Annotated in this window: 41 protein-coding genes and 2 pseudogenes (1 of these 43 running past the window's edge); 17 read left to right on the top strand and 26 right to left on the bottom strand. The window is 47.6% G+C overall.

Annotated elements, in window-relative coordinates:
* The 6 genes from E5358_RS07800 to mutA all read right to left on the bottom strand — a co-directional run.
* On the bottom strand, nucleotides 1-31 hold the 5' end (the start) of the coding sequence (locus E5358_RS07800) for an AAA family ATPase (protein WP_135939669.1). 1,337 nt of this gene lie to the left of the window's left edge; only the first 31 of its 1,368 coding nucleotides appear in the window; the start codon lies at nucleotides 29-31; its stop codon lies beyond the left edge, outside the window.
* A 112-nt stretch (nucleotides 32-143) separates the two neighbouring features.
* Nucleotides 144-1,223 carry a thiamine-phosphate kinase gene (thiL, locus tag E5358_RS07795; RefSeq protein ID WP_135939668.1) on the bottom strand — a complete coding sequence of 360 codons (1,080 nt, stop codon included), beginning with the start codon at nucleotides 1,221-1,223 and terminating at the stop codon, nucleotides 144-146.
* Nucleotides 1,224-1,225: 2 nt separating this feature from the next.
* Nucleotides 1,226-2,392, bottom strand: coding sequence for a tetraacyldisaccharide 4'-kinase (gene lpxK, locus E5358_RS07790; RefSeq protein WP_135939667.1), 1,167 nt, complete (start codon nucleotides 2,390-2,392; stop codon nucleotides 1,226-1,228).
* 121 nt (nucleotides 2,393-2,513) lie between these two features.
* Nucleotides 2,514-4,298 (bottom strand): signal peptide peptidase SppA, encoded by a 1,785-nt coding sequence (gene sppA, locus E5358_RS07785; protein WP_135939666.1) that lies wholly within the window; start codon nucleotides 4,296-4,298, stop codon nucleotides 2,514-2,516.
* 83 nt (nucleotides 4,299-4,381) lie between these two features.
* Complete coding sequence (scpA, locus tag E5358_RS07780) at nucleotides 4,382-6,532, bottom strand: methylmalonyl-CoA mutase (RefSeq protein ID WP_135939665.1); 2,151 nt, start codon at nucleotides 6,530-6,532, stop codon at nucleotides 4,382-4,384.
* Between the two features lie 6 nt (nucleotides 6,533-6,538).
* The gene (mutA, locus tag E5358_RS07775; protein WP_135939664.1) at nucleotides 6,539-8,389 is read right to left on the bottom strand and encodes a methylmalonyl-CoA mutase small subunit; all 1,851 of its coding nucleotides are present in this window, start codon (nucleotides 8,387-8,389) and stop codon (nucleotides 6,539-6,541) included.
* 900 nt (nucleotides 8,390-9,289) lie between these two features.
* Between mutA and rhuM the strand changes: the two are divergent.
* The 7 genes and pseudogenes from rhuM (at nucleotide 9,290) to E5358_RS07740 (ending at nucleotide 18,811) form a co-directional block, all read left to right on the top strand.
* A pseudogene (gene rhuM, locus E5358_RS07770) lies at nucleotides 9,290-10,005 on the top strand (RhuM family protein).
* Between the two features lie 179 nt (nucleotides 10,006-10,184).
* Nucleotides 10,185-12,890 (top strand): valine--tRNA ligase, encoded by a 2,706-nt coding sequence (locus E5358_RS07765; protein WP_135939663.1) that lies wholly within the window; start codon nucleotides 10,185-10,187, stop codon nucleotides 12,888-12,890.
* Between the two features lie 236 nt (nucleotides 12,891-13,126).
* On the top strand, nucleotides 13,127-14,617 hold the full coding sequence (locus E5358_RS07760) for a Sau3AI family type II restriction endonuclease (RefSeq protein WP_135939662.1): 1,491 nt from the start codon (nucleotides 13,127-13,129) through the stop codon (nucleotides 14,615-14,617).
* Nucleotides 14,610-15,968, top strand: a complete 1,359-nt coding sequence (gene dcm, locus E5358_RS07755) for a DNA (cytosine-5-)-methyltransferase (protein WP_277821216.1) — start codon at nucleotides 14,610-14,612, stop codon at nucleotides 15,966-15,968. Before E5358_RS07760 ends, dcm begins: the two co-directional genes overlap by 8 nt.
* A 120-nt stretch (nucleotides 15,969-16,088) precedes the next feature.
* Entirely contained in the window at nucleotides 16,089-16,460 is a 372-nt protein-coding gene (locus E5358_RS07750) for a thioesterase family protein (RefSeq protein WP_168354614.1), read from the top strand.
* A gap of 60 nt (nucleotides 16,461-16,520) precedes the next feature.
* A complete protein-coding gene (locus tag E5358_RS07745; protein WP_135939661.1) occupies nucleotides 16,521-17,126 on the top strand; it encodes a nitroreductase family protein in 606 nt (201 codons plus the stop codon).
* 50 nt (nucleotides 17,127-17,176) lie between these two features.
* The gene (locus E5358_RS07740; protein WP_135939660.1) at nucleotides 17,177-18,811 is read left to right on the top strand and encodes an ATP-binding protein; all 1,635 of its coding nucleotides are present in this window, start codon (nucleotides 17,177-17,179) and stop codon (nucleotides 18,809-18,811) included.
* A 289-nt stretch (nucleotides 18,812-19,100) separates the two neighbouring features.
* Here E5358_RS07740 and E5358_RS07735 read toward each other — a convergent pair whose 3' ends face one another.
* Nucleotides 19,101-21,128 (bottom strand): alpha-amylase family glycosyl hydrolase, encoded by a 2,028-nt coding sequence (locus E5358_RS07735; RefSeq protein ID WP_135939659.1) that lies wholly within the window; start codon nucleotides 21,126-21,128, stop codon nucleotides 19,101-19,103.
* 96 nt (nucleotides 21,129-21,224) lie between these two features.
* Between E5358_RS07735 and E5358_RS07730 the strand changes: the two genes are divergently transcribed.
* Genes E5358_RS07730 through E5358_RS07720 form a run of 3 tightly spaced genes read left to right on the top strand, consistent with a single transcriptional unit; the run spans nucleotide 21,225 to nucleotide 22,135 of the window.
* On the top strand, nucleotides 21,225-21,464 hold the full coding sequence (locus E5358_RS07730; RefSeq protein ID WP_135939658.1) for a hypothetical protein: 240 nt from the start codon (nucleotides 21,225-21,227) through the stop codon (nucleotides 21,462-21,464).
* A 10-nt stretch (nucleotides 21,465-21,474) separates the two neighbouring features.
* Complete coding sequence (locus E5358_RS07725; protein WP_135939657.1) at nucleotides 21,475-21,780, top strand: type II toxin-antitoxin system RelE/ParE family toxin; 306 nt, start codon at nucleotides 21,475-21,477, stop codon at nucleotides 21,778-21,780.
* 40 nt (nucleotides 21,781-21,820) lie between these two features.
* Nucleotides 21,821-22,135 carry a helix-turn-helix domain-containing protein gene (locus tag E5358_RS07720; protein WP_135939729.1) on the top strand — a complete coding sequence of 105 codons (315 nt, stop codon included), beginning with the start codon at nucleotides 21,821-21,823 and terminating at the stop codon, nucleotides 22,133-22,135.
* A gap of 132 nt (nucleotides 22,136-22,267) precedes the next feature.
* On the opposite strand, the gene E5358_RS07715 is transcribed toward E5358_RS07720, so the two are convergent.
* From E5358_RS07715 to E5358_RS07690, 6 genes are all read right to left on the bottom strand, one after another.
* Nucleotides 22,268-22,474, bottom strand: a complete 207-nt coding sequence (locus tag E5358_RS07715; RefSeq protein WP_135939656.1) for a hypothetical protein — start codon at nucleotides 22,472-22,474, stop codon at nucleotides 22,268-22,270.
* A 549-nt stretch (nucleotides 22,475-23,023) separates the two neighbouring features.
* Nucleotides 23,024-24,157: an OmpA family protein gene (locus E5358_RS07710; protein ID WP_135939655.1), complete on the bottom strand. Its 1,134-nt coding sequence runs from the start codon at nucleotides 24,155-24,157 to the stop codon at nucleotides 23,024-23,026.
* Nucleotides 24,158-24,174: 17 nt separating this feature from the next.
* Nucleotides 24,175-25,296: an Outer membrane protein SusF domain-containing protein gene (locus E5358_RS07705; RefSeq protein WP_135939654.1), complete on the bottom strand. Its 1,122-nt coding sequence runs from the start codon at nucleotides 25,294-25,296 to the stop codon at nucleotides 24,175-24,177.
* Between the two features lie 24 nt (nucleotides 25,297-25,320).
* Nucleotides 25,321-26,481: a SusF/SusE family carbohydrate-binding protein gene (locus E5358_RS07700; protein ID WP_135939653.1), complete on the bottom strand. Its 1,161-nt coding sequence runs from the start codon at nucleotides 26,479-26,481 to the stop codon at nucleotides 25,321-25,323.
* 20 nt (nucleotides 26,482-26,501) lie between these two features.
* Nucleotides 26,502-28,094, bottom strand: coding sequence for a RagB/SusD family nutrient uptake outer membrane protein (locus E5358_RS07695; RefSeq protein ID WP_135939652.1), 1,593 nt, complete (start codon nucleotides 28,092-28,094; stop codon nucleotides 26,502-26,504).
* 21 nt (nucleotides 28,095-28,115) lie between these two features.
* Nucleotides 28,116-31,124, bottom strand: coding sequence for a SusC/RagA family TonB-linked outer membrane protein (locus E5358_RS07690; protein WP_135939728.1), 3,009 nt, complete (start codon nucleotides 31,122-31,124; stop codon nucleotides 28,116-28,118).
* Nucleotides 31,125-31,712: 588 nt separating this feature from the next.
* Between E5358_RS07690 and E5358_RS07685 the strand changes: the two are divergent.
* From E5358_RS07685 to E5358_RS07660, 6 genes and pseudogenes are all read left to right on the top strand, one after another.
* A pseudogene (locus E5358_RS07685) lies at nucleotides 31,713-32,754 on the top strand (LacI family DNA-binding transcriptional regulator).
* Nucleotides 32,755-32,833: 79 nt separating this feature from the next.
* Entirely contained in the window at nucleotides 32,834-34,141 is a 1,308-nt protein-coding gene (locus tag E5358_RS07680; protein WP_135939651.1) for an SLC45 family MFS transporter, read from the top strand.
* Nucleotides 34,142-34,445: 304 nt separating this feature from the next.
* Nucleotides 34,446-37,130 carry a 4-alpha-glucanotransferase gene (locus E5358_RS07675; RefSeq protein WP_135939650.1) on the top strand — a complete coding sequence of 895 codons (2,685 nt, stop codon included), beginning with the start codon at nucleotides 34,446-34,448 and terminating at the stop codon, nucleotides 37,128-37,130.
* A 411-nt stretch (nucleotides 37,131-37,541) separates the two neighbouring features.
* Complete coding sequence (locus E5358_RS07670) at nucleotides 37,542-39,680, top strand: glycoside hydrolase family 97 protein (protein WP_135939649.1); 2,139 nt, start codon at nucleotides 37,542-37,544, stop codon at nucleotides 39,678-39,680.
* A gap of 24 nt (nucleotides 39,681-39,704) precedes the next feature.
* Nucleotides 39,705-41,663: a type I pullulanase gene (gene pulA / locus E5358_RS07665; protein WP_135939648.1), complete on the top strand. Its 1,959-nt coding sequence runs from the start codon at nucleotides 39,705-39,707 to the stop codon at nucleotides 41,661-41,663.
* A 107-nt stretch (nucleotides 41,664-41,770) separates the two neighbouring features.
* Nucleotides 41,771-43,678, top strand: a complete 1,908-nt coding sequence (locus tag E5358_RS07660; protein WP_135939647.1) for an alpha-amylase family glycosyl hydrolase — start codon at nucleotides 41,771-41,773, stop codon at nucleotides 43,676-43,678.
* 185 nt (nucleotides 43,679-43,863) lie between these two features.
* On the opposite strand, the gene E5358_RS07655 is transcribed toward E5358_RS07660, so the two are convergent.
* From E5358_RS07655 to E5358_RS07595, 13 genes are all read right to left on the bottom strand, one after another.
* Entirely contained in the window at nucleotides 43,864-44,070 is a 207-nt protein-coding gene (locus E5358_RS07655) for a DUF3791 domain-containing protein (protein WP_277821215.1), read from the bottom strand.
* Nucleotides 44,071-44,073: 3 nt separating this feature from the next.
* A complete protein-coding gene (locus E5358_RS15575; protein ID WP_135939646.1) occupies nucleotides 44,074-44,550 on the bottom strand; it encodes a DUF3990 domain-containing protein in 477 nt (158 codons plus the stop codon).
* Entirely contained in the window at nucleotides 44,544-44,762 is a 219-nt protein-coding gene (locus tag E5358_RS15570; RefSeq protein ID WP_135939645.1) for a DUF3791 domain-containing protein, read from the bottom strand. Before E5358_RS15570 ends, E5358_RS15575 begins: the two co-directional genes overlap by 7 nt.
* 212 nt (nucleotides 44,763-44,974) lie before the next feature.
* Nucleotides 44,975-46,564, bottom strand: a complete 1,590-nt coding sequence (locus tag E5358_RS07640; protein ID WP_135939644.1) for an alpha-N-arabinofuranosidase — start codon at nucleotides 46,562-46,564, stop codon at nucleotides 44,975-44,977.
* A 922-nt stretch (nucleotides 46,565-47,486) separates the two neighbouring features.
* A complete protein-coding gene (locus tag E5358_RS07635) occupies nucleotides 47,487-47,939 on the bottom strand; it encodes an FMN-binding protein (RefSeq protein ID WP_277821214.1) in 453 nt (150 codons plus the stop codon).
* 28 nt (nucleotides 47,940-47,967) lie between these two features.
* The gene (locus tag E5358_RS07630) at nucleotides 47,968-49,035 is read right to left on the bottom strand and encodes an asparaginase (RefSeq protein ID WP_277821213.1); all 1,068 of its coding nucleotides are present in this window, start codon (nucleotides 49,033-49,035) and stop codon (nucleotides 47,968-47,970) included.
* Nucleotides 49,036-49,475: 440 nt separating this feature from the next.
* The gene (locus tag E5358_RS07625; RefSeq protein ID WP_135939643.1) at nucleotides 49,476-50,105 is read right to left on the bottom strand and encodes a hypothetical protein; all 630 of its coding nucleotides are present in this window, start codon (nucleotides 50,103-50,105) and stop codon (nucleotides 49,476-49,478) included.
* Entirely contained in the window at nucleotides 50,098-50,580 is a 483-nt protein-coding gene (locus E5358_RS07620) for an RNA polymerase sigma factor (protein WP_135939642.1), read from the bottom strand. Before E5358_RS07620 ends, E5358_RS07625 begins: the two co-directional genes overlap by 8 nt.
* 167 nt (nucleotides 50,581-50,747) lie before the next feature.
* Nucleotides 50,748-51,419 (bottom strand): vitamin B12 dependent-methionine synthase activation domain-containing protein, encoded by a 672-nt coding sequence (locus E5358_RS07615; protein WP_135939641.1) that lies wholly within the window; start codon nucleotides 51,417-51,419, stop codon nucleotides 50,748-50,750.
* 53 nt (nucleotides 51,420-51,472) lie between these two features.
* Nucleotides 51,473-52,657: a radical SAM family heme chaperone HemW gene (gene hemW, locus E5358_RS07610; RefSeq protein WP_135939640.1), complete on the bottom strand. Its 1,185-nt coding sequence runs from the start codon at nucleotides 52,655-52,657 to the stop codon at nucleotides 51,473-51,475.
* Nucleotides 52,658-52,679: 22 nt separating this feature from the next.
* On the bottom strand, nucleotides 52,680-53,417 hold the full coding sequence (locus E5358_RS07605; protein WP_135939639.1) for a peptidylprolyl isomerase: 738 nt from the start codon (nucleotides 53,415-53,417) through the stop codon (nucleotides 52,680-52,682).
* Nucleotides 53,418-53,486: 69 nt separating this feature from the next.
* Nucleotides 53,487-54,734 carry an ATP-binding protein gene (locus E5358_RS07600; protein WP_277821221.1) on the bottom strand — a complete coding sequence of 416 codons (1,248 nt, stop codon included), beginning with the start codon at nucleotides 54,732-54,734 and terminating at the stop codon, nucleotides 53,487-53,489.
* Nucleotides 54,735-54,911: 177 nt separating this feature from the next.
* A complete protein-coding gene (locus E5358_RS07595; RefSeq protein WP_135939637.1) occupies nucleotides 54,912-56,354 on the bottom strand; it encodes an alanine/glycine:cation symporter family protein in 1,443 nt (480 codons plus the stop codon).
* A gap of 361 nt (nucleotides 56,355-56,715) precedes the next feature.
* Here E5358_RS07595 and E5358_RS07590 point away from each other — a divergent pair, with 361 nt between their 5' ends.
* A complete protein-coding gene (locus tag E5358_RS07590; RefSeq protein WP_135939636.1) occupies nucleotides 56,716-57,504 on the top strand; it encodes an aspartate dehydrogenase domain-containing protein in 789 nt (262 codons plus the stop codon).
* The last annotated feature ends 167 nt before the right edge of the window (nucleotides 57,505-57,671 follow it).

Raw genomic sequence — 57,671 nt, 5'->3', positions numbered from 1 at the left:
ATCGGAAATTTTGTATCTTAATATCTTTCATTTTATGTGATGATTTCAGTTTCGGTTATTTACTACTTATTGGAATTAGCCCAAAAAGATAGAAAGTTATTCATATATTATTCAGCATAAGTCACTTATTGCATGTTTATAACTTATGCCATGTGATTCCAGCCCTGCGCTTTCAGTGGGAACTCATTGTTGTCACGTGTGACGAGGAGTTGTCCGAGCTCCGGCTTTGTGATGTGGCCAATCATCTTAACGCCTTCCAATGATTCTATCTTTGAGAGGTCACCGATAGGTACGGTGAAGAGCAATTCGTAGTCCTCGCCGCCGTTAAGGGCGCAGGTTGTGAGGTTCATGTTGAACTCTTCGGCTGTCACAGCCACCTGATAATCAATAGGGATGTTCTTCTCGTAGACACGGCAACCGCAGCCAGACTGTCGGCATATGTGCATCAATTCGGAAGAAAGTCCGTCGGAAATGTCCATCATCGCTGTCAGTCGGATGCCTGCTTTGCGCAAAGTCTCGATGACATCGCCACGTGCTTCCGGCTTCAATTGGCGCTCAAGGAGATACTCTTTGCCTGCAAAATCAGGTGAGAAGGCAAGCATCTCGATTTGCTTGCGCTGCTCCGCCTTGTCAGTGTACTTAGCCTGTATCTCGCGAATCTGCTGGTAATAGACAGACTTCTCACGCTCAAGAATCTGCAGTCCCATATATGCCGCACCGAGGTCGCCGGTCACACAGATGAGGTCTGTATCCTTTGCACCGGAACGATAGACAATGTCCTCCTTACGTGCAGTGCCAATGCAGGTAATGCTTATTGCAAGACCTGTGAGCGACGAAGTAGTATCGCCGCCGACAATGTCGATGTTCCATTTGTCACAGGCAAGACGCAGACCGCTGTAAAAATCCTCAATGTCCTCAACAGTAAAGCGTTTTGAGAGAGCTATGGAGACAGTCATCTGGCGTGGTGTGCCGTTCATGGCAAAGATGTCGGAGATGTTCACCATCGCACTCTTGTAGCCCAGCTGCTGCATACTTATATATGTAAGGTCGAAATGCACACCCTCCATAAGCATATCCGTCGTGACAAGAGTCTGTTCGTCGCTGTTTCCGGCTATAACTGCACAGTCGTCACCGGCACTTTTCAAGGTGGAAGGGTTCTTTATCTCAATGTCTTTCGTAAGGCGTTCGATAAGTCCGAATTCGCCAAGTTCCTTTATTTCCATTACTATCTGAAGTTTATTTTGTTCTTTTCTGATGTATTCTCCGAATCCTTCAATCGGGCAAGGATAGAGTTTTTTGAGTTTTTCTGAAGATAGGACAAGATGAATTCGTCAAACTCTTCGGCACCGTCCAGCATGAATCCTATCTCTATCGGCAATGCAAGGATGCTCCTGCGTACCGCATCCGACAGTCCGTCGATGTCTTTCAGGCGTGCCGCATCTTTCTCGGTGGTGACGATTGTCCGAGGTTCAGGTATGGTGTCAAAGAGATTGTTTATCTTATCGATGTCCTTGTCAGTGAACCTGTGATGGTCACTGAATGTCATCGGGGTGATGTTCTTTGTATATTTTCCGAGGTCAAGCAAGAGTTGCTGCGGTGAGGCAATGCCTGTCAGTGCAACGACATTATACTTCTCCGATATATCTTCAAGCCGCATGGCATTTCCTTCCGGGAACACCGGATAGAGTGCGCCGTAGTTCAGGGTCGTAAAGAACAGTTTTTGGTAAGGTCGGAGGTCCATCGCTTTCTTTATGACACGGAACTCCATCGGGCGCAAATCCTTAGGGCATTTTGTTACAATGACAATGTCCGCGCGCTCCTTGCCGCTCTTCGGCTCACGCAAGCGTCCTGCCGGAAGCAGCTTGTCATAGACTATCAGACGGTGATAATCCACAAGGAGGATATTAACTCCCGGCTTCACATAGCGATGCTGATAAGCGTCGTCAAGGATTATGACATCCGTGTCTTCGGTCGCTTTGTCATGCCGCAGTCGTTCTATGCCCTCGCATCGGTTGGCATCCACGGCTATGTAAACACGGTTCTTATCCGTATCGGCACCGTATTTCATATACATCTGACATGGTTCGTCGCCAATGTCAGCGGATGTCATGTTGCCTTCCGCAAGGACATACCCTCGTGTCTTCCGTTTGTAGCCACGCGAAAGGACAGCCACCCTCACACGCTTCCGCAGCAGGCGCACAAGATACTCCACATGCGGAGTCTTTCCCGCCCCTCCGACGGTGATGTTTCCGACGGAGATTATCGGGATTGTGAAACTACGGCTGCGTAGTATTCCCATCTCGAAAAGCATATTACGGAATCCGACACCCATGCCGTAGAGCCAGCTCAACGGTGTCAATGCCTTGTAAATCTTTATGAAATCACCTTCCATATTTATATGATAAACCGGCGGGCAGTGTCTTTGTATGGGCACTTGCCCGCCGGGCTTTTATTGTGGCTGCCGTCTGTTGGGACAGCCAAAGGAGTGTGGTTATTATATTAACAAGTGAGGATTACTTCATCTCAAGGAAGTATGGCATACGTGCCTGAACAGTAGACTGCTCATTGACAGTGCGCATCAGCATGAACGGTTCATAGTATGAGCCGAGAGCGAGACGCAACTGTTCGTCAAGAGCACTGCCTGTTCCGCCACTGATTTTGTTAAAGAGCTGAGACATTACGTCTGGCATGGCAGGATAATCAGCAGTACGATAGTCCTTGACTTTAGCCAGTTGAGCAGCTTTCTTCACTGCATCATCAAGTCCGCCAAGCTGGTCGACAAGCCCGTTCTTCAGACCGTCAGTGGCAAGCCATACCCTACCCTGTGCAAGTTCTTCCACTTTCTCTACCTTCATCCTGCGTCCGTCAGCCACACGTTTGCGGAAAAGGGCGTATCCCTCATTTATCCATGTCTGCATGGCAGCTATCTCGTCAGCAGTGAGAGGGCGTGACATAGCCACAGGAGAGAATGTGGAATTAGCATTTGTCTTAACCTCGTCATAGTGGAACTTCAACTTCTGGGTCATCAAGTCTGTCAAGTCAGGGAATGCTCCAAAGATTCCGATAGAACCCGTAATAGTGTTTGGCTGGGCAACAATCCATGAAGCGTTACATGACATGTAGTAACCACCGGAAGCAGCACATCCGCCCATGGAGACAACAACCGGTTTTACTTTCTTCAGTTCTGAGATGTAGTGCCACATCTGCTCGGAAGCGTAAGCGTCACCACCAGGAGAGTTAATGCGGAGAACTACGGCTTTGATGTCATCGTCGTTGGCAAGTTTTTCAAGGTCTTTGCACACGTCCTTGCCTACAATCTGTGTTGTGCCGCCCATAGCGAAACCTTGGATAGGATGCTGAACTATAGCTCCTTCACAGTAATATACAGCAATCTCGTTATCAGACTTGTTCTTGACTGTGACATTCTTCATTGCAGCGACACTGAGCTGGTTTATCTCTTTGTCTGCGTCTAAGCCAAGAAGTTTCTTCACTTCCGCTTTCACCTGGTCGGCATACAGCATACCGTCAACAAGTTTCTGGGCTTTCAGAGTCTTTGTATTGCTCATAAACGTGAAGCCATCAGCAATCTTGTTCAGTTCTGCGACACTGATTTTACGTGAAGCAGAGATGTCTTTCAGGATATTCTGCCACATGCCGTTGATGTATGCAGAAACCTGCTCACGGTTTGCGTCAGACATTTTCTCCTCGGTGTACATCTCTGTGGCACTCTTGTAAGTGCCCACCTTTATTATATTATATTTCACACCGAACATCGCCATAAAATCCTTGATATACCTTGGCTGTGCTCCGATACCATGGAAATCAAGATGTCCATAAGGGTTGATATAGACCTTGTCGGCTACCGACGCAAGATAGTATGCGCCCTGAGTGAAGTTCTCGCCATAAGCGACAATCCATTTCTTCTTGGATTTGAATTCCTTCAGTTTATTGCGTATTTCCTGAATGGTAGCATTGTCAGTGGCAAGTGTACCGGTTTCGATGTAGATTCCTTTAATGGCATCATTATCCTTTGCCTTGTCAATAGCAGAGAGGATGTCATTCAGCCCTGTTGACAGTCCTTCGTCTCCCAACAATCCTGCGAACGGGTCATCAGCACCCTGTTCATTTATCTGTCCCCGTAGATTGAGGACAAGCACCGAATTGTCCTTAACCTCAGTCTCCGTTGATGAGGATGCCACCATACCGATTAGGCTGATGATAGAGAATGCTATGAAAATACCTATACAAAGGAATATGCCGAATACTGTGGCAAGAATGTTCTTAAAAAAATCTTTCATCGTTTTTGCTTTTTATAAAACCTGTAACAGATTACGCTGAGGTCTTCGGCTTTCCCGAAGGCCTCAGCGTTTTTGCGTTTATGTTAGTCCTTGTCCATAAGGAGTTCCATCATTGTCTTTGCTGAGTAAGCCACAGAGGTACCTGGACCGAAGATTGCAGCAACACCTGCCTTATAGAGGAAGTCATAATCCTGTGCAGGGATGACACCACCGGCAATGACCATGATGTCCTCACGTCCGAGCTTCTTCAGTTCCTCAAAGAGCTGAGGGATAAGGGTCTTGTGACCGGCAGCAAGAGAAGACACACCGACAATGTGCACATCGTTCTCGACAGCCTCACGGGCAGCCTCGGCAGGAGTCTGGAACAAAGGTCCCATATCCACGTCGAAACCACAGTCTGCATAACCTGTGGCAACAACCTTTGCACCACGGTCATGACCGTCCTGTCCCATCTTTGCCACGAAGATACGAGGACGGCGTCCTTCCTTCTCGGCAAACTCGTTCGTCAAGCGAACAGCCTCTTCAAACTCTGCGTCCTTCTTGTACTCTGAAGAATAAACGCCTGAAATTGTTCTTACCACAGCCTTATAACGTCCTACTATTTTTTCACAAGCATCACTGATTTCACCAAGTGTACAACGGAGCTTAGCACACTCGACAGCAGCCTCAAGCAAGTTGCCCTCGCCTGTGCGTACCACCTCTGTCAGAGCGTCAAGTGCCTTTTGGCCAGCCTCATTGTCGCGGTTAGCCTTAAGCTCCTTGAGCGCAGCCTCCTGCTGGAGACGAACGGCAGTGTTGTCGACCTCGAGGATGTCGATTGGATCCTCATGGTCAAGACGGTACTTGTTTGTGCCGACGATGGTCTGCACTCCGGAGTCGATACGTGCCTGTGTGCGGGCAGCAGCCTCCTCGATACGCATCTTAGGCACACCGGTCTCTATAGCCTTAGCCATACCGCCGAGCTTCTCAATCTCCTGGATATGCTCCCAAGCCTTCTCCACAAGCTCCTGAGTCAGAGACTCTACGTAGTAAGAACCTGCCCATGGGTCAATCTCCTTACATACCTTTGTCTCGTTCTGGATGTAAATCTGTGTGTTACGTGCGATACGTGCAGAGAAGTCTGTCGGCAGTGCGATAGCCTCATCGAGAGAGTTTGTATGCAGGGACTGTGTATGTCCGAGAACGGCAGCCATAGCCTCGATACATGTACGGCCGACATTGTTGAACGGGTCTTGCTCAGTGAGTGACCATCCTGATGTCTGTGAGTGAGTACGGAGAGCCATTGACTTAGGATTCTTCGCACCGAAGCTCTTGACAATCTTAGCCCACAACAGACGGCCGGCACGCATCTTGGCAATCTCCATGAAGTGGTTCATGCCGATAGCCCAGAAGAATGAGAGGCGTGGAGCGAAAGCATCGATGTCGATGCCTGCGTTCACACCGGCACGCAAATAGTCCATACCGTCAGCGAGAGTGTAGGCAAGCTCGATGTCAGCAGTAGCACCTGCCTCCTGCATGTGGTAGCCGGAGATAGAGATACTGTTGAACTTCGGCATGTTCTTTGATGTGTACTCGAAGATGTCAGCGATAATCTTCATGGAGAATGACGGTGGATATATATAGGTGTTACGCACCATGAACTCCTTCAGGATGTCATTCTGGATTGTTCCTGCCATCTCTTCGAGCTTTGCACCCTGCTCAAGTCCTGCCACAATGTAGAAAGCGAGGATTGGGAGAACCGCACCGTTCATTGTCATTGAGACAGACATCTTGTTCAATGGAATGCCGTCGAACAGAACCTTCATGTTCTCAACAGAACAGATAGAAACACCGGCCTTGCCGACATCACCGATAACACGCATGTTGTCAGGGTCATAGCCACGGTGGGTAGGAAGGTCAAAAGCCACTGACAGACCTTTCTGTCCGGAAGCGAGGTTTCTGCGATAGAACGCATTGGACTCCTCTGCTGTAGAGAATCCGGCATACTGGCGGATGGTCCACGGACGGAAAGGATACATCATCGAATAAGGACCGCGGAGGAACGGAGGAATACCGGCAGCGAAGTCAAGATGCTCCACGCCTTCAAGGTCTTCCTTTGTATAGACCGGCTTCACCTCAATGTGCTCAGGTGTCTTCCACACGTTCTTCACACCATTGTCCTTCTGCCACTGTGCGCCGTCTTTCTTCTCGATACCTGCAAAGATATCAATATTCTTAAAATCTTTTCTTGCCATAATCGTTTAGATACCGAGTTTTGAGTTAAACATCTTCAAAGTCTCCAACTGGTTGACCTTGACATGGATAAAGTTCTCTATGCCTGCAGCCTTCAGTTCCTCGGCACATGCCGGAGCACCTGCAACGGCATAGATTGCGCGGTTGTCAAGATACTTGAACGCAGGAACAGCATACTCTGCATACTCGTCATCGCTTGAGCAGAGAACGACAATGTCCGCACCTGCCGCAACAGCTGCATCGACACCCTCCTCAACAGTCTTGAAGCCGAGGTTGTCAATAACTTTGTAGCCGGCAGCGGCAAGGAAGTTGCAAGAGAACTGTGCGCGTGCCTGACGCCATGCAAGGTTGCCGATAGTAACCATGAACGCAACAGGCTGCTTCTCAGCCTTTTCTGTAGCAAGACGAAGGTCCTCGAAGTCCGCAGCAAGGCGTGTAGCCTTGACAGCCTTCAGTGTGCCTTCCTCGCCACACTTGCCCTTACACTCATGAGCGAGAGGAGCCTTGCCCTCAGATGTCTCGATGAAATTAGGGAACTGGTTTGTGCCGAGGATAAACTCACGGCGCTGTGCAGCATGGAGATGACGCTTGTCGTTTGTGGCGTTGATGTCATCCTGCACTGTTCCGGCTTTTATGGCAGCGAGGAAACCGCCCTGCTCCTCTACGTTGAGGAATATCTTCCAAGCCTCTGTTGCGAGAGAAGAAGTGAGTTCCTCTATATAGTAAGAACCTGCTGACGGGTCAACGACAGTATCGAAATGGCACTCTTCCTTCAGGAGCAGCTGCTGGTTGCGTGCGATGCGCTCTGAGAAATCGTTTGGCTTCTCGTAAGCCGCGTCAAACGGTGTGACAACGATAGAGTGGACACCGGCAAGAGCCGCAGACATTGTCTCTGTCTGTGAACGAAGCATGTTCACATAAGCGTCAAAGACAGTCATGTTGTACTTTGTGGTCTCGGCATTAACAATCATCTTGCAAGCGCAGTCGCATGAAGGATTGTACTGCTTGACAATCTCTGCCCACAGAAGGCGTGCCGCACGGAACTTAGCAATCTCCATGAAATAGTTCTCGGAGATGCCCATGTTGAACTTGATTTTCTTTGCTGCGAGAGTAGCATCGACACCTGCCTCGACAAGCATCTGCAAGTACTCTGCGCCCCATGCGAGAGCGTAGCCCAGCTCCTGCACGATATATGCACCGGCATTGCTGAGAGCAACGGTATTGACTGCAATGACGCGGAAGTGAGGATAGTCCTTGACAGCCTCAACCAAAGGCTTCGCAAACTGAAGCACTCCCTCGACATCCTTGCCGCCGAGCATCTTCTCCATTGGGTCCCAATCAATTGAAGCGACAATCTTCTCCTTGTCATAACCCTTCTTCTCGAAGATGTCGACAAGCATCTGAGCAAGCTCAACAGAGTGACGCTTGCATGTAGTGAAGTTCAGCTCCACGCAGTCGCAGTAGATTCCCTCGAGCAGAGTCTCCACGTACTCACGGCTGAGCTGTGAGCCGCAGATGTGGAAACCAAGGGATGTGATGCCCTTGTTAAGCACATCGAGTGCCTTAGCGTTTGCTTCCGCGGCAGAGTCTGCCACGATGTTCTGACGCACATACCATTCGTTGTCGAGCTTCTTGTTGCCACGGACAAAAGGAAACTCGCCCGGCATAGCCTCCGGAGTCTGCAGCTTCTCCACATCTTCCTTGCGGTAGAATGGCTGCACATTGAAACCTTCGTTAGTCTTCCACACCAGACGCTTGTTGAAATCAGCGCCCTTCAGGTCAACCTGAATCTTGTCAAGCCATTCCTGACGTGACGGTGCGACAAACTCGCTGAAGAGTTTTTCGTTCTTTTTTGCCATAATTGTTGTTAAGTTTTATTATGTTATGTTGCGATGTCAATTCATTTTATTATGAACGCACGTAATATTTTGCAAATTTACAGATTATTTTCTAAATAGGAGAATCCTGCAACTAAATTTAACGCAAGAATAGCATTTATCTGTGATAAAACTTTGTTTTCCCCATACAACGACTGCATTTTTCTCCCGAAAATTCACACAACAGCAAAACACTCCACGCAAATTTCGAAGACCAACACTTATTGCCAAATTGTTGTATCATCTGCGTATATCTGCGAAATCTGCGTGACCACCAATTAGAAAACTCGCCCATTTTTTAACATAAACATTTTCCTCAAAATAAAATTCAACAACAATAATCGGAAAATGACAAAAATTCCACCTTCTCACCAACCGCCTATCAATCAACAAGATAACATTTTTCATTCTATCTTTATCACAACAAACAACTGCGATTGGTATCAATTCACAAGGCGATTGGTATTGATTTGCAGCACAAAAGGTTATGAATTGCATCGCGATTCGTTACCTTTCGCACCGCAAAGCGTTACCATTCGCATCATCTTTCGCCACACATGGGGTCGCAAACAGACATTTTCCATCTTCAAAAGCATAATCCCGCCCTTTCCAAGGGGCAATAATTAGAAAACTCACAAGTGTACTTTGCAAAAACTTTTCATCGAATTTTAACATTTCGTCCAATAAGAAAACAAATGCCGGAGCAGATTGCTTGTATTTTTAGTATGTTATTGATTTTCACTTACAAATATACAAAATATTTGCGAGATTACCAACTTTTTCGGGGACTTTCTTATCCCGAACTCGCGTTGTAAAATCGGGAGAAATACCTTTGTAAGGGGGGGGGGAGAAAAACCTCGCTCCGCATTCACAGATACAACTATGGCAGAAGAAAACAAAATAATACTATACCAAGACGATGACGAGATAACCCGCGTCTCAGTGCGTTTCGCCGATGAGGATTTGTGGTTAACACAAAATCAGTTAGCGGAAATATATTGCACTACAAAACAGAATATTAGCCAACATATTGACAACATATTAAAAGACGGGGAGTTGGAAGAAAATCGAACTGTAAAGAATTTCTTGCTACCGCTACAGATTACGACCCTCGCAGCAGCATGAAGAAATTATTCTTTGCCACTGTGCAGAACAAACTACATTATGCTGTCCATGAGAATACGGCAGCAGAGGTTATCTATCGTCGCGTGGACAACGAGAAACCGTTTGTTGGTATGACAAATTTCAAAGGGAATTATGTCACCAAAGACGATGTCAAGATAGCCAAGAACTATCTCTCAGAAATAGAATTGCAGCGCTTGAACCTTCTTGTGTCCGAATTCCTCGACTTTGCAGAGTTTCAGGCATTGGAAATGAATCCTATGACCATGAAAGATTGGATTGACGCGCTTGACAACCAGATTATTGCACACAAGCGTCAAGTGTTGGTTGGCAATGGAAGCATCTCGCATAAGGAAGCTATCGAAAAGGCAGAAAACGAGTTTGAGATTTATCGAAGACGCGAAATGAATCTGTTTGAAAGTGATTTTGACAAAGCAATAAAAAAATGGAAAGGTCAAAAAGGTTTCGGCAAATAGTATGAATGACTATTACATGAAGCGTTTGGTGTTAGTTTTGAAACAAGAATAACAGCTTTTTTCTTCACAATCTGAATGTTATTATTTTATAATAAACACCTATTTTGAAAAGCTATTCACAAAAAAATCATTAATTTTGTACCTCAAATTGGAAATTAAAAACAAATTATAAGAAGAAAATGGAATTAGCAAGCAAGTACAATCCGAAAGATGTGGAAGCGAAATGGTATCAGTACTGGACTGACCACAAGCTCTTTTCAAGCAAGCCTGACGGCAGAGAGCCGTACACGATAGTTATCCCTCCGCCTAATGTCACAGGCGTCCTGCACATGGGACACATGCTCAACAACACTATTCAGGACATCCTTATCCGCAAGGCGCGCCTTGACGGAAAGAACGCTTGTTGGGTTCCCGGCACTGACCATGCGTCCATCGCCACAGAGGCAAAGGTCGTCAACAAGCTCGCACAGCAGGGCATCAAGAAGCGCGACCTCACCCGTGAGCAGTTCCTTGAGCATGCTTGGGCATGGACAGAGGAGCATGGCGGCATCATCCTCAAGCAGCTTCGCAAGCTCGGAGCGTCATGCGACTGGGACCGCACTGCCTTCACACTCGACGAGAAGCGTTCGGAGTCTGTGATGAAAGTGTTTGTCGACCTTTACGAGAAGGGCTACATCTACCGTGGTCTGCGCATGGTAAACTGGGATTCGAAGGCACAGACTGTGCTCTCTACTGAGGAAGTTATCTACCGTGAGGAGAAGTCCAAGCTCTATCACTTGAAGTACTATGTTGCCGATGCCGACACCAATCCTGTCGTGCTGACAGGCGAAGAGGGCGAGGTTGTCCATAAGGACGAGAAGGGCTACTACGCCATTGTCGCAACGACACGTCCTGAGACAATCATGGGCGATACCGCTATGTGCATCAACCCTAAGGATGTGAAGAACCAGTGGCTGAAAGGTCATAAGGTTATTGTGCCTCTTGTCAACCGTGTTATCCCTGTAATCGAGGACCGCTATGTGGACATCGAGTTCGGAACAGGCTGTCTGAAGGTCACTCCGGCTCACGATGTGAACGACTATGCGTTGGGCAAGACTCACAATCTGGAGACTATTGACATCTTCAACCCTGACGGAACAATCTCCGAGGCAGGCGGTCTTTATGTCGGAATGGACCGTATGGTTGTCCGCAAGCAGATTGCCAAAGACCTCGAGGAGGCTGGCTTGATGGATCACATTGAGGATTATGACAACAAGGTTGGCTACTCCGAGCGCAACCAGGACACTGCCGTCGAGCCGCGTCTCTGCAAGCAGTGGTTCCTCTCCATGCAGCACATGGCGGACATAGCATTGCCACCGGTGCTGGAAGGAAAACTGAAATTCTATCCTACAAAGTACGTCACGACATACAAGAACTGGCTGGAGAACATCCAGGACTGGTGCATCTCACGCCAGTTGTGGTGGGGACACCGCATTCCGGCTTACTTCCTGCCTGAGACAGAGGACGGCAATGAGCGCTTTGTCGTGGCACTTACCGAGGAGGAAGCACTTGCAAAGGCAAAGGAGATCGACCCTTCAGTGACAATGGAGCAGCTCCGCCGCGACGAGGATGCTCTCGACACATGGTTCTCTTCATGGCTGTGGCCGGTATCACTCTTCGACGGTATCAACAATCCGGACAACGAGGAAATCAAGTACTACTACCCTACTTCCGACCTTGTGACAGGCCCGGACATCATCTTCTTCTGGGTTGCGCGCATGATTATGGCGGGATGCGAGTACATGAAGGACATTCCGTTCCGCAATGTATACTTCACCGGTATTGTGCGTGATAAGATTGGACGCAAGATGAGCAAGTCCCTCGGCAACTCTCCTGACGCTCTCGAACTTATCGAACGCTTCGGTGCCGACGGTGTGCGTATGGGAATGATGCTCGCTGCGCCTGCCAGCAACGACATTCTCTATGATGATGCGCTGTGCGCACAGGGTATGAACTTCTGCAACAAGATGTGGAACGCCTTCCGCCTTGTCAAAGGTTGGGAGGTTGCAGACATAGAGCAGCCTGAGAGCAACGCCAAGTCCATAGCATGGATGAACGCGAAAATCAAGGCTGACTATGCGGAAATCAATGACCATTTCAGCAAGTATCGTCTTAACGATGCACTGATGACAGCATTCAAACTGTTCACGGATGAGTTCTCCGGCTGGTACCTTGAAATGATTAAGCCTGCTTATCAGGCACCGATTGACCGCACAACTTACGAGGAGACTTTGACCATCTTCGACAAGCTCCTGCACGTCATCCATCCGTTCATGCCGTTCATCACCGAGGAATTGTGGCAGCATATCATCGACCGCAAGGACGGTGAGGCACTCATGGTGGATGTCTTCAAGCTCGATGCTCTCACCGACGAGGAGAAGACTCTCCTTGCACGCTACGAGACAGCGAAGCAGATTATCTCCGGAGTGCGTGGCGTAAGGCAGTCGAAGAACATCGCTCCGCGTGAGCCACTGACACTGGAGATTGTGGCAAACGAGGCAGATGCCGACACTGAGCTCAACACTATCATCAAGAAGATGGCGGGTCTTTCCGACATCAACTATGTACAGCAGAAGGGTGACGGCTCATCATCATTCATGATTGGCACACGCGAATATGCCGTTCCTCTTGGCGACCTCATCGACACAGAGGCGGAAATCGCCAAGGCAGAGGCAGAGCTCAAGCACCTTGAGGGCTTCCTCAACGGCATCCGCAAGAAGCTCTCCAACGAGCGTTTCGTGGCTAATGCCCCTGAGGCTGTTGTCGCTCTCGAGCGCAAGAAAGAGGCTGACTCTCTTGAAAAGATAGCCGCTCTGAAAGAGACAATCGCATCTTTGAGCAAGTAATCGTATCTATGCCATGCCTTCAACGCCTTCATTGGCGCAGGGCATGGCATAATTGTTTTAAACATCACACAGCCAAAGGTCTTAACCAATATAATTCCAAATCCATTAGCATTCAAATATGTGACTCTACACTGCTTTGCTAAAGTCTCAAAAGAAATAATTCCAAAGCAACCATGAATTTTAGAATATTTTCATTAACTTTGCATATCTGACATATTTTGATTTCATTGATACACATGCTTAAACAACTATACGATTCCAATGATGCGTCCTCCATATTCGGATATAGCGGATTGCTGCTTGGCAATACTCTTGCCGAAGCCGTTAAAAGAATAGACTCTTCATGCTGCATTCCTTTTGTAGAAAACAAAAGCAAGGGAAAACTTGGCAACCTTGTGGAAGAGTATTTCTTTGGATACAAACCAAATTCAGACCCTCGCCCGGACTTTCCTGAAGCAGGTGTAGAATTGAAAGTGACACCATTGGCGCAAAAGAAAAAAGGGTTGGCAATCAAAGAACGCCTTGTTATTGATATGATAGATTATGTCAACATAACGGACATTCAATTTGAGGATTCACTGCTTTGCAAGAAATTCCTTCTTATGCTCATCCTGTTTTATATACATGACAGTGGGGCGCAGTGGCAAGACATGCAGTTTGTATATAGCGTGCTTTGGGCAATAAAAGACAAAGACCTTGAAATCATCAAGCATGACTATTACACCATCATCGACAAAATAAAGGAAGGCAAGGCACATGAGATTTCTGAAAGTGACACATACTATCTTGCTGCTTGTACAAAAGGGAAAGACGGTTCATCTCTGAGAAGACAGCCATTCAGCAAGGTTCTTGCAAAGAGCAGAGCATTCTCGCTGAAAGCATCGTATATGCGCACTGTCCTCTCATTTGTTGCAAATTCCGGCAGCAATATGGCCACGAATACGGATGTGCAGCCAGAGTTTCCTCAGCTTGTCAGTGTTGAAGAACTTCGTGCCGACTCTTTCGAAAACATTATTAAAAGACGCTTCGAGCCATATTATGGCTTAGACTACATACAACTTTCTGAATATTTGGGAATGAGCATCAAAGCTGCGGACAAAAGCAAATACGCAAGAATTGCCAAGCACATACTCCGGAAAGGTCTGAAAGAATATAATGATGCAGAAGAAATCCGCAAAGCCGGAATTATCGCTAAGACTATCCGCATAGAAAAGAACGGTCGCATAAAGGAACATATGTCTTTTGAGAACATAGATTATCAAGAAATACACGAGACAGACGATTGGGAGAATTCTCGTTGGTATGAGATTGTTCATTCGAGAATGATGCTGATAGTTTTCCGACAGGAGGATTCTTATCGTGGTGGATGGGAAAAAGAAAAACGTTATGTGCTTGACAAAATAGTGTTCACATCATTGCCTGACACTGTCCTTGCCGAAGCCAAAGAATACTGGTGGAACATAAAAGAAAATGTGGAGAAGGACACACTTTATGACAATAATGAGGAAACACAAAAGGAGAAAAGAAACACATTCTGGCGATTATCAGACGGCAGACATTTCCACGTCCGCCCCAAAGCACAGACAAGCAGAGACATGACAGAAAGCCCGTTGACAGGCGAACAAGTGAAGAAAAAGTGTTACTGGCTTGACAACAAGTACTTGGCAAACGTTGTCAGACAGGCATATGGTGATGAATGGGAAAACAAATTTAGAAGTAATGGTTAAAGAAAGACAGTATAGCTTACCGGAAGAGGCAGATTTGCACATTGTCTGCGAACCTGTTGCAAGATATAGTGCGGCAACACATAAAAACTATCATGAGCAGGCACTTTTCTCAGCATGTATGCCAGAGAACAGTAATGAGACATCGGATGATGTCCGTGTTGTGGAATTGTTTGCAGGTGTCGGAGGTTTCAGAATAGGATTGGAACGCGCATCCAAACGTTTCAAGACTATCTGGAACAATCAATGGGAACCATCGACAAAGCGACAGGATGCCTCGCTGATATACAGCCGGCAGTTCGGAATCGAGGGACACAGCAATGAGGACATAAATACAGTGCCTACATCATGCATTCCGGAACACGACCTGCTTGTTGGAGGATTCCCCTGCCAAGACTATTCTGTTGCTACGACACTAAAAAACTCCGGTGGCATAGAGGGCAAGAAAGGTGTACTTTGGTGGCAAATATACCGCATTATTTCAGAAATGGTGAATCGTCCTAAATACCTGTTTTTCGAGAATGTCGACCGTCTGCTGAAATCTCCCGCTTCACAACGAGGCCGTGACTTTGGCATTATCCTCGCTTCATTGGCAGACCTGGACTATACAGTGGAGTGGCGCGTAATAAATGCGGCAGAATATGGTATGCCACAGCGCCGTCGCAGGACATATATCACAGGTTATCTTAACACGACGAAATTGGCACACAATATTTCTTCAGACCTGAAGACTATACTTTCAGACGGAATCTTCGCCCAATCGTTTCCGGCACAAGTGAAAGAGGGTTGCCATGTTTCTGAGTTCGCAATAAACGGAAATCTGGCTGAAATATCTGCTAATTTCAAGCATGAATTCCATAATGCAGGTGTCATCAAGGGACGTGATGTGACGACGGTTTCAGTTGTTCCCATATACGATGGTCCGGCACTGACGCTCGGAGAATTGATTCTGCCTGACAGCGAGGTGCCAAAGGAATTTTTCATTGATGACGAGACCCTTCCAAAATGGAAATATCTCAAAGGGGCAAAAAAAGAGACGCGTGTCACTGCCGATGGCTATGAATACAAATATTCAGAAGGAGCGATGGCATTCCCTGACAGTTTGGACAAGCCTTCCCGCACCATCATTACCGGCGAAGGAGGACAAGGTCCTTCGCGTTTCAAACATGTGATAAAGACCGATAGCGGTCGTTACAGACGACTGACCCCTATGGAACTTGAGCGCCTTAACATGTTCCCTGACAACCACACAAAGGGGGCATCAGACTTGCGAAGAGCTTTTTTGATGGGAAATGCCCTTGTGACAGGTATTGTGGAAAAAGTGGGACTTGTGCTTATCAGCAATATTGATTGAAATAAACAGTTATGCATCGCATTGACACTGACAAAATAACATTTCTAATGACATTACAAAAAAAATCAATAATCATTCAACTTGAACATTTGCGAAAGTTGAGCAATTACCAATACAACTATGATTGAAAAAGGATTGACCCACACATCGTGTCTCACAGTAAAGGAAAGTGACACTGCCATCGCACTGGGTTCGGGCGATATGCCGGTGCTTGCCACACCGCGGATGATGGCGTTAATGGAGAATGCCGCCATGCTTGCTGTCGCCGGCAGCCTGCAGGAAGGAGAGACAACAGTCGGAGGGCACATCGAATCAAGCCACCTATGCCCTACTCCGGTGGGCAAAGCAGTGGAGGCGACAGCACGGCTAACCAAGGTTGACGGCCGGAAACTGACATTTGAGATTGAGGCTTATTGCGACGGAACACTCTTGGGCAAAGGCTCGCATCTGCGATTCATTGTCAATCGCGAGAAATTCCTTGGCAGATTGTAAACCATTTCTCGGCAAGTTACATAAAGTTTCTTGACTGATTACAAACAAATACATAAACTTATGAAACACTCACTCACAACATTCCTCCTCGCACTGCTACTTGGTGCAAGTTCATGCACTGCCTCTTCAGATAAGACCACAACAGGAAAAAGCGAACAAAACGATACGGAAACCGTCATCAACAACATCATGTCACGCCGCAGCATACGGAAGTTTACACCGCAAACAGTGTCCCGCGACACACTGGACAGAATCATCGAATGCGGAATAAACGCTCCAAACGGCATGAATGCGCAGAACTATGAGGTGAAGGTCGTGGACGACCCGAAGTCGGCTGCTTACCTTTCGGAGAACCTCCGCGGACTGTACAAAGCACCGGTCTATCTGTTCATCGCCGCCAATGATGAGTACGACATGGCACAAATTGATTGCGGGCTGCTCTCAGAGAACATCTGCCTTGCCGCAACCGCCTACGGTCTGGGCACTATAAACCTCGGAATGCCTGTACGCTCCATGAAGGAAAAGTACGACATACTTGACAAACTCGGATTCAGTGCGCATTACAATCTCTGCCTTATCGTTGCCCTCGGTTTCCCTGACGAAGCTCCGAAAGCAAAGCCACGCAACAAAGACAAAGTGCAGTTTGTGAAAGTATTGGGAAAATAGGTTGCTGAGACAAACCAACAATCTGCAATTAGGAACAAACAAATCAGCGTATGAATCACGAGCATCAAACCATAGAATATAAATCTATCCAGAAAATACGTACAGGTGACAAAGGTTTCGCAAATCTTGCAGTTACCTGCGTTGCTTTTGCCAATGCGCAAGGAGGCAAGATATTTATTGGTTATGACGACAAGAGTCAAGCTCCGGAAACTGATGTCATGATTTCGCAGGAAGAAGCAAACAATGCTGTTACCAAACTGCGAAGCAGATGTTTTGATGTTATCCTTTCTGCATCAGAGATACTAATCGCAGATAATAACAGTCACTACTTTATCATCTACGTCAGTCCGACCATCAATTCGATAGCCTCTACTTCCGATGGAAAGTTTTACATCCGCATAGCAGACAAATGTGAGCCTGTTCATGGTCAGGATATGCTACGACTGGCTTCAGAGAAGCAAAGCATCCAATGGGAACTGATAACAACAGAAAACAGATTCCCTGATATAGACTCCTCCGTTGTCGCTTCTTTTTGTGAAAAGATACGGAAGTCCGAACGAGTGGCAAACCATATTAAGCAGATGAGCGACATAGAGATAGCCGAAAGCTACAATCTGGTGAACAACGGACTGTTGACTTATCTTGGCGTCCTATGGTTTGGAACACCTTCACAAAGAAGCCACATCGCTTATCCTATTACAGTCCAGTATATTGTTTATGACCAAACAGACAAGAAAATCCGCAAACGTGATTGGCACGACAATATGCAAGACCCGTTGGAAATGCTGCTTGACGTTGAGAAAGAAGCTGTTGAACTGACTTATTCCTACGAGTTCCCTAATGGATTGTTTCGCACTCAAATCAGACATTATAATTCAAAGGTCATTCGTGAATTATTGTTGAATGCTTTTGCACATAAGGCTTACACAATATCCGGAGATATAATGATTGAAGTTTATCCCGACCGTTTGGAAATAACCAATCCCGGCAGTCTTCCGTTGGGTGTTACAAAGGACAATATCCTTCATCAGCGCATAAGGCGCAATCCACACTTAATACGCATAATGCACGACCTCGGACTTATGGAGGGTGAAGGTTCGGGCTACGACTTAGTTTACGAATTGAACGCAAGGGATGCAAAGAAAAACCCTGTTGTGGAAAGCGAATATAACCAGACGAAGGTGACACAATACTCAGGAATTACTAATCCTGAGATTATCAGTTTGATTGACTATGCTGTAAACCATTACTCTTTATCACAGAAAAACATCATTGCATTGGGCATTGTAGCACAATTGCAGAAAGTGTTGTCAACAGAACTGTCCATACTATTACAATTGACAGAGGACGAAAGACTGAGGTCATACACCGACAATCTTGTCAAGCAAGGATTATTAGTAACGCGAGGCATAAAAAAGGGAAATGCTTTTCTCCTTAATCCCAAACTAATTACAGCAGCAAAGCTAAACCAGCCTACAACACTGAAGACTGTAGAACCACACACGCTTGAAGCACTGATAATAAAAGACTTGGAACTTCATCCAAACTCTTTGTTGGCAGACATTAACAGCAGATTGACTGATGCTGATTATAAAGAAGTAAGAAAGCTTGTTTATGATTTGGTCAAAAAAGGCAAGTTAACACCATCAGGTCCTAAAAGCCAGCGCCGATATAGTAACACATAAATGGTAAAAAAAAAAAGAATGAAAAAAGAATTGCAACTACAACCAACGACAAACTATTGATATACAGCTTTTTGCTTTTCTTCTGTTTCTTTTTTCGTTATTACTATTCTATAACTTTGCCAAAGTATTGGAGGAATAAGATACAAAAAATGTCAGGACAGTCACCCTTTTCGGGCACGCTGTCCTGACTTTTCATTTGCCTTTTGCAGCAAAATCGACTTACATTTTCTATATGGCAGCAGCTTATGGCATAATATTTATTACCGCTGTCCGTTGGTAAAAAAGAGACTTATCGTTTCAAATATTTCTTTCCACCGATTACATACAGACCTTTATCCAGCTTCTGCAGGACCTCTGACAATGCAGAACCATCAGGTATAGTATACAGCAGTCTGCCGTCAATGGAATAAACCTTCGTCGGAGAAGCCACTGTGCTTGTCACAACACCCTCGATGCCGGTCATTGTGTCCGTGATGTCCGTGACGGTATACTTGCCGTTTGTCATTGAAGTGGAGAGCACATAATACTTGTCTTCTGTGATAGGACCGATGTCCACTGTCTGCGGTTTGCCGCTGCCCTGGTTAAAGATAATATTGAAACTATAGTCAGCTGTGTTCACATCAAAAGACTGACTGTACCACTGCTTGCCATTGATTTCCGTTGTAGTGGTCATCTTTGTGCCGGGCCAGCTACCGAGCAATGACACAGAAGAGTCCCATGCATAGAAATACATGTCGCTCCATCCCGGGTTCTGCACATAGACAGTCGCCTTATGAGGCTCAAACATTTTTATTGTATAGTTGTATGTCACGGTGTTCTGCGGTGTTCCGTTCTTCAGCAAAGCCACTTTCAGGACAGTGGAAGCAGCAATGGTTATCACCGCACCGCTGTTCACTGCCGTGCTTGACGCTGTCGGTTCTGTGCCGTCGGTGGTGTAAACCAGTTGCGCACCCTTGTCTTCTGAGATGGCAGTGAGAGTGACATCGAAAGAGTTGCTGTAAGTGCCTGACGGTTTGCTTGCCCACGGTGACTCGACATTATTAGAGAGATAAATCTTGTAATTCTTGCCACTTGTGGCGAGAGTCATGCCATTTGTATTGTCCGGGGTATAGTTGCCGGTGACAAGATAGACATATTTTCCGTTGTCACCGTTAGTGCGAATCACATAGTATGCCGCACTGTTGCGGAGTTCGTTGACAGTGCTCTGGTTAGTGACGCCTGCAAGTCGGCGGGCATTAATCATCTGCTTTATCTCCTCCTTGTAGTCCTTCCAATGCTTGAGGAACACGCACGGCGTACCCGGAGAGCAGAGAAGATAAGCGTTTGCAGCCTCGATGTTGTTCTTGATAGGGTCGTTTGGCTCTGTCGCGCTTCTGTACTGAGTGTCGTGGTTCTCAACGAAAGTCACGGCATAGCGTGAGTAAGCATAATTGTCAACACGGTTCAAACCAGCCTTTGCAAGGTTGTTCCACACTCCACTGTTGCATGCGTCACGAACGATATAGCGCAGTGCGAAGTCGAAAGCGGCACTCTGTATAGCACCGTCAACCTTTGTTCCGTTCACCCAATTCTTCAGTGCACCGGTGTTTCCGTCCCAATATTCGCCCACGGAGAATTCCGCATTGGCAGCCTTGTTGTACTCTCCGGTGTAGGAAGCGGAGTAACCTTTCACCATGTCGTAACGGTAGCCGGCATATCCGAGGTCATTCTTCAGATACTGAATGTAGTTGATGATGTTCTTCCTTACGTTCTCACTCTTGTGGTCAAGGTCACGGCAACCGCTCCAATCCTCACCTGTGTCGTAATTTGCGCTTAGTGAGATGCCGTTATTCTTCGCCCATGTGGCTGTCTTTCCACCATCATCATTGGCAGTAATGTCGGTAGGATACATCGTCCACTGTGTGCCGTTGTATGTCTCTACAGGATAGTCCACCCACGAACCGCCAACGCCAAGATTGTTGCGGTGGTTGACAACAACATCGGCAATCACACCGACATTGTTCTTTCTGAACGTGGAAATCATGGAGCGCAACTGGCTTTCCGTACCGAAACTTGAATTCTGGTCGTAATAATAGACAGGCATGTAGCCCATGTTGTTCCAAGAAGAGTTGCAGTTTCCTGAGTTCGGCACCCATACAAGGTTGAAATATTCCGACAGTTCTTCAGCCTGTGACTCAAGGTTTGTCCACTGTGTGTCGGTGTAAGAGTCCCAGAAAAACCCTTGCAGCATCACCCCATTGTAGTTAGCGGGCCATCCCTGTGCCATCATTGCGACAGACACGAATGCCGATGCAAGTAGTGTTGATAGTCTTTTCATGTGCAGGTTTTTGTGTTAGTTATACATGTTTTTCTTGTTTTCTTTACAAAGTTAATGTATAATGCAGACATAAGTATGGATTAACATGTTATTTATATGAATAACTGTGTGCAACCGATTGCAAAGCCGGCAGCAAACCTCCGTCCTGCGAAAGATGGCACTTTACTTTACAAAATGTCGTTTTGGAGAAAACTGGGTGTATACCTGCGTTTTGACAACAAAAAACTTGCGTTACCCCACCCAACTACCGCCATTCGGCGAAAAATAAGAATAATGGAAAAAATAATCCATGATTTGTTTCCATATTGGGAACTTTTTATTATCTTTGCAGCATAAAATCATTATTATGGAATTAAATCCACGTTTCAAAGTCATACTCCTGCCGGACGTGCATGAGTATCTGGCAACCTTGACAGAAAAAGCCAGAAACAAAATTATCAGTAATGTCCGCAAGGCGACTTTGGTAATTGACCCTGAATTATTCAAGAAGTTAGGAGACACTGAGATATGGGAATTTCGCACACGATTCAATGGCATGACCTACAGACCACTTGCTTTTTGGGACGAAAACCAAAAGTCAATAGTTATCGCAACGCATGGATTTACAAAGAAAACTCAGAAGACTCCGCCAAATGAAATCAAACAGGCATAGAAGATTATGAATGAATATTATAAAGACAAAAAGAAATAATATGGAGCATAGAAACTATTATACACTGGAAGAGATTGAAGACGAATTCATCGGTAAGAAAGGGACAATCAAAAGAGATGAATATGAAGCTGACATAAAAGCATTCATGATAGGTGATGCAATAAAGAAAGCACGTTTATCAAAAAATATGACCCAACAGCAACTTGGCGAACTCATTGGTGTGCAACGAGCACAAATTTCAAAGATTGAGAGTGGAAAGAACCTCACTTTCGCCAATATAGTAAGGGTTTTCAAAGCTATGGGAGTCACAGCAAACCTTGACCTTGGAAGTTTAGGGAAAGTAGCACTTTATTAATCTAAACAGCCATTCCGCATCGCAATATTATACAATACGGAACATCAAAAGCTGTTTCAACAAACAGGCAACTCCCTTGTCCGACAACATATCAAGGACAAGGGAGTTGCTCTTTACATACCGGTACAATTATTATTTCTTGTCTCCCAGCTTCAGTTCCACGACAAACGCGACCAGCAAACCTATACCGCCAAAGAGCAGGACACTCGCTCCATAAAGCATGCCACTGACCTTGCGGCTACCGTCGCAGCCGCTGTGCTCCTTGCCGCATGCGGAATGGCATGCCTGCTCATCTATTGCGGTGACATGGTTCGAGAATACGCATCGGCTGTCAGCCACCCGGAGATTCGTGACATACCGGGACTATACTTCTATGCACTTTTCATCATGGCATTCATCCTTTGCCTGTTGTTTGACAACCTGATGAGGAAACTGTATTTCAATCGGCATTCCGGATAACCAAGCTGCAGTTTGCATAGTCCCAAGTGTTAAAAATCAGAATATAATAAGTGACACTATGAAAGGTAACCATTCGCATTGCAAAAGGTAACGCTTGACTTAATGAAAGGTAACGCTTTGCACAGTCAAGTGTTACCTTTCGTTATATCAACCATATTTTAACATCTGTTGGATTTTCAAGGTTACACAAACAGCGATTTGCCTGATGCTTTGCAAACATTTGTTCACGTTTGCTTACATATTGGCAAAAGGAATATAAGACCACCAACATTAAAAGCTGTTTCTTTCCCATATCACAAAGAAACAGCTTGGCATGATGCGACTGCATGAGAGACTTGCACCCGACCATTCCTGCACATTGTGAACAAAAAACACAGGAACGGCATCGCTTGATTGCCATTCCTGTGTTTGCATTAGTATAGGGAAAGTTTATTGCTCAGTGGCAACGATAATCACAAGACGGTTGTCATTGTTTGCAGCCTTAGGCTGTACTGTGTCGCCATAAGAGCTTACCTCAAGGCGTGAAGCGTCAATGCCATAAACGTCTGTGAGCTTCTTCGCTACATTGTCAGCACGCTTCTTTGCTATGCGGGCATTGATTTTGGCATTGCCAGTGCCCTTGTCAGCGTAGCCCTTGACGGTAGCGGTAGCTGTCGGATGAGCCTTGAGCCATTCGGCAGCCTCGGCGATTTTCTTGTTCTCAGCCTCTGTGCCCTCTGACTTGTTTATCTTGAAGAAGATTTCCTTCTGGGTTGTCTCCTTGACCTTGACTACCGGCTTCGGCTCTTCCTTCTTCTCGACAACAACAGGCTTCGGCTCTTCCCTTACCACCGGAGCTGGTTCGGGAGCAGGCTGCTCCACCTTCTTTTTCTTATGTCCGAACTTGTATGTTATGCCGATGAATGCCTGCACCTGCCAATCCACCTGGTCGTTGAACTTGAGGTTGTACTGGTCATTCTTGTAGTTGGCGTCAGCCTCGAACATGATTGAGAAGTTCTTGCTGAAGTTGTACTCCACCTGTGTGCCAAGGCGACCGTTGAAAGAAGCGTGCTTTGTGGCACATGACACCGGACCGTCATAATAGATGTTTGCATTCTTGACATTTGTGACGATAGCATCAAACTCATCATGCTTCCAAGAGTAGTTTACTCCAAAACCGGCAAGCAGGTTCCAGTTCCATGAGCGGTTGACACGCTTTGGGTTGATGATGTTTGTCATGTTCATCAGCAAGTCCAAATCTGCGGTCGCAGCATTGAATTTGTAAGGTGTATCCTGATTGATGAAACCATAACGGTCAGCCTTGAAGCCACCTTTGGTCTGATAACCCGTAACATCAATACGCGCACCAACATACTGATTGAAATAGCGTCCGAAATATACGCCGAACTGTGGAGTAATAAGGTCTGTGAAATTGTAATGGGTCAGAGTTGCCTGAGCACCACCTTTCACACCTATGAAGTTATGTCCACCCTCAGGGTCTACGACTGTCTCCTGAGCGTTGGCAGCAGTGGACATTCCGAGAAGGAATGCCACTGAAGCTGCTAATGATATAATCTTTTTCATAATCACAATGTTTTTAATTATTTGTAAAGAGCACCACCACCATTGAGATTAAGGTACAAGCGCTGTCCCGCCTTTACTTTCACACGAGTCTGGTCACCACCGTTGCCACGGAAATCAACCTCACCGGTCTCCAGTCCGATGAACTCCGACTGCCACCAGTCTGCTCCTGGGATTGAAACATGCATACGCACCTCATCATCTGCTATGAATTTAGGAGAAATGAACACACCATTCTCATCCTTAGGGAATGTGAACACTGCATCAGGATTTGCAGCATCCCATGAACCAAATGTATTACCGATAAGGTAAATCTCCGGTTTGTTGATAGTCACGGTACGTGCACCTTCCGTATTATCTACAATAAGCAAATACCATCCGGCATTGCCTACAACGATGTTGCCACCGCCAGAAGGATTCATGCCTGCATTGTCATCAATTATTGTAGCCTCAGTTCCGAAGTCATTGCCCCAATCAGCCTGTGGTGCGAACTTGAACTCCTCACCTTCATGCAGATAAATGATTCTCCAAGACATGGTAGGATGACCATAGACAGGAACCAAAGGGAGCCATGTGCCACCCCAGCCATAGTTGCTGCCGGTAAGGTAAAGGACAGGGTCTGTGTCATAAATATAGCCTACAGCAGGGACATTAGGAACAGCCATTGGTGTCACATTGATTTTGATGTCGCCGGTCTTAACACTTGTTGCGTATCCATTAACAACGAGATTAGCATAGACAGCTCCATCGAAATCATAAGGTACAGACTCAGCATCCTCCCCCAACACCTTGAGTACAGCTTCATTCAACTTACCAACAGTAGTAGTTCCGGAAGCATCAAGAGCTATAGTGGCAGGAGTGACACCGGTTGAGCCTGACGGTACGAGATTGATGTAACTGTCAACCATCTTTATGTCCTCTGCAACATCTCCCTGGAATGTGACCAAAGAGATATTGGCAGCCTCGTCCAGCTCACTGACATTGACCGAAGTAACTGCCGCCTGTGAGGTTATGTTTGGCAATACAACAGCACCCTCCGGGTCGTTATGCTGAGGTTCCGCCCAATCAGTATAGTCTTCGGTGCAGGCTGTAAAACACAGACCTGCCATACCGAGAGCCAATAACTTAGTTATATTTTTCATAATCTTAAAATCGTTTTTTTAGTTTTACTTAATCTCACCTTCGCCCTTGAAGAAGTTCAGATAGAGCCTTTGACCTGCATCACCTTTCACGCGGTCTTGGTCATCACCTGTTCCACGATATGCTATCTTACCTTTGAGAACAATGAACTCACTCTTCCACCAGTCATATCCAGGCACCTTGACATAAGCACGCACGCCATCACCGTCACCACCAGGAACGCTGCCGGCAAAAGCAGGAGAAACAAAATAGTCATCTTTCACCGTTGGTATCTCGCATGACCATCCTTCCTCAAGCTCAGCCCAGTTTCCATTGCCGACGATTGGTCCCATGAGCCAAACTTTTGCTTCATTGAACTGGACATCATACTTGATTTCACGTCCGTTAACAGATGTTGTCACAACCATCAAATACCATTTGCCACCGGCAACGCTTGTAGCAATGTTGCCTCCGGAGCTAACGATTTCATCCTTAAGGTCACCAGAGACAGTTATCTTATCATAACCGACATCGTTACTGTCCCAAGATTTGGCAGTGTTGAGCTTTATGCCTTCATCATCAAGCCATACCATTGTCCAAAGGACATCATTTGTACTATGCACATGAACCATTGTCAGGCAGTTATCCCATTTCCAATCGCAGAATTTGCCAATGACATAAACGTCGGAAGGAGCCTCTACCGGTGCGAGAGTGTATGCCAAATGAACATTGTTGAGAGCTATAGTGTTTGAAGTAATCGCTGTGCCCGGCACTTCTTCGTTCACAGAAAGAATCTTTGATGTCACGCGGAAATAGAGAGGAAGATCCAAAGGGAACTGTGCCTCTTCCATTCCTTCATTCTCAACCTTTGCAAGAGTCAGCGTGCTGGCAAGAGTCTTTGCATCAATTTCTATCACAGTGTTGTTGTATGTCTCGTCAAGAACGATGCTATTGCTCATGTCCGCATTAAACGAAACCTCTACAGAATATGTAGCACTGACAGGAAAGCCATAGTCCGGCTGTGAGCACTTAAGCACGATTTTCTCAGAGTTGGCAAGGTCAACAAGTTGGTTTGCCATAGGAGACTCATTAAGTACAAACGTTGTCGGAGTCTGCAAAGTCGGATTTGAGTCTCTGTCATCTTCACATGATGAAAGCACCATTGTCGCAGCAGCAAACATCATGATATATGAAAATATCTTTTTCATTATAGTATTCATTTAAGGGATTAATAACCATTGTTCTGCGTGAGTTTAGGATTTGCATTCATATCCTCAGCAGGTATAGCATAGATGTCACGGTAAGCAGCGAAACTTGCGCCATTCTGTGCTCCACCTTTCCATTCCCACATGTACTTGTTACTGTGGAACATATCGAAGCGGATAAGGTCAGTACGACGGAAGCCCTCATAATAAAGCTCACGTGCACGTTCATCAATAATCTGGTTAAGCGAGTATGTCAACGATGTGCTGGCATGCGCACGGTTACGGATATCATCCATATATTTTGTACCTGTCGCTGTGGTCGTTCCACCGTTAAGACGTGCGTCAGCCTCAGCAGCGATAAGGTAAGCCTCAGCAGAACGCATCAGGAAATAGTCAGTGTCGATGAACTGTGAGCTATGGCCGGCACCACCTGTAGAATAAGTGTTGCGGAACTTGCCTACTGCGTAACCTGATGTATACTCGCTTGGAGTGGTGACAACAAGCTCACGATCTTTGCCGAAGAAGAGTGCGCGGTCGTCACCGGCAGCTATTGGCATGCTGTTAAGGTCTGTCTGTGGAGCGTCACCATTAGGGAAGAACTTAGCGACAAACTGTGAGCGTGCGCGGTTACCTGCCCAGAACTCCGTAGTATTAAAGTTTCCGTCAATATCCATATCAGCCTTCCATGTAGAAGCCATCAGGAACAGTGACGCACCCCAAGAAGTGGTAGTCTTGCCATCCTGAAGCAATGGCAGGATAGCCTCCTGTGAAGCACCGTTCTCACCATTGTCACCCATGAAGAGCATCTGGTAAGATGACCAACCATTGACACTTCCTGTCCAAAGTTTGTGAGGACCGTTGATAACCTTCTCAGCATAAGTCTGAGCATCAGCCCAACGAGCTGTACCGGTATACACCTCAGCATTCAGGTACATACGCGCAAGGAGCAGGTTTGCTGCATCCTGGTCAGCACGGCCGTAGCCTGTATCAGAAGACTTGCGTGCAACGGGAGTCTGCATCTGGTCCTTAACAGCAAGAAGTTCACCTTCTATCCAATTGAACAAGTCTGCACGCTGTATCTGCTCAGGTGATTCTGCGGAAATCTGTGTAGCAAAAGGCACGTTTCCAAAGCAATCCATCAGATAATAGTAATAGAGGGCACGAAGGAAACGGACCTCAGCCTCACGTGTGGCATCCACTCCGGCACACACTTCAAGATAGTGGTTGCAGTAGTCTATACCGGCATACAGGCGGTAATAGAATCCCTGAAGCATTGGATGCGAAGCGTCCCACTGGTTATAATTGAACTGAGGAATGCCGGTATCACCCCATGCGCATATAGCCTCGTCAGTCGGCAATTCGTTTGCATTCCAAAGCTGACGGACAAATCCAGTCGTGCCACCATCAAGACCGTCGATGTCACAATCGCCATTAGCTCCTGTATTACCTGCCAACGCCATGTTAGCATAGCATTTTGTATATAGGCCAGCCTCATCTACCGTGGAGATAGAACTTGGATCCTGAGGCTCCACATCAAGATAGTCGCAGGAAGCCAATCCCATTGTCAGCGCAATGGCAGAGACTGGAAGTATGTTCTTTATAAATTTAATATTCATAGTTGTTCTTCTGTTTAAAGATTAGAAATTAAGGTTCAGACCCATTGTGAATGAGATTGGGCGTGGGTAAACAGAACCAGCTATACCACCGAACACTTCAGGGTCAACACCTTCAAACTCTGTCCATGTGGCAACGTTTGTGGCTGTCAGATACAGACGGCCGCCAAGACCTTTGTAGTTGCCACCCTTGAAGAGGTTGTTGAATGAGTAGCCAAGAGTGATGTTGTCAAGCTTGATGAATGAAGCATTCTGTACGAACATGTCAGAGAGGACATGGTCATAAGTCTTCCAACCGTTCTCCACAGCCCATGGTGTAGAGTTCTGAGTGTAGCCGAAAGAAGAGTCATAGCGCTTATCGATATTCACGTTTCCTGCCTGGAAATCATTGTAGACATAGTTTCCGAAGCTGCCACGGAGAGAGAAGCCGAAATCCCAATTCTTGTACTGAAGACGTGAGCTGAGTCCTGCAAGATAAGGAGCTGCTGGACTCTTGTATATATACATATCTTCCTCAGAAATCTTTCCGTCAGCATTGCGGTCAACATAAACGCCCTCCAGCGGCTTTCCATTCTGGTCATAAACCTGCTGGTAAACCAGGAATGAAGATGCAGGATAACCAACAGTATGGACTTGGCAGGTATTACCTGTACCTGCAGAGATGCCACCTGTCTTGACCTTTGATGATTCGCCTGTCAGTTCTGTGATTTCGTTCTTGTTGTATGTGAAGTTAGCTGTCACCTCCCACTGCCAGTCCTTTGTCTGGATTGGGCGTACTGTGAGTGATGCCTCCACACCTCTGTTTTCCAACGAACCGATGTTTGAAGTCACCTGGTTACGGAAATTAGAGCCGGCAGAAACGTACGCTGTGTTGATAAGGTCGGTTGTCTTGCGGAAATAATAGTCAACGCTCGCTGTCACGCGGTTGCGGAACAGTGCGATGTCAAGACCTGCGTTCCAAGTCTCAGTGGTCTCCCACTTAAGATTCTTGTTATAAGCCTGTGGACGATAAAGGAGACCACTGTCATTGCCTACACCAGTGATAGGATAACGACCGTCAACGTTAGTGTTGTTGACATCATAGTTTGCGAAATAATTATAGTTTCCGATGCCATCCTGCTGACCTGTCTTACCCCAGCCAAGACGAATCTTTAACTCTTCCAGCCAGTTAGCATTCTTAAGGAAAGCCTCTTCGTTGACTTTCCAGCCAAGAGCCACGGCAGGGAATGTTGCCCAATGTTCAGCGAAACGTGATGAACCGTCGCGACGCACAGTTGCAGTAACCATGTAGCGGTCCCATGCGATATAGTTGAAACGTCCATAGAATGACTGCAGACGTGAGTGCTGCTTCCAAATACCGTTAGTCACATTATAGTCACCATTCACATCCGGGTTGATTCTTGAATAGCGGCTGTCACCTTCATAGCGGAGTTCACTCATCTCATAACCTGCCATGATGTCCACGTGCTGTGTCTTAAGGAAATCCTTGTAATACTGTGCATAAGCTGTACCGACAAGGTTGCGCTTCTTCTCGTAAGTGTAGCCGGTGCTTCCATAGTAGAAAGTCTGAGGGCTCCAAGGCTCAACGTCAGTCTTCTGAGTACCGTTAGCCCAATCGCCAGAAACGCCAACATGCAAGCGGAGGTCTTCAAAGCCATGAATCTGGTAGTCAGCCTCAACGTTCACCATATAGTCATAAGAGTTGGCACGGTCGTTCTTTCCATTAAGGATAGCGACAGGGTTCTTGCTGGCATTACTGTTCTGAGTGTAAGGATAGCCAGGAATGCCAAGCGCTGTACCGTCACTTGTCCATGTGAAATAATTATGGAAGTTGTCAAACTTAGAGTCGTAGCTTCTCACCGGCTGTGTAGGGTCGGTGCGAACAGCAGAACTCAGAGCCTCACCGTCAGCATATCTGCTGTGGGTATACATGAACTTAGCGTTCAGGTTAAGCTTCAGATGGTCATCAAGCAATGAAGGGTTGAGATTAAGATTAGCCGTTGTGCGCTGATAGTTTGATGTCTTTACCACACCATCCTGGTCTGTGAAACCTGCGCTGAAGCGGTAAGGCATGTTCTTCAGACCACCGGCAACGGTGATGTTGTGGTCAGAAGTTACAGCCGGGCGGTAGATTTCATCCTGCCAGTCTGTATCAGCATTGCCAAGCAGGTTCCATGCATCAGACCCCTCACCATAATAATTCTTCACGAAATCACGGTACTCTGCTGCATTGAGCACATCAACCTTCTTGTTTACAAATGAATAAGAGACATTGCCTGTGTAGGAAACCTGAGGAGCAGAACCTTTGCGTCCCTTCTTTGTGGTGATGATGATAACACCATTTGAGCCACGGCTACCATAGATGGCTGTCGCAGAAGCATCCTTAAGCACTGTGAAAGTCTCAATGTCATTAGGGTTAACCATTGCAAGAGCGTTAGGTGCACCCTTCACACCCTGGTTGTCGATAGCCATACCGTCAATAACGACAAGAGGGTCATTGCTGGCATTCAGTGAAGAACCGCCACGGATACGGATAGTAGCGCCGCCACCAGGAGTGCCGCCACCGGTAGTGACATTCACACCGGCAATCTTTCCCTGCATCATCTCTTGGGCAGAAGTAACAAGCGGCTTGTTCTTCTCGTCCGGCTTGATGGCTGTCACAGAACCCGTAAGGTCGTTCTTCTTTGCCACACCGTAGCCAATCACCACAACGTTCTCAAGCATTTTCGCATCGTCCTGCATGGTGATGACGAGGGAAGAGCCATTGACCGCCACCGTTGCAGGCTGATAGCCAACATACGACACAGAGAGCTTGCTGCCTTGCTCTGCATTAATACTGAAGTTGCCGTCAAAATCACTCACGGCACCTGCATTAGAACCTGCCACACGGATAGTGGCACCGATAATCGGTTCGCCTTGTGCGTCCTTTACATGTCCATTGACAGTAACCTGCGCAAAAGCCCCGACTGCCAGGAACAACCCTAATACAAGGGCTGCCAGCCTGAATGGAAGTCTGATGTCTGATTGCTTCATCATTACATTCATTAAATAAATTATTATTAAAAGTTAGTTAAACACTCTTTCTATCTTAAAATAGCCCTCTTGGGCACTGATTTCAGGTTTATGGTGCAAAAGTAGATGTTTTTCCACTAATTTAAGTTTTTTTTCTTACCTTTTGAGTTGTTTTCACAGGATTAACGATTGCACAACTTCTAAACTTGTTTTTAAGTATGTAAATGCCATTAATATTCAGTTTAATGGGTAACTTTGCAGTCAACAAACCTCAACAAGTCTGAAAAATCCTTGTCGGATTACCTGAAATTTACCTAATCAAGCCAAACAGTTTCCGATGAACAAAGCATACATATTATATATATAGCACCCATATATAGCACCACAGGTGGTTATGGAGGAAGTTCGTGGAATATGAAGCATGCGATGAGAAATGTTTCCCAGATTTCTTGCAAATGCCAAGAAATTTTCCGAATTTTGTAACAGAGTTGCGTCTGTGCCATGCCGCACTTTGCAACCAACTCCCACCGTCATGCGGACAATCCGCAAGAAGAACTGCTTTTATCTAACAAAAACAACCCACCCTGCCGGCAGGCGAAAGGAACGAAAATGAAAGAAAATGCCCAACTCACAATGAAGGATATTGCCAAGAAGTTCGGCGTATCGGTAACGACTGTGTCACGTGCCTTGAAGGATTATCCAAGGATAAGCCTTGAGAAGCGGCGCGCCATACAGCAGTATGCTAAGGAGCATAACTTCACGCCCAATGCCATAGCCGTGTCGTTGCACAACAGCAGAATCAAGCCAATGAAGGTCATCGGAGTGATTCTGCCGGAGTTCGTCCATTACTATTTCTCCTCTGTCCTTGCCGGCATAGAGTCCATGGCAAGCCGTCACGGCTACCGGATAATGGCAGCACAGAGCATGGAGGACTATGAGCGCGAAGTGCAGATATGCCAGTCGTTCCTTGAAAACAAGGTCTGCGGAGTCATTGTGTCACAGGCAAAGAACACAATGCAGTACGACCACTTCCAAAAACTCCTGGACAAAGGCATTCCGCTGGTGTTCTATGACCGCATCTGCACCGGAGTAAACGCCAACCGAGTGGTTGTCGACGACTATTGCGGCGCATTCAACGCCGTGAGCCACCTCATCGAGACCGGCTGCCGGCGCATAGCCTTCTTCGGTTCATCCATGACACTTGAAATCTCAAAGAACCGCTTCAACGGCTACAAGGATGCATTGCTGAAGCACGGCATAGAGATGGACAAAGACCTTGTCTGCTTCTGCGACAACCGTGCCGAAGCGGAGCGAATCACCCCCCCCCATTTTGTCTTCCGACAATCCGCCTGACGGCTTCTTTGCCGTGAACGACGACACCGCCATCGGAGCTCTTTATGCAGCCAAGAGAATGGGGCTGCGCGTGCCTGAGGACGTGGCTTTGTGCGGATTCACCAACGGCGACCGTGCCAAGGCATGCGAGCCGATGCTCACCACCGTTGACCAGCATGGGCAGAAAGTCGGTGAAGAAGCAGCGTCAATCATCATAGGCAAGGCTGAGAACACCATCCCTCCCGAGAAAGTGGAAAAGCGCATTGTAAGGACAAAACTCATAATACGCGGCACGACAAAACAGCCGGAAAAGGGATGACCCGGCAACGGAAAGCCACCTGAAAGCTACCTGAAAAAGATTTTACCCATAACCAATAACTAAAATAAATGATTATAAAATGAAAACAAGACCTGATTTGTCATTCAGCAAATTATGGAATCTGAGCTTCGGATTCTTCGGAGTCCAGATTGCCTACGCCCTTCAGAGTGCCAACATTTCGCGCATCTTCGCCACTCTCGGGGCTGACCCGCATTCTTTGAGTTACTTCTGGATACTGCCGCCGTTGATGGGCATCGTCGTGCAGCCGATAGTAGGAACATTGAGCGACAAGACATGGTGCCGCTTCGGACGCCGCATCCCCTACCTCTTCATCGGTGCCGCCGTGGCAGTGCTTGTGATGTGCCTCCTCCCTAACGCCGGCTCCTTCGGACTGGCGGTAAGCACCGCCATGTGCTTCGGACTGTGCTCGCTGATGCTCCTCGACACAAGCATCAACATGGCGATGCAGCCTTTCAAGATGCTTGTGGGCGACATGGTCAACGAGAAGCAGAAGACCCTCGCCTACTCCATCCAGAGATTCCTCTGCAACGCAGGCTCATTGGTGGGCTATCTGTTCCCATACATCTTCACAATCATCGGCATAAGCAACATAGCCGAAAAGGGTGTTGTGCCTGACTCGGTGATATATTCTTTCTACATCGGTGCCACCATACTGATACTCTGTGTCATCTACACCACCGTGAAAGTCAAGGAGATGCCGCCGAAGGAATATGCCGAATACCATGGTCTTGACAAACCTTTGGAGGATGAAAAGGTCAACTATCTCACGCTCCTCAAGAACGCTCCGTCGGCTTTCTGGACAATAGGACTGGTGCAGTTCTTCTGCTGGGCGGCATTCATGTACATGTGGACCTACACCAACGGAGCCATCGCCGAGACCTGCTGGAACACAACTGACGTAACGTCATGCCACTATCAGGAGGCAGGCAACTGGGTGGGCGTGCTCTTTGCCGTGCAGGCTATAGGCAGCGTCGTGTGGGCTATGGTACTGCCGATGATACGCAACCGCAAGGTGGCTTACTCCCTCAGCCTTGTCCTTGGCGGCATAGGCTTCTGCCTCGTGCCGTTCATCCATGACCAGCACGTGCTGTTTGTGGCTTATTTCCTTATCGGATGTGCATGGGCGGCAATACTTGCCATGCCTTTCACATTGGTGACAAACGCCCTCGAGGGCTACGGTCACCTGGGTGTCTACCTCGGACTGTTCAACGGAACGATATGCGTGCCGCAGATTATAGCCGCTGCATTGGGCGGCGTACTGCTTGAACTTGTCGGCAGCGCACAGGCCAACATGCTCTTCGTGGCAGGAGTGCTGCTGATGATTGGTGCTGCATGCGTGTTCATCATAAAGGAGAAAAGCAAATAACATAAGAAAATGTGACCGACAAATAACCGCACTTTGGCAAGCTGACCGTAAAGGTGCTCCAATACATTTGTAACCATATAGTTTTCAACAACTTACAAACCATCTTGCAAAAGGTAACGATTTACCCTGCAAAAGGTAACACTTTGCATGGTAAAAGGTAACACTTTACAAGGTGAAAGGTAACCTTTCGTTTTTTGAAAGATTACCGTCTGTTTTATCACTTGCATAAACACGATAAACAGACATGGGAACAATGGCTTGCAGACTGTGGTTTCACAACATAGATTACATAAAACCAACCATTATGAATATAGAGTTAAGATTGTCGTACAGGACAAAATACGGAGAGACATTGGTGGTCGACATAACCGATTCCACCGCAAAAAAGGCTGTCAGCCGGCATGCCATGTCCACATTGGACGGCTACAACTGGGCATGCAAACTTGACATGCCGTTATCACAGGGAGATTCTTTCGAGTACCATTACGCTGTCGTCTGCGACGAGAAGGTTCTGCGCACGGAATGGCTTGTGACGCCCCACCGCCTTGACTTGGCGGCGAAAGCCGACTGTTACCGTGTGGAGGATTCTTGGATTGACATGCCGGAGGACGCCCATCTGTACAGTTCCGCATTCACCGATGCTGTTGCAGGACAGCAGGTTACGGCATGTCCGCAGGTGGATTTCAGTAAAGCGTTATGCCTGAAAGTGCGCGCCCCACAGCTTAGCAAAGGGCAGCGTCTTGCGCTGATTGGCAGCGATGCCTCACTCGGAGCATGGGATGTGGCGGACGCACTGCCAATGACGGAACACTCTGCAAACGAGTGGGTTGCATGGCTTGACGCCTCTGCTCTCGCCGGCAACGACATTGAGTTCAAGTTTGTGGCACTCTCCGAGGAGAAGGACGGCATGCCTATGTGGGAGACCTGCTTCAACCGCACACTGTTTGTGCCGGAGATTGAGGACGGTTGCGCCCTTGTGCTCACCCTTTCACAGTCAGCAATGCCTGTATGTCCGTGGCGAGGAGCAGGCACAGTCATACCGGTGTTCTCCCTCCGCTCAGAGGGCAGCTTCGGTGTCGGTGACTTCGGCGACCTCAAAATGCTTGTCGACTGGGCTGCCAAGACCCACCAGAGCATAATACAGGTACTTCCGATAAACGACACGACAATCACCCATACATGGCAGGACTCTTATCCGTACAACAGTATAAGCATCTTTGCACTGCATCCGCAGTACACCGACCTTCGCCAGCTGCCACGTCTTGGCGATGCAGAGCGTCAGAAGCACTATGACGAACTTGCGAAAGAACTTAACGCACTGCCACAGATTGACTATGAGCGTGTCAACGAGGCGAAGATAAGTTTCCTCAAGGAACTGTTTGCAGAAACAAGCAAGAAGGTGCTGAAAAGCAAGGAGTTCGGCACTTTCTTTGATGCAAACAAGGATTGGCTTGTGCCTTATGCGGCCTTCTGCCATTTCAGGGACATGTACGGAACGGCACAGTTCAATGAATGGCCTGACCACCACAGCCTGTCGGACGAAGAGCGCGAGGAGTTTGCAAACCCTGCGACAAGGATGTATGCAGAGGCCTCTTTCTGGTACTTTGTGCAGTTTAACCTTGACAAGCAGATGCGTGCGGCACATGAATATGCACTTGCGAAAGGCGTAATCCTAAAGGGCGACATCCCTATCGGCATAAGCCGCGAGAGCGTGGAGGCATGGGTGGAACCGAAATATTTCAACCTCAACGGACAAGCGGGTGCTCCACCGGATGCTTTTTCTACCAACGGACAGAACTGGGGCTTCCCTACTTACAACTGGGAAGAGATGATGAAGGATGGTTGTTCATGGTGGGTGCGCCGCTTCAGCAAGATGGCGCAGTACTTCGACGCTTACCGCATCGACCACGTTCTCGGATTCTTCCGTATATGGGAGATACCAATCAACGCCGTGCACGGTCTGCTCGGGCAGTTCTCTCCGTCACAGGGCATGACGCGCGAAGAGATTGAAAGCTACGGACTTTGGTTCCAGGAAGACCTGTTCACAAAGCCTTTCATCACGGATTGGGTGCTCGAACGGATGTTCAATGAGCGTGCTCAGCATGTGAAAGAAATGTATTTGAACCGTTGCGGTGACAGATATGAGATGAAACCGGAATACGACACGCAGCGCAAGATTGAGGCTGCTTTCCATGGAAAGACATCCGTAGAAGAAACCAACCTGCGCAACGGACTATATGCTCTAATAAGCGACGTGCTGTTCCTGCGCGACCATAAGGACGCAAACCTTTATCATCCGCGCATCGCAGTGCAGACAGACTTCATCTACGAGTCACTGTGGGATTGCGACAAGGCTGCTTTCAACCGCCTGTATAATGACTATTTCTACCGCAGGAACAATGATTTTTGGTATCATGAGGCAATGAAGAAACTGCCGAAACTCACTCAGGCGACCCGTATGCTCGTATGCGCCGAGGACCTCGGAATGGTGCCGGAATGCGTCGCTCCTGTCATGAACGAGCTGAAAATCCTAAGCCTGGAGATTCAGTCCATGCCTAAAGACCCGGCTGTGGAGTTCGGCTACTTGTCACGCAACCCATACCGCTCTGTCTGTACCATATCGACCCATGACATGTCAACACTGAGACAATGGTGGGATGAGGACACGGAACGCGCACAGAAATTCTACAACACAATGCTGCAACATGGCGGTGCTGCGCCTCATCCGCTGCCGGGCTGGCTGGCAAACGACATCGTTGCGCGCCATCTCCACTCTTCGTCGATGCTCTGTCTGCTGTCATTGCAGGACTGGCTCGCCATAGACGAGGGACAGCGCCTTGCCGATGCTGATGCCGAACGCATCAACATTCCGGCTAATCCGCGCCATTATTGGCGTTACCGTATGCACCTGACGCTGGAGCAACTTATGGCTGCCGAGGAGTTCAACAACAGAATCTCGTCACTCATAATGGTAAGCGGCAGGCAGTAAAAAGGGGAATTTCGTAAAATGTGTAAACGTTTGCCGGAAACAACCGCATAGCGATTGAATATAGTAGCTCTGCCTTTGCAGTTACAGAGACTGATACGTATAAAGGAACCGCGTTAGCGGTGACAATATGGTAGCCGTGGGTAGCAACCCACGGAATCAATAATCCGTCAATGGCTACGACCGATTTATCGGTCGAATATTGGTTGTGGTTGTATCCTATTCGACCGATAAATCGGTCGGTTACAGAGACATTCTGCTAATCCCGTGGGTGCTACCCACGGCTACTTTCTTGTCACCGCTAACGCGGTTCCTGCAACTATGACTATGGGCGAACTTGGAGAATTCATGGATACATTTTACGGAAGAACCAAATAAAATGGAGTATTTTATTAATCTACAACTATTAACAATATGAATTATAGAAACATATTATTGGCGTTGTTGGCATCGCCACTTATGGCGACAGCCCAGACTGTGACATCGCCTGACGGCAATGTGGTGGTGAAATTCTCACTTGCCGACGGTGGAAAACCAACGTATGAAATGACTTACAAGGCTAAGGATGTGGTGAAACCAAGCGGTCTCGGACTGGAACTTGTGAAGAGCAAGCACGCAAGCAAGGGCATGAAGGAGACTGACCTCATGGATGGCTTTAAGGTGAAAGACACAAAAACCTCTTCATTCGATGAGACTTGGACTCCTGTATGGGGCGAGACACGCACCATAAGGAACAACTACAACGAGCTGGCTGTAACCCTTACACAGCCTGCAACAAAGCGTGACATCCTCATACGCTTCCGTGTTTATGACTATGGCATGGGACTTCGCTATGAGTTTCCGCAGCAGAACGAGCTGAACTATTTCATTATCAAGGAAGAACACACTCAGTTTGCAATGGCAGGAGACCACACTGCGTATTGGATTCCGGGTGATTATGACACTCAGGAATATGAGTATCAGATAACGAAGATGTCAGAAATCGGCAAGGTATTTGACAAGGTTTATGAGCGTTATGCCGACAACTCGTCTACCACAACGTTCTCAAAGACCGGTGTGCAGACATCACTCCAGTTGAAATCCGCTGACGGTCTGTACATCAATATCCATGAGGCGGCATGCCTGAACTACCCTACCATGCACCTCAATCTTGACCCTCAGACAATGACTTTTGAGTCATGGCTTACACCGGATGCCACCGGCAAGAAAGGCTACATACAGACTCCGTTCAACACTCCGTGGCGCACGGTGCTCGTAAGTGACGACGCACGCGACATGCTTTCATGCAAACTCACCCTGAATCTCAATGAACCTTGCAAGATAGAGGACACATCTTGGATTCATCCTACAAAGTATTGCGGTGTTTGGTGGAACATGATTGTCGGAGCAAAGTCATGGAGCTATACCAATGATTATCCTTCCGTGAAGCTCGGAATCACCGACTATGCCAAGTGCAAGCCTAACGGCACGCACGGCGCAACAAACGCAGAGGTGCGCCGATACATCGACTTTGCAGCGAAGAATGGTCTTGACCAGGTGCTTGTGGAAGGATGGAACGAAGGCTGGGAAGACTGGTTTGGTCATCAGAAGCTTGACGTGTTTGACTTTGTCACACCATATCCGGACTTTGACATCAAGGCTCTTAACGAGTACGCTCATTCAAAAGGCGTGAAACTTATGATGCACCATGAGACAAGCGGCTCTGTCATCAACTACGAGCGTCACCTTGAGGATGCGTTCAAACTTATGAACAAATATGGCTACGACGCTGTCAAGACTGGTTATGTCGGTGACATGATTCCACGCGGAGAGTATCATTACAGCCAGTTGATGAACAACCATTATCAGCATGTCATTGAGGAAGCTGCAAAGCATCATATAATGGTTAACGCGCATGAGGCTACACGCCCTACCGGCATCTGCCGCACATGGCCTAACCTTGTAGGCAACGAAAGTGCGCGAGGCACTGAGTATGAAGCGTTTGGCGGTAGCGTTCCGTACCACACAGTGATGCTTCCGTTCACACGTTTGCAGGGAGGTCCGATGGACTACACTCCGGGAATCTTCGAGACACAGCTGTCATCATGGAGCGAAAACAAGAGCTTTGTCCACACCACTCTTTGCGGTCAGCTCTCTCTTTACCTTGTGATGTACAGCCCGTTGCAGATGGCTGCCGACCTTCCTGAGCATTATGAGAAGTACGATGACGCATTCCAGTTCATCCGCGATGTGCCATGCGATTGGGACGACTCTAAGTACCTTGAGGCAGAACCGGCACAGTACATCACCGTGGCACGCAAGGAAAAGGGCAAGGACAACTGGTTTGTGGGCGGCAAGACAAACGCTGACGCACGCACGGCTGTCGTGAAACTTGATTTCCTTGACAAGGGTCGCAAGTACGAGTGCACACTGTACAAGGATGCGGAGAATGCCGATTACGAGAAGAATCCTAAGGCTTACACCATCACACGTCGTACCGTGAAGAAGGGCGATGTTATCAAAGTGAAGGAAGCGCGTGGCGGCGGCTTCGCCATGAGCATAATGGCAAAATAATCATTTACAGGAAAAGACAAAGAAATGGAAGCAAAAAAGATATTCCTTTCCTGTGCCATTGCAGCAATGAGCTATAGCGTTGCCAATGCACAGCAGTTTGATGAGATGGTCTATTCGCCACAGTCTACGACCTTCAAGCTCTTCGCTCCCAACGATGCGAAGGACGTAAAGGTGCGCCTTTATGGCAAAGGGCATGGCGGAAAGGCTGTCAAGACCGTAAAGATGAAGCGCACCGGCGACTGTCAATGGACAGCCGTAGTGCCGGGAGACCATAAGAACAAGTTCTACACTTTTGACACCGGACGCGGTGAATCGGCAGGAATCTTCGCGCGTGCCGTCGGTGTGAACGGCAAAAGGGGTGCTATCATTGACCTTAACGACACAGACCCGGCAGGCTGGGAGAACGATGTCCGCCCTGTGATTAAGTCGCCTGTAGACCTTGTTATATATGAGATGCACCACAGGGATTTCTCCATTGCACGCAACATCAATATCGATGCAGGCACTCCAAACGACATTAAAGTCAAAAGGGCAAGCACGGAATATCCCGGCAAGTTCCTTGCTCTCACTGAGGATTGGAGCATAAACTACCTGAAATCCCTCGGAGTCAACGCCATACATATCCTTCCTTCGTTTGACTATGCGTCAGTGGACGAGACAAAACTCGACACACCTCAGTACAATTGGGGATATGACCCGGTGAACTATAATGTGCCTGACGGCTCTTATTCCACTGACCCTTACAATCCTCATGTGCGCATTATCGAGTTCAAGAAGATGGTGCAGGCTCTTCACAAAGCAGGCATCAGAGTAATTCTTGATGTGGTCTACAACCATACTTTCGACATCGACGGAAGCAATTTCCAGCGCACTTATCCGGACTATTTCTATCGCAAGACAGCCGACGGAAAGTATTCTGACGGCTCCGGCTGTGGCAATGAAACTGCCAGTGAGCGTGAGATGATGCGCCGTTTCATAGTCGAGAGCGTGAAATATTGGATTGAAGAGTACCACATTGACGGTTTCCGCTTCGATCTTATGGGTATCCATGACATCGAGACTATGAACCTTGTGCGTGCAACAGTGAACGAGATTGACCCAACAATCTTCATCTATGGCGAGGGTTGGAGTGCAGGAACATGCGCTTATCCGCAGGACAAGCTCGGCATGAAGGCAAACATCGGCATGATGCCGGGTATCGCAGCCTTCAGCGATGAGATGCGCGACGCACTGCGCGGTCCGTTCAGTGACGACACGAAAGGTCAGTTCCTTGCCGGCATTGCAGGAGGGGAAGAGAGCATAAAGTTCGGCATTGCAGGAGCTGTGGAGCATCCTCAGGTTGACTGTGCAAAGGTAAACTACTCCAAGAAGCCATGGGCTTTGGAGCCTTCACAGATGATTAGCTACGTAAGCTGCCATGACGACATGTGCCTTGTCGACCGTCTGCGCGCAAGCATCCCTAACATAAAAGATGATGAACTCATACGCCTTGACCTTCTTGCACAGACGGCTGTATTCACATCGCAAGGCGTTCCGTTCATCCTTTGTGGAGAGGAAATGCTCCGAAACAAGCAGGGTGTGCACAACAGCTATAACTCTCCGGACTCCATCAACCGTCTCAACTGGAACAACCCGATACGTTACAGCAATGTCCTCGACTACTACAGCAAGCTAATTTCCTTGCGACAAAACCACCCGGCTTTCCGTCTTGGCAGTGCCGACCTTGTGCGCAAGCATCTTGAGTTCCTGCCTTCACAGGACGCACTCGTGGCTTTCCGCCTGAAGAACTATGCCGGACGTGACGACTGGCGCAACATCATCGTGGTGCTTAACGCCAACCGTGAGGCGCGCACCGTTGATGTTCCGGAGGGCAAATACACTGTTGTCTGCCGTGACGGAAAGATTGATGAGAACGGATTGGGCACTGTAAACGGCACGAAAGTGACAGTTGCGCCACAATCCGCGCTGATAATACATGATTAGAAAAGGTGACAGGTTGTTGGTTTTAGGTTATAAATTCATTATCCAATACCACAAAAGCCAACAACCTATCACCCACAACCAACGACCTCAAACCAATAACCTACAACATGAAACGAATATTATTCCTTGCAGCACTTGTGTTACAGACATTTGCAATGAAAGCAGCGACAGCGAAAATCGACAGGATTGAACCTGCCAACTGGTATGCCGGACTGAAGAATCCGTCACTCCAACTTATGGTCTACGGCAAGGACATCGCTACGGCGGATGTCAAAGTGGATTATCCAAACGTAAAGATTGACAGCCTTGTGCGCCTTGACAGCCCGAACTATCTTCTTGTTTACCTCAATGTCGGTGGCGCACAGCCGGGCACAATGACACTGAACATCTCTGGAAAGAAGGTGAAATACGAACTGAAACAGCGCGAAATGAGCGGTGACAAGCGCAAAGGCTTCACCAATGCCGATGTACTTTACATGCTCATGCCTGACCGTTTCGCATCGGCAGTGGCACCTACAAAGAAGAAGAGTGCCACAATTCCGATGAAGACAAAGTACACCGTGGACCGCACAAAACCTTCGTTGCGCCACGGTGGCAACATCGAAGGCATACGCCAACATCTTGATTACTTCACAGAACTTGGCGTGACAGCACTCTGGTTCACACCGGTCCTTGAGAACGACTCTCCTGACAACAATGGCAACAGCACTTACCACGGCTATGCCACAACAGACTATTACAGAGTAGACCCTCGCTTCGGAACCAACGAGGAGTACCGCCGGCTGATTGACGAGGCGCACACAAAGGGGCTGAAGGTGGTGATGGACATGATTTTCAACCACTGCGGATATGACCATCCGTGGGTTTCCGACATTCCTTCCAAGGACTGGTTCAACAAGCCGGAATGGCTTCAGTCGGTCAAAGAGGGTGAGACTCCCGAGGCGGCGGCAGCGAAAAGCGCACAATATCTTCAGACAAGCTACAAACTTACTCCTGTGCTTGACCCTTATGCCAGCAAGGTTGACATGAGCGAGACTGTCGACGGTTGGTTTGTACCGACAATGCCTGACCTCAACCAGCGCAACAGCCATGTCATGAAGTATCTCATCCAGAACAGCGTTTGGTGGATAGAGACTGTGGGAATCGACGGCATCCGCATGGACACTTACCCTTATGCCGACGCAAAGGCTATGGCATCATGGATGAAAGAACTTAACAGCGAGTACCCGAACTTCAATGTTGTGGGCGAGACATGGGTGACAGAACCTGCATACACCGCTGCATGGCAGAAGGATTCCAAGGTGGCAAAGGTGAACAGCAACCTCAAATCCGTAATGGACTTCAGCTTCTTTGAGAAGATAAACATGGCTAAGAAAGAGGATACCGATGCATGGTGGAACGGCTTCAACCGCATCTACAACAGCTTCGTTTATGACTACCTCTACCCTAACCCTTCAAGCGTGATGGCGTTCATCGAGAACCACGACACCGACCGTTTCCTTGGAGAAGGATGCGACACCGTAGCCCTCAAGCAGGCTCTCGCCTTGCTTCTGACCGTCAACCGCACTCCGCAGTTGTACTACGGCACAGAGATTCTCATGAATGGCACAAAGTCTGTGACAGACGGCAATGTGCGCAAGGACTTCCCGGGAGGATTTGAAGGCGACACTCGCAATGCCTTCACTGCCGAAGGACGCACAAAGCAGGAGAACGCTATGTTCAACTGGCTCAGCCACCTCTTGCATTGGCGTCAGGGCAACGATGTCATCATCAAAGGCAAACAGACGCAGTTCATCCCATTCAACGGCATCTATGTCATAGCAAGAACCCACAACGGACGCACCGTAATGACAATCCTCAACGGCACACGCAAGTCTGCCACAATGCCGGTAAAGCGTTATGCCGAGGTGATTGGTAACGCCCAAAAGGTAAAGGATGTGCTCACAGGCCGCTACTACAACCTTTCCACCGACCTTGAACTGCGTCCGCGCCAAGCCCTTGTGCTTGAATGGTAATGGTGTTTTCCCATGAACCTATCGGGAAAACAGCGTTAAGAAACACCCCTTTTAACACTAAACAACACTGTAAAATACAACACCGAGGCTGTGTCACTTTAGCATTGTGACACAGCCTCGGTATCTTTTTACACTCAGTAATCTCAAATTACAGTTCCTCCGAGAACGGGCTTCTATAACCCATGTTACTTATCCATGCGGATTATTTCCTCTGCCAAATACAAGTCACTACGGCAATGAAGCTCTGCAATGCCTTTGTCTATCAGTTCAAAAAGTGAAGAATTATAAAACATATTCATAGCATCACTATAAGAAATGCCCACTTTTACGGACAATAGTTCTATAATTCTTGCATACTTCATGTCCAATGTCAAACGGTCTGTTGTACTCATAATCTAAATATTAATCTTTCTGCAATCCGACAATCTCAGACATACATCTATCGCATTCTGCGTTATGAAGCATATTTGATGGTTTGGCTTATGGTAAACCAACTGCTGAAGGGCTTGTTCCAATGTGTATATGCCTGCCATGAAAAAATCCACAGTTCTATATACTTTGTCATTTGCAACACCGCCTTCAATAATGTCAAACTGTCCATATTCTGTTCCTCCTTTACGGCAACTGCAAACGAAACGCAACCATTCTTCATCGTAACTGTCAAAGATTTTTATCCTCATACTCAAACATGGAGCATATTCGAAAGTATGCAAATAAGCATCTTTTCCAAGCACAAGAAACCGTTCCCCGTATTTTACAGCCTGCTCTTTCAGCCGTGTCGTATAAAATCCTTTGCCAATGTCAAGGTTTCTACGAGAATGAACAGTGTCAGGAGCCGTTAACATAACGTCGGATGTGTGATAAACTAACATATCTCAAGCCCTTTCCTTTTCATTATATCAATAATATCCTGCGCTACATATTCAAGGCTGAAGGTATGAAGCACATCATAACATTTTACCAAATAGCCATCAATTATCCCTGCAGCGTTTATACGATTGTATATACATGACGAAGAAACTCCCAACATCAAAGAGAGCGTCCCTATTACTGCCGTTATATATTCTACATGTTCCCGCGTCATAAACTATTGGTTTTGAGTTTTTAATGCCGCAAAATTACACTTTTTTGGAGATAAAAACGTACAATCACTACATTTTTCCGGAGATAAATTCAGGGTTTTAACACACTTTTCCGGAGATAAGGCATGACAGTTTGCAGAAAAATCGGCTGACACTTCTGCAGAAATGCCAGCCGATAAGGATTGTCTTTCGCCTTCACTTACCAAGTGAAAAGTTACTTCACCGTCATCACCACGATAGACTTCTCAGGCATCTTGACGGTCAGTTTGCCGTTCTTGAGCTTTACATCCTTGAACGCAGCAGGCTTCACACGCTCCGGATTGTCAAAGTCGTTGTAGTCGCCGATGTTCTTGCAAGCAAGGATGCGTGCTTCCACCTTTGAGGCTTTCGCACCGTCAAGGTTGATAGCCACCTCACGCTTCTTGTCAAGATTCACATTGGCAAGGGCGATAACGATGCTGCCGTCAGCGGTCTTCGCAGCAGAGACACTCATCTCCTCAAGGTTGCGATAGCCTTTTTCGTTGCTTTCGTCCATGTCCTTATTCATGTCGTGACGCACCTTCATCACGTTGCAGTTCAGGTCAGAAGGAAGGAATGTAGCCTCCTGGAACGGCTTGTACATCTCGAAAACGTGGTAGGTCGGAGTAAGGACCATGTGACCCTTGCCCTTTGTGTCGGTTAGAATCATTGACTGGAGCACGTTCACGACCTGCGCAATGTTAGCCATACGCACACGGTCGGTGTACTTGTGGAACACGTTGAGCGTGAGTGCTGCCACGAAAGCGTCACGCATGGCATTCTGCTGGAAGAGGTGTCCGCTGACCGTGCCCGGCTCTTCGTCCCACCATGTGCCCCACTCATCGACAAGGAGACCTATCTTCTTTTTCGGGTCTTTCTTGTCCATGATGGCGCAATGCTTCTTTATGACATCCTCGATTTCAAGGCATTTGCCCAGCGTCCAATAGTACTGGTCATTGTCAAACTTTGTCGCAGAGCCTTTGCTTCCGTTCCATCCGGAGACGGTGTAGTAGTGGAGTGACAAGCCGTCCATCCTCTGTCCCACATTGTTCATCAGCACTTCCGTCCATTTGTAGTCGTAGTCGCTTGCTCCTGAGGCAATCTTATAGAGCCGGTTTCCGTCATAATTGCGACAATAAACGGAATAACGGCGGTAGAGGTCACTGTAGTATTCCGGACGCATGTTGCCACCGCAGCCCCAACTCTCGTTACCCACTCCGAGATACTTCACCTTCCAAGCCTTGTCGCGACCGTTCTGGCGGCGCAGCTTCGCCATAGGAGTATCGCCGTCACTCGTCATGTATTCCACCCACTTTGCAAGTTCCTCGACAGTGCCGCTGCCCACGTTTCCGCTGATGTAAGGCTCACAACCGAGCTTCTCGCAAAGGTTGAGGAACTCGTGAGTGCCGAAAGAATTGTCCTCGATTGTGCCACCCCAGTTGTTGTTCTGCATCTTCGGACGTTGGCTTTTCGGTCCTATGCCGTCCATCCAATGGTACTCATCGGCAAAGCAACCGCCCGGCCAGCGCAGCACCGGCACACTGAGATTCTTCAGCGCATTGAGCACATCCGTGCGGTAACCGTCCTCGTTAGGGATTTCTGACTCCGGTCCTACCCACAGTCCGCCATAGATGCATGTGCCAAGATGCTCCGCAAACTGTCCGTAAATCTCCTTGTGGATTTTCTCCTTTCCCTGTCCCGCGTGTACAGTTACAGTGACATCCTGCGCCGTCGCAGGGGAGAGAAAAGCAGCAAACATCATTGCTGTGATTACTTGTTTCTTCATTTTCTGTATAGTTAAGTGTTATTTGTTTAGAATCTGCTCTCAAAGTGCAAAATTACACAATATATTTGAGAAACGCTTCTTTCTGTGGCAAAAAAATCAGTTTTCCTACCCTATTACCATGTTTTTCCTCTTTTTCTGTCACATCATTGGGCAACAAATGCGCTATTACCACAGAATTGTATGCGTACGAAAATATTACATGAGTTTTCTAATGCTCTATTTATCATAACGGGAAAAATATGCGTTCTTCAGGCGAAAAATCATGCTTGACAATGTCAAAGGTAACACTTCACACTGCCAACAGTTACCGTTTGCAATGGAAATGATAACGTTTTGCAGTGGAAATGATAATGATTTACGCACTCAATGGTAACGAAATGCTGTGTTTTTTGTATAGAAAAACACAGTAAAACAATATAATACATTGATTTACAAAAGAATAGCAAAAGAGCAAAATTTTCACGATTTCACAACTTTTCCTTTTCAAAAAATCTACAGACGATTCTCAGAGAGCAAAAACAGCGTGAGTTTTCTAATTTTATTATTGCTATCCGGCAAACAGATACAACACATTATCATTCATCTGTTTCAGTTGTGACAAGCCCTTATTCTCGCATACAGTAACAGGGAGGGGCGTTGTAAAGTGTGGCGGAGCCACATTTTATGCGAAACATTTCGTATGAAAACGTGATTTCACAACAACTTGTGGAGTTTTATCGGACAGCAATATAATTTCAGACCTTATCCGAAAGACTGCGCAAGGGTGACAACCCGAACCGGCAGCCATACAAAAAAAGAATCTCCACAGCCAATAAAAACTTCTCTTGGCTATGGAGATTCTTGTCCTTTCTATCATATTCCGGCATGGAAACCGCGCTATTGCCGTAGCGGGAAGACCACCTTTCAGCAATCGGAAAAGTCATTATTTGTTCTTCTCATAATAGTCCAGCGCCGCCTTTATGTTCTTCTGCACTGCCGTAAAGCTCCTTGTCGCGCCTGTGCAGCCATCGACTTTCTGCTTCTCGGCGAGCTTCTTTGCCTTGCTGACCTTCAGGTTCTCATAGAGTGGCAGCAGGTGTTTCCTTATCCGTGCGAAATAGGAGACAGTCTCCATGTTCTTCAACGCCGTCACTTTCTTTACCTCATTGTTCTTGATATGCACCTCCACAGGAGTGCCTTTGCGGTGCCCGCGGGCGTTGCAGATGGTCGTTGTGCGCACGACATAAGTGCCGTCGGCATTCTTTGTCATCACCTCGTCGGCGGAAACCGTTACGGAGCACAGCAGAAAAGCCACTCCGCACAGTGACAACACCTTGCTTCTTGTGGCGGAAACCATGTGGGAAGCCATGGTGTTCAGCATGTCTGTCTTCATCATAATCCTAATAATTAACATGTATAGTGCATCAAATTGTTATCTCTCCTGCCAGACTTCGGCTCATGTGCGAACGCACAACCTCCGGGTCGGAATGACGGGCGGTGAGGTGCATGAGCTTCGTCACAGCGGCTTCTATCGTTGAATCGTAGCCTGAAAGCACACCGCTCTGCTGCAAGTGGTAGCCGGCATCGTAACGCCCCATCTCCACTCGTCCTGCCATACACTGCGAAATGTTCACCACAGTGATACCGCGCTCTGTCACTTCCCTTAGGATATTCGTAAGCCATGGACGCTGCGGAGCGTTGCCGGAGCCATAACTGCGCATGACAATGCCTTTCAAGTCAGGTATGTTAAGCAGATGATTGACAAGACTTTCCTGTATTCCGGGGAACACGGAGAACACTATGACATTCGGATTCATCTCGAAATGAGGGCGGACGGGCTGCGAAAAGTCCGGCGTGAGGATATGATGCCGTGCGAAACGGAAGTTCACTCCGGCATCGCAGAGGTGCGGATAGTTGAACGATTCGAAGGCATTGAACTGGTCGGCATTCTGCTTCGTGCTGCGGTTTCCGCGCAGGAGATGACCGCTGAAATAGATGCAGACTTCCGGAATCGGCGACACTCCGTCGGCAAAGGCTATGGATGCAAGTTCAAGACTTGTGATAAGGTTCTCCTTTCCGTCAGTGCGCAACTGCCCTATCGGCAGCTGCGAGCCGGTGAGGATGACAGGTTTGGTGAGATTCTGGAGCATAAACGACAGTGCAGAGGCTGTGTATGCCATGGTGTCCGTGCCATGGAGGATGACAAAACCGTCATACTTGTCGTACCGTTCCGAGATGATGCGCACGATGTCTGCCCATGGCGTGATGTCCATATCACTGGAGTCTATCGGTGTGGCAAACTGGTAAATGTCCACCGAAGCCTCTATCTGCTCCAGCTCAGGCAGGTCGTTCAGCAGATGATTGAAGTCCAACGGCTCCAATGCGCCTGTCCTTGGATTGTGTCCCATACCTATCGTGCCGCCGGTGTATACGAGAAGCACACGTCCGGTACGCTTGAGTGAGCTATGCAGTGTCATTGACTTTTCTTTCATTTTTTTTCTGTTTTTGCAGAGCCATCCCATAGCTGTCAGCATGGTGTATTGTGCGAAATCTACCACCCTGCAAGGCTCTATTTAATTGCAAAATTAGCTTATTTTTTTGGAAAAACGAAAGATTAGCCTATATTTTTAGGCATGGGAAAGAAAATTAAGTATCACGCCAAAGAGCATTATTTTTCGCTGATTGTCAGCACACTACACACTCATTATGCCTGACATCATTGTGTCAAAGAGGATTAATGGCAAAAAGAAAGCAAACAATCAGATACACTTGCAAAACGACATGGCAAAAAAATGCGGCAGATGCGTGCAGAAGAATACCATTTGTGGTACAATCCGCACGCATCTGCCGCTATAATCAAAAGGCAAATCACTGTCCCGCCATGCCTTAGGAGGGTGTTTTCCACGACTCAAAAGGTGGGACGGAAAAGGCGTTATGGTTGTTCCGTAAGTTCCTCTATCTGGCTTATGACATCATTGACGTTGGACAGCATCTTGCGGAACATCCTTGTTCCTACTATGAAACCTACGGCTCCGCCTATTCCGGCACCGATAAGAAAGGCATACATCTCGTCCTTTTCCGCCGCACTGCCGAGGATTTCAAGGGTGAGCCATGTGCCCCAACCTATCAATAACGGCACACTGATGAAGAAATACCTTATCTCGCGCTTCTTGAATCGCACCAGACGGCGCCTCTCCTCGATAAGATTGCCGGACATGATGTTGTCGGAACTGACAAGTTTCTTGTTGAAATAGACGAACACAAGGCAGCCTAACAGCAGCACTTCCGTTGCAATAACGAACCAGATGGACAACGGGAAAAGTACCAAGAAGTCAAAGGCGACAAGTGTCATCGCTACGATTCCCATGGCGCAAACCTTGTAAAGATAGCGTTCCACATCGTTGACACGGGTGCTCATGGTCTTGCGCATCAGGCGTTCGTTGATGATTTCCTCCTTGGAAAGTTTGTTTTTCAGCATCTCAACCTGAGATTTCAACTCCTCAAATCCTTCTATATTCTTATCCATAATCATTGCTTCTGTAGTTTTGTTGTTATCAATCATTGTTGTTCATTCTCTTCAGTTCTTCCTTGATTCTCACCAGACGGACCGACACATTCTTCACCGTGATGCCGACAACGGCAGCGATTTCGTCGTATGGCATTCCTTCCAGCCACAGCATAACGATGGCGCGGTCGAATGGTTTCAGCCTGTGCACCCTGTCGTGAAGCATCTTTATCTGGCGCGAATCCTCATCGTGCGTGTCGTAAAGATTGATGTCCATCGAAAGGCGCACTGACTTGTCACGCTTCCGTTTCCTGTCGGCAGAGATGCAGGTGTTGAAGCTCACACGCCATATCCATGTGCTTATCTTGCTCTCTTCGCGGAAAGTCCCCATGCCTTTCCACAGATTTATGAGGATCTCCTGAAACAAGTCGTCCGCCTCATCGGCATTCTTCGCGAACATGTAGCATACGGAGTAGATAGCGCTTTTGTTGCTCTCCACAATGTCTGCAAACAGTCGTTCATTCTTTTCCATATATCATTTGTTTTTTGATTGTTCTGCCCTTTAGACGCAGAATAGCACTGTAAAACTACAAAACAGTGGCAAAAAATATTTCTTTTTGTATAAAAAAAACGGCACAGTGAGACCACCAATGCCGTTTAATGTTTTCTATTCTTGGAAAGAGTTTCCATACATTCCCCTCACCGCTTCTTGCGCTTGTAGCAGTTTTCGTAGTTGCAGAGTCCGCAAGTGTATGGCAGATAGCGCACGTTCTTGCCAAGACCGATTACACCGCTGACGGACTTTATCGGCATCATCAGCGATGATTCCGTAAGGGAAACACCGCATGTCTCGCCCTTGAAAAGCGGGAACAGCTTCTGCTGCTCCATGACATGCCAGCCGCAATAGCCGGGAGAGAAGCGGTTTGTCCTGTGCCAGCCGAGCTTGTCTATCTGCGCTTGCAGCACCTCTTCCATTTTGTCCGCACAGCGTTCGACAAGGGCACTGCCGATGGAATGTGCAAGATAAGCGCGGAACATGTCCTCACACGCACCGCCACTGGTATCTTCTTCAGGCTTCATAAACTGCTCCATAAACTCCTGATACTCCTCGCCTGCCGTGCAGATGAAGAAACAATATGCCTCCGCCCTCTCCAACTGGCGGCTTATAATCCTGCCGACATCGAAGCCTTCAAAGTCGCGTGTCACAAAGAAAGACATCCTCGGACGCAGCCAACGGCGTATGTCGGCAAGCATGGTGTCAACTTCCGCCACGACCTCCGTGTCGGGTCGGCTGTCACCATATCCCATAAGGTCATAGATTTCCTTGACATTGAGGTCAAGGTCGTTGTATGTCAGTTCTTTTGTTGTCATTGGTTTGTGGAGATAATTGTCATTCGTAAATAAGGCGAGGACAGCATTTGCTGCTATTCTTCTATAAAGATAAGGTCACTCATGATGTCGTCCGAGATGAAAATCCCAGACTCTGTAAGGTGCAGTCTGCCGTCGTCCATTGCCAAAGTGCCGTTTTTCAGATGCCGTTCCGATTGCAAAAGCAAGTATTCTCGCTGCCCATCCGTCAGACTGTTAAGAGAGATTCCGCTGCTTGTGCGCAACGCTGTGGTGATAATATCGTTATAACGCGTCGTGGAATCTATGTCCTCGCACTCTCCGCCTATACCGTTTTCCGCCGGCACTTCGTCATGTATGAGGCGAAGATAGCCCTTCACATCGCTGACATTCCACCACCTGCGACGCCCATTATACGAATGGGCTGCTGCACCAAGTCCGAGATACGACACTTGATTCCAATAGGATGAATTATGCCGGGACTGACGGGATGGCAGGCAGAAATTGCTTATTTCATAATGTATATATCCGCTTTCCTTCAGCCGACGGACAAGAGTCTCATACATTTTCCTTGACAACTCCTCATCGACTTCCGTCACTTTTCCTTGTTCAAGCATACGGAACAATGGCGTATCTTCCTCATACATCAGTGAATAAGCGGAGATATGCTCCGGTCGCAAGGCAACGGCAGCGTCGATGTCCTCCTCCCACTCCTCCAATGTCTCTGACGGAAAACCGAACATGAGGTCTATGCTGATGTTATCAATGCCATTCTTCCGCAACAAGGAAACTGCCTCCTCAACCTGTCGGGAGGTATGGCGGCGACAGAGCCAACGCAGTCTTTCGTCGCTGAACGTCTGTGCTCCCATACTGATACGGTTGATTGGAGAACGCCCAATCCATTCGGCAAGCTCCGGCGTGATGTCGTCCGGATTGCACTCCATGGTCCATTCCTCCACGCAACTCATGTCGATACGCTCCCGAATGCCATTGACAAGGCTGTCCAACTGTGGCGTTCCGAGTGACGAAGGAGTGCCACCACCAAAATAGATGGTGGAGAAACGCTCATTTTCTGTGAGCGTTCCACCACTCCGTTGCCGTGAACAAGGGAACAGACCGTTGCCCTTGTCCGTGCGGTAGTCAAGCTCCTGCAGCACGGCACGCACATAATCCTCCTGCAGATTCAGTCCCGTAGTGGAATAGAACCCGCAGTATATGCACCTCGAAGCACAGAACGGAATATGTAGATAAAGCCCTGCCAATTAAATGACTGCTATGAACAACTTACTCAACAACAGTGACTTTCATAACAATGTCATCAACAGGACGGTCGCCGGGCTGTGTGGCTGCCTGCTGAATCATCTCCACAACATCAAGTCCTTCTGTCACTTCACCGAAGACAGTGTACTGACCGTCAAGATGCGGAGTGCCTCCGACAGTGGAGTAAATCTGCTTCTGCTCCTCTGTAAGTCCGCCGACGCCCTGTTCCTTCGCAATCTTTTCCGTCTCGGCAATGAGCTTTTCCTGCAACTCCATCAAGCCACTCTGGTCGCGGTTCTTGCGCATCTGCAGAATCTCTGCACGGTGTCCGGCGACAAGTTTGTTGAAAATGCCCTGCTGTGCCTGCATCTCCAACTGCTTTGAAAGCTGTCCGAGCTGCCCTTCTTTGTAGACATCTCCCCAGACAATGTAGAACTGGCTGCCTGAACTTCTGCGCTCCGGATTGACCTCATCGCCCTGACGCGCGGCGGCAAGAGCACCTCTTTTATGATAGATACCATCCTTTATTTCTGCCTCAATAGTGTAGTCCGGACCTCCTGTTCCATAGTGTGCGCCTGGTGCAGGGTTCTTTGAATCAGGGTCACCGCCCTGAATCATGAAGTTCTTTATCACACGATGAAAGATTGTTCCGTCATAATACCCTTCCTTGGCGAGCTTCAGGAAGTTGTCGCGATGCAACGGTGTCTCGTCGTACAGGCGCACAATAATGTCGCCAAGCGTTGTTGAAATCTTTACGTTCATATTTGTTTTAATGTTTTGATTCTGTTGTTTTTATTCGTCTTAATCTTACAATCACCGCACAAAAAACTGCTATCCAAGGAATTGCGCAGCATGGATGGCAGTGATGTTCTCCCCAAGTTCTGCCACATTTACATCATTACTCAGCACAAAACTGTGAAGCAAAGGCTTGTCAAGCAGCGATTGCAGCGTGCGCAAATGACGCGCATCAGTCCCCTGAACATGCTCCGTCAGCTTTATTTCAAAAGCATAATAGCCATCCTGTGTCTCCAAAAGCAGGTCTATTTCCTTACCGTCAGAAGTCCGCAGATGGTAAAGGAACACATCCGCCTCTATCTGTTTGATTTGCTTGTACATCTCCGCAATGACAAGACTCTCAAACTCATTGCCGTTCGGCATTGACTGTTTGCGTAATACAGCCTGCAGGATTCCATTGTCAAGATAATGTATCTTCGGCGACTTTACCAGCCTTTTTGCCGTGTTTCTTTCCCAAGGCTGCAAGGTGATGGTCTGGTAACTCAGTGTCAAGTATTGCAGATACCGTTTCACAGTTGTCGCACTCATACCTATGTGGTTGGCAATCGCTGAGACATTGCACAGCGAACCTGTCTGCAACGCTAACAGTTGCTGCAGCTTACTGTAAGGCTCAAGGTCCTGCATGGCTGCCAAATCCCTCACATCACGCTCAAGATAAGTCCTGATGTAGTCAGCCAGCCAACTGCGTTTCTCGGCATCTGTCCTACGCTCATCATAGAGTGCGGGGTACCCACCATAAGCCTTGTAATGTTCCCATGCCTCCATTTTTCTTGCGTACATTGGGTCTATCAGGAACGAAGGGTACAATGCCGGCAGCTCCTTGGTCTTCAACAAGGTCTGAAACGGTGAGTCCGGCACTGTGTCATTCCAGTCTGTTGTCTCAATCTCCGGCAATGTCAACGGAAAAATCTCCTTTATCGTACAACGGCCGGCAAGGCTTTCCTTAACCTTGTTCAACAACAGTAACTGGCTCGAACCAAGCAAAACGTATCGCGGTTCGTCCCATTGGTCGTACACCGACTTTATGCTTTCCACCAGCCGAGGACGCTTCTGAACCTCGTCAAGCACAGCCTTCGGATACAAACTCCTCCACTGTGCAGCCGTCAGTCGCGCGTATCCGTCAGCAGCAACAGGGTCTTCTATTGAAAGATATGTATAGTCTTTCAATCCGTTGCGTACAATAGTGGTCTTGCCGGTCTGCCTCGCACCCGTCAAAACCACTATCCTGCCGTTCACACTTTCAGCAGTTCTCGCAATCTTATCGGCTATGTATCTTGCTTTCATCACATCGTTTTTATTTATGGGCAAAGATACATGTTTTTCCTTAAACTACCAAATCATTTAACCACAAATGTCGGATTTTACGCCAAAATTCAACATTTAATGTTTAAATTTACGCCAATATTCGACATCGGATGTTGAATTTTACGCCAAAATCCAACATTTAAGTGCCTGACACTACTATTCCCAACACTCGATTTCGTCGGCAATATCGGGCATCATCGACCTCTTGAAAACAGGCTCTTTGATGCCGGATTTCTTCTGCTCGCGGTAGTTTTTCAGCAGGCGGAAGGCGTATTTGCCCAACAAAGCTATGGCAACGAGATTGCACATCGTGAGGAGTGCCATGCAGAAATCGCCTATCATCCAGACAAGGTCAAGACTCACCAGCGCACCGAACATGACCATAACGCCGGCAGAGGTTATGCGGTAGGCTGTCATTACGGCATTACTTTTCGTAAGGAAACGGATGTTTGCCTCGCCATAATAGTAGTTGCCGATGATGCTTGAGAAGGCGAAAAGAAAGATTGCGACAGCTATAAATACTGGTCCACAGTCACCGATTTCATGTCCTAACGCACTTTGTGTCAGGGCAATACCATTCAATGATGTGTCCCTGTACGCACCGCTCAGCAGTATGATGAACGCAGTGCAGGAGCAGACAACTATGGTGTCCGTGAACACTCCGAGAGCCTGAATCAGACCTTGTTTCACAGGATGCGACGTGCGTGCTGTGGCTGCGGCATTCGGTGCAGAACCTTCGCCTGCCTCATTGGAGAACAATCCGCGCTTGATACCGTTCATCATCACCGCCCCGATGCCGCCACCTGTCACTTGCGTGATGCCGAAAGCGTCCTTGAGGATTATGGAAAACATTTCCGGAACGAGGTGAATATTGATTATAACGATGTAGACTGCCAGCAGGAAATACCCTACTGCCATAAGCGGAACAATGACACTCGACACTTTTGCTATGCGCTGTATGCCACCGAAAACCACTAACAATGAGAGGATTACAAGCACGATTCCTGTCACGGTCGTATCAAAACCGAACGCCACATTCATTGCTCCACAGATAGTGTTCGACTGGATAGAATTGTTGGAAAGCCCGAACTGAAGGGTTATGAGCACGGCGAAAAGCTGCGCCATCCACGTTTTCTTCAATCCTCGTTGTATGTAGTACGCCGGTCCGCCGATGAAAGAGTCTTTGTTACGGAACTTATAAAGCTGCGCAAGGGTTGACTCCACGAACGAGGTTGCCGCACCGATAAGCGCAATAAGCCACATCCAAAACACCGCCCCGGGTCCTCCTATGGCAATGGCTGTTGCCACACCTGCAAGGTTTCCGGTGCCTACACGCGAGGCAAGCGACACGGCAAACGCCTGAAACGATGAGATATGCCGCTCCTTGCCGTTGCCGGAAGCATCGCTTTTCATTGTCTCCTGCCCCGTCTCCACAGCAGAGTCCGTAAGCAGGCGTATCATTTCCGGAATCATGCGGAACTGCATGAATCCGGTTTTCAGCGTGAACCACACGCCGCAGGCTATCAGTGCCACGACGAGAACGTATGTCCACATTATGTCGTTGACATCGGTGAGCAGAGTGTTTAGTATGTTTTCCATATCCAATCGGGCTTGCAAAATGACATTATAGCTGCAAAATTAGCGAAAAAACTTGTCACATCCAAACAATATCGGGAATTTAGTTGTAATGCTGAAACATTACGTTCCGTTTTCCTGCATTGCCACCTGCAAAACGAAAGGCATAAATACGTTTTTACCGCCATAACTGTCTCAAAAACATAATATTATATCCGACAAAACCAAAGGTAACACTTTGGTCGGTAAAGTGTTACCTTTGACCAAGCCAAGTCTTACCTTTGGCAGTGCAAAGTGTCACCTTTCATTATGTCAGTAAATACTCTCGCTCGGAAAACTCAAATAAAATTTGGTTTTCTCTCGACTTATTCGTATCTTTGCACACATGGAAAAATTAGTAATAGTAGGATGCGGAAAGTTGGCAAACATTGTTGCCGACGCGATTATCAACGGTTTGCTGCCGGAGTATGACTTGGTGGGAGTCTGTTCACGGACGCTTTCCAAGGCGGAAAGCATAGCGGAGAAAATGAGGAAGCATGGGAAAGAATGTGCGGTGTGCGAATCCTTGGACAGTCTTTTGGCACTGAAACCAGCCTATCTTGTAGAGGCAGCCTCCCCTGCCGCCATGCGAGAACTGGCTCTGCCGGCATTGGAGAATGGAACATCCATAGTCACACTCTCCATCGGAGCGTTAGCAGACAATGAGTTCTGCGAGCAAATCAAGAGTACCGCAAAAGCCCATGGCACAAGAATTTACATTGCTTCGGGTGCTACCGGAGGGTTTGATGTCTTACGCACTGCGGCACTGATGGGTAACGCTTCCGCCCGCTTTTTCAACGAGAAAGGGCCTGATGCGCTAAGAGGAACAGCTGTTTACGATGAGACTTTGCAGACAGAACAACGGACAGTGTTCACAGGAACGGCAGACGAGGCTATCAAAATGTTCCCTACAAAGGTGAATGTCACCGTGGCAGCCTCCCTGGCTTCGGTAGGTGCGGACAAGATGCAGGTGACGATGCAGTCTACTCCGGGCTTCAAAGGCGACACGCAACGTGTGGAAATAAAGAACAATCAGGTGCATGCTGTGATAGATGTCTACAGTGCCACCTCCGAGATTGCCGGCTGGTCGGTGGTCAACACCTTACAGAACATCATGTCCCCAATAGTGTTCTGATTGCTTTCTGACTACAAAGTTTATAAAAAAAAACGCCAAGGTATCTTGCAAAACCTTGGCGGAAATATGTGTGGATGGCACTTTTATACATGAAGTTGTTTAAACTAATTGGATTTAAGACATTTTTTAACAAACATGACTATGAATGCCAGATAGTTCCACCCTTT

The organism is Palleniella muris (assembly GCF_004792655.1).
Classification (GTDB): domain Bacteria; phylum Bacteroidota; class Bacteroidia; order Bacteroidales; family Bacteroidaceae; genus Prevotella; species Prevotella muris_A.
The sequence above is the reverse complement of the archived record's forward strand: the minus strand, read 5'-3'. Positions and strand labels throughout refer to the sequence as shown.

Coding starts and splice junctions, on each gene's coding strand:
- thiL (WP_135939668.1), bottom strand. CDS start 1,223: ATGGAAATAAAGGAACTTGGCGAATTCGGACTTATCGAACGCCTTACG.
- lpxK (WP_135939667.1), bottom strand. CDS start 2,392: ATGGAAGGTGATTTCATAAAGATTTACAAGGCATTGACACCGTTGAGC.
- sppA (WP_135939666.1), bottom strand. CDS start 4,298: ATGAAAGATTTTTTTAAGAACATTCTTGCCACAGTATTCGGCATATTC.
- scpA (WP_135939665.1), bottom strand. CDS start 6,532: ATGGCAAGAAAAGATTTTAAGAATATTGATATCTTTGCAGGTATCGAG.
- mutA (WP_135939664.1), bottom strand. CDS start 8,389: ATGGCAAAAAAGAACGAAAAACTCTTCAGCGAGTTTGTCGCACCGTCA.
- E5358_RS07765 (WP_135939663.1), top strand. CDS start 10,185: ATGGAATTAGCAAGCAAGTACAATCCGAAAGATGTGGAAGCGAAATGG.
- E5358_RS07760 (WP_135939662.1), top strand. CDS start 13,127: ATGCTTAAACAACTATACGATTCCAATGATGCGTCCTCCATATTCGGA.
- dcm (WP_277821216.1), top strand. CDS start 14,610: ATGGTTAAAGAAAGACAGTATAGCTTACCGGAAGAGGCAGATTTGCAC.
- E5358_RS07750 (WP_168354614.1), top strand. CDS start 16,089: ATGATTGAAAAAGGATTGACCCACACATCGTGTCTCACAGTAAAGGAA.
- E5358_RS07745 (WP_135939661.1), top strand. CDS start 16,521: ATGAAACACTCACTCACAACATTCCTCCTCGCACTGCTACTTGGTGCA.
- E5358_RS07740 (WP_135939660.1), top strand. CDS start 17,177: ATGAATCACGAGCATCAAACCATAGAATATAAATCTATCCAGAAAATA.
- E5358_RS07735 (WP_135939659.1), bottom strand. CDS start 21,128: ATGAAAAGACTATCAACACTACTTGCATCGGCATTCGTGTCTGTCGCA.
- E5358_RS07730 (WP_135939658.1), top strand. CDS start 21,225: ATGAATAACTGTGTGCAACCGATTGCAAAGCCGGCAGCAAACCTCCGT.
- E5358_RS07725 (WP_135939657.1), top strand. CDS start 21,475: ATGGAATTAAATCCACGTTTCAAAGTCATACTCCTGCCGGACGTGCAT.
- E5358_RS07720 (WP_135939729.1), top strand. CDS start 21,821: ATGGAGCATAGAAACTATTATACACTGGAAGAGATTGAAGACGAATTC.
- E5358_RS07710 (WP_135939655.1), bottom strand. CDS start 24,157: ATGAAAAAGATTATATCATTAGCAGCTTCAGTGGCATTCCTTCTCGGA.
- E5358_RS07705 (WP_135939654.1), bottom strand. CDS start 25,296: ATGAAAAATATAACTAAGTTATTGGCTCTCGGTATGGCAGGTCTGTGT.
- E5358_RS07700 (WP_135939653.1), bottom strand. CDS start 26,481: ATGAAAAAGATATTTTCATATATCATGATGTTTGCTGCTGCGACAATG.
- E5358_RS07695 (WP_135939652.1), bottom strand. CDS start 28,094: ATGAATATTAAATTTATAAAGAACATACTTCCAGTCTCTGCCATTGCG.
- E5358_RS07690 (WP_135939728.1), bottom strand. CDS start 31,124: ATGAAGCAATCAGACATCAGACTTCCATTCAGGCTGGCAGCCCTTGTA.
- E5358_RS07680 (WP_135939651.1), top strand. CDS start 32,834: ATGAAAACAAGACCTGATTTGTCATTCAGCAAATTATGGAATCTGAGC.
- E5358_RS07675 (WP_135939650.1), top strand. CDS start 34,446: ATGAATATAGAGTTAAGATTGTCGTACAGGACAAAATACGGAGAGACA.
- E5358_RS07670 (WP_135939649.1), top strand. CDS start 37,542: ATGAATTATAGAAACATATTATTGGCGTTGTTGGCATCGCCACTTATG.
- pulA (WP_135939648.1), top strand. CDS start 39,705: ATGGAAGCAAAAAAGATATTCCTTTCCTGTGCCATTGCAGCAATGAGC.
- E5358_RS07660 (WP_135939647.1), top strand. CDS start 41,771: ATGAAACGAATATTATTCCTTGCAGCACTTGTGTTACAGACATTTGCA.
- E5358_RS07655 (WP_277821215.1), bottom strand. CDS start 44,070: ATGAGTACAACAGACCGTTTGACATTGGACATGAAGTATGCAAGAATT.
- E5358_RS15575 (WP_135939646.1), bottom strand. CDS start 44,550: ATGTTAGTTTATCACACATCCGACGTTATGTTAACGGCTCCTGACACT.
- E5358_RS15570 (WP_135939645.1), bottom strand. CDS start 44,762: ATGACGCGGGAACATGTAGAATATATAACGGCAGTAATAGGGACGCTC.
- E5358_RS07640 (WP_135939644.1), bottom strand. CDS start 46,564: ATGAAGAAACAAGTAATCACAGCAATGATGTTTGCTGCTTTTCTCTCC.
- E5358_RS07635 (WP_277821214.1), bottom strand. CDS start 47,939: ATGATGAAGACAGACATGCTGAACACCATGGCTTCCCACATGGTTTCC.
- E5358_RS07630 (WP_277821213.1), bottom strand. CDS start 49,035: ATGAAAGAAAAGTCAATGACACTGCATAGCTCACTCAAGCGTACCGGA.
- E5358_RS07625 (WP_135939643.1), bottom strand. CDS start 50,105: ATGATTGATAACAACAAAACTACAGAAGCAATGATTATGGATAAGAAT.
- E5358_RS07620 (WP_135939642.1), bottom strand. CDS start 50,580: ATGGAAAAGAATGAACGACTGTTTGCAGACATTGTGGAGAGCAACAAA.
- E5358_RS07615 (WP_135939641.1), bottom strand. CDS start 51,419: ATGACAACAAAAGAACTGACATACAACGACCTTGACCTCAATGTCAAG.
- E5358_RS07605 (WP_135939639.1), bottom strand. CDS start 53,417: ATGAACGTAAAGATTTCAACAACGCTTGGCGACATTATTGTGCGCCTG.
- E5358_RS07600 (WP_277821221.1), bottom strand. CDS start 54,734: ATGAAAGCAAGATACATAGCCGATAAGATTGCGAGAACTGCTGAAAGT.
- E5358_RS07595 (WP_135939637.1), bottom strand. CDS start 56,354: ATGGAAAACATACTAAACACTCTGCTCACCGATGTCAACGACATAATG.
- E5358_RS07590 (WP_135939636.1), top strand. CDS start 56,716: ATGGAAAAATTAGTAATAGTAGGATGCGGAAAGTTGGCAAACATTGTT.